Raw genomic sequence first — 57671 nt, 5'->3', positions numbered from 1 at the left:
GCGAAAGGAGGGGGAGGGAATGCACCACTATATAACAAAGTATCGTGAAAACGACAAAACTTATGTTGAATCGTGGTTACAGATAAACATTTTCGGCAAATGTCTTTGCTTTTCAAAAAAGCGAATAAAAATATAGAACCACTGCTGTAACAATGGCTCTATATTCGGACTATTTATTTTTTAGTCCAGTTGTTGCCAGGTTTCTGTGAGCGAAGTTTTTTCCAGATTTACACGTTGAGGAGCTGTTCAAAAGATAAGAGGGCAAAGTACTGCAATACTTCACCCTCTCCAAAAATTTTACGCTCGGAAGTTATTTAGATTTCTTTCCCGATTTAGTCTGTGATAGTGCGCATTAAATTATATAAGGAGGTACAAAATGAAAACCTACATAATCGAGATCGGCAGCAGCTACGGCCGTGAAAGGACAACAACGGTAAGAGCAAAGTCCCTAGCCGAAGCTATCAGCGGAGTTTATCGGTCGAGCGGTGAGTTTGTGCTGTCGTGCCGTGAGCTCGTCTGAGCATAGGACAATTTTCAAGTTTCATACAATTATTTAATAAGGAGGTGGCTGCATGGTAATCTCGGCAACGGAAAGGATCTATTACTCATCAAGCGGGAAGCCGTACAAAGTGCTTGTACGCTTTCGTGACGACGCATATAAGGATTGCACGGAGGAAGAGCTGCGTCAGCGCAGGGAGGAATTTGAAAGAACGGCGGTCAGGATCGCAGGCGCCGCTCTGAAAAGAAATCGAGGTGAAACCCCATGATCCCGAATAACACGCCAATAGACCCGGATGTATGCGTAGCGCAGATACTGTACATACAGCGCAGACGAGAGGAACGAAAAAAAGCGGAACGTGTAAAGAAGCTGAACAGGCTAAGGAAGCGTGCCGGACAAGCTCTCGTGGCAGGGCTGTTTGGTATCGTAAGCGTAATGATGATAGTCTGCGTTGTAACTGGAGCAATGTATCTGAGTGGCGGACTTATGTAATAAGGAGACGAAAAATGAAAAAGTACGAGTTGACAAATGAGACTGTGGAGATATGCGGCCACAAACTATCAAGGATAAGAGCGTTGACTGATTTCGGCAGTGTTAAGTCAGGAGAATTAGGCGGCTTTGTCGAAAAAGAGAGTAATCTAAGCCATGACGGCAAAGCTTGGGTATTCGACAATGCTAAAGTATGCGATGACGCTAAGGTATTCGGCAACGCTTGGGTATGCGGTAACGCTAAGGTATGCGGTAACGCTAAGGTATGCGGTAAAGCTTGGGTATGCGGTAACGCTGAGGTATGCGGCAAAGCTTGGGTATTCGGTAACGCTGAGGTATCCGACAATGCTAAGGTATGCGGTAACGCTGAGGTATCCGACAATGCTAAAGTATGCGATGACGCTAAGGTATTCGGCAACGCTTGGGTATGCGGCAGCGCTTGGGTATGCGGCAGCGCTGAGGTATGCGGTAACGCTGAGGTATGCGGTAACGCTAAGGTATGCAGTGGATAGAATACATTTTGGATTAGAGGAGGACGAAGATAATGGCTAAAAGCATATACGAAAAAGGCTTGAACATAAAAGGCGATAAAACAATATCACTTACGGCAGACGAGCGTATGATGATATGCAATGCGCTGGCAAACTCAATTCCCAATGAGGTGGATCCAATGCCGATAATAATGTTAATTGACCGTATAGCGACTAATAAAAGCATTTAAGGAGGACCAGAAATGAATGATATCACAGAGGTAACCGCTGCTCTCGTCGCTGAGCAGGAGCATACGCCAATGACAATTTCGTCAGACGGAAACTTTATAGACAGCTTTCGAGAATGCTACAAGGTGGCAAAGACATTCTGCCAATCCAGCATTATACCTCAGAACTATCAGGGCAAGGTCGAAGATACCGCAATCGCTATTGATATGGCGAACAGAATGGGAGTCTCTCCGATGATGGTTATGCAGAACCTTTATGTTGTCAAGGGTAAGCCTTCCTGGAGCGGACAGGCCTGCAAGTCATTTATCCAGAACAAGTTCAAAAATGTTAAAACGATATATGTAGGCGAAAAGGGTAGCGATGAGCGAGGCTGTTACATCAAAGCCACTGACGATGACGGCGATGTGTTGGAGGGGTCAACCGTTACAATCGCTATGGCGAAAGCTGAGGGTTGGATAAATAATCCCAAATGGCGCAATATGCCCGAACAAATGCTTGCTTACAGAGCGGCCGCATTTTTTGCCAGAGTCTATTGCCCTGAAATACTTATGGGTATACAGGTAGATGATGAGGCAGATGACAGCGAGACGCATAAAAGAACAACACAGGACGTTTTATAATTTAAGGAGCTGAAAATGAAAACTACAAGAATACAGATCAAAAACCTATACGGCATAAAAGAAACTGAGCTTGACGGACGTTCTGTAGAGATCACAGGCACAAACGGAGCGGGCAAGACCTCAATTATTGACGCAATAAAATATGCCCTCACAAATGAGAGCAACAGAGATTTCGTTATCCACAGCGGCGAGACAGAGGGCGAAATTATTCTGGAGACCGATACAGGATTGAGCATTGACCGCAAAAAACGTTCGAGCCAGGCAGATTATAAGAACATCAGACAGGACGGCAAGCCTGTCTCTGCGCCGGAGAGTGTCCTGCGCGAGCTGTTTACGCCGCTGCAGCTTGATCCCGTTAAGTTTACGCAGATGACAAAGCAGGAGCAGAACAGAATTATTCTTGATCTTATAGAATTTGACTGGGATCTGAACTGGATAAAGAATCAGTTCGGAGAAATTCCGCAGGGCGTTGACTATTCTCAGAACATTCTGCAGGTACTTAATGACATTCAATCGGAGCGTGGTGAATACTTTCAGCTCAGACAGGATATTAACCGTGAGATCCGCAACAAAACTGCTTTTGTCGAGGACATCGCAAAGGATATTCCTGCAAATTTCACGGCTGAGGTATGGGAAGAATACGATCTGTCCGCTGCATATACCGCAATTACGGAAGCTCAGGAGATCAACAACAGAATTGAGCGTGCAAAGCTTTTCAAGGACAGTTACGATAATAAAATTCGTGGCTATAAGGCGGAAATGGAAATAGCTGTGTCAAATATGAAAAGCGCAATTTCATCAGAACGTGAAACTCTTCTGTCCGAAATTGAGCGTAAAAAAGCAGAGATCAAGGCGGCAGAGGACAAGCTTGAGTGTCTTACAGGAAGAGTCGCTGATAGGTCTGCGGTTATTGAAAGCGAATACAAAGAAAAGGTTGCAAAGCTTGACAGTAATATTAAGGCTGCTGACAAGTACATCGGCAGTTCTCCCGTTGATGTTGCTCCAATGCAGGAGGAGGTTCAAGAGGCTGAGAAGATGAAAAAGCATCTCAACGAATACTACCGTATGAAAGCAATGCAGGGCGAAATAAAAAAGCTTACTGCATATTCCGAAAGACTTACAGAGAAAATTGAACTTGCGAGAAACCTTCCGGGAGAAATCCTTAAAAACGCAACAATTCCGGTTGAGGGGCTTACAGTTAAAAATGGAATCCCGCTAATCAATGGACTTCCTGTTTCAAACCTTTCAGAGGGAGAACAGCTCCAGCTTTGCGTTGACGTTGCCCTGAGCAATCCAAACAGCTTACAGATCATTCTTATTGACGGCGCAGAAAAGCTTTCTGAGAAGAACAGGAACGCTCTGTATAAGAAGTGCAGGGACAAGGGATTGCAGTTTATCGCCACACGAACTACGGATGATAACTGGCTGGAGGTACACTACTTATGATCCTAACAAACGAAAACTATTTTACAACGCAGGCAGACATGGAATATATGTCCTGCTCACAATGGAAAAGCTTCTATGAATGTGAGGACAAGGCTCTCGCAGAACTTGCAGGAGATTATAGGCGTCCTGATAGCACAGCTCTTCTGGTGGGCTCATACGTTGATGCTCATTATGAGGGTACTCTTGATGTTTTCAAGGCTCAGCACCCTGAAATTTTCAGAAAGGACGGCAACCTGAAGGCTGATTACTCAAAGGCAGAGGAAATCATTCAGCGCTGCGAGCGTGATCCGCTCTTCGCGAAATATATGTCGGGTGATAAGCAGGTCATTATGACAGGCGAAATTGCAAAGGTACCGTTCAAAATAAAGATTGACAGCTACCATAAAGACAAAGCTATTGTAGACCTTAAATGTATGAAGGATTTTCAGCCTATATGGAATGCGGAATTACACCGTAAAGAGCCTTTCGTTGAGTCTTGGCACTATGACATTCAGGGTGCAATATATCAGGAAATCGTCCGTCAGAACACAGGAAAACAACTGCCGTTCTTTATTGCAGCGGCGACAAAGGAAAGTGCTACAGATATTTGTGTTATGAGCATTCCGCAGGAAAGACTTAATGAATGTCTTACACTGGTAAAAGCAATGGCGCTGCGTTATCAAGCATTGAAAGCCGGTAATGAGAAGCCTGTACGCTGTGAAAAGTGCGACTGGTGCAAGAATACAAAAATACTTACAGAAATTGTTGATTATAGAGATATAGGAGTGGTTGATAATGCAATCTAAATTACCTGACGGCTCGGTCATAATAAGTGGAGTTCTTCCAAAGGACGCAGAATACAAACAAGTCGGGCAGAATAACTCCTCCCTTACTAAATTCTCGGTCAAGGTAGGCGAGCGTCCGCCAAAGATACAAGGCGAAAAGAATGAAGCGGTCTGGGTAAACTGTCAGTGCTGGCATTCCGTTGCAAGAGCTGCTATGGGACTTAAGAAATCTGACGTTGTTTTGTGCGTGGGCAAGGTCGAGCGGCAGGAGTATCAAAACAAAAACGGCGAAACCAAAATCGACTTGCACCTTAATTGTGAGGGAGTTTTTGTCCAGCCCGCTGCCGGTATGTCTGCGCCTCAGACTATATCGGGAGCTCTGCCCCCGAACGATTTTGTGGAGGATCTAACTGAAGATGGAATACCGTTCTGACAGCCAAAATAATATCGAAGCCGCTGATGCGGAGATAATAACAAATTATACTCAGCAGGACTTCCTTACTACAGACAAGCCATATGAGGAGGTCTACGCCTACAAGGACGATCCTTTTATGCACAATCTCAAAATAGAGCAGATGTCGGTTCAGGCGGCAAATGCGGGTGTAAAGGCTTTTAAAGGACTGTATAAGAATTTTGTCAAAATGAAAGAAATGCAGCGTGGCTGCGGAGTTATTATCAATAATCCCACTGCTTTCACAGGCCCGTATATGCAGCTGGAGGCGGGTAAATACAATGTTGATGACGGGGGCGTATATACAATAGACGGCTTCGGCAGTTACCACGTAATCTGTCATCACCCGATCATACCATTTGAGTGTCTGCAGAACATTGACACGGGAGAAGAAAAGCTTAATATCGCTTACCGCTCCAGAGGAGAGTGGCAGGAAAAGGTCGTATCCAAAGAGATACTTTACAACAGCAGAAATATTTCTCAGCTTGTAAAATGCGGCGTTGACGTGTCCTCCGAAACTGCAAAGGAGCTTGTAGGATACTTCCAAGAAGTTGAAGCGCTTAATCGCAATGTTATCCCGCTCAAAAAGTCCGTCGGCAGACTGGGCTATATCGGTTCGGAGGGATTTTCACCGTACGTTGATGGACTGACATTTGACGGAGAGCAGAATTATTCGCACATTTTCAAGGCAATTGCCCAAAAAGGCAGCTACGAAAAATGGCTTGCAACCGCCAACAGCTGCAGAAAAGAAAGCCTGACAGCGAGAATTTTTCTTGCGGCGTCGTTTGCAAGCGCATTGGTTCAGCCTCTTGGATGTCTGCCGTTTTTTGTACATCTTTGGGGCGTTGACAGCGGAACGGGTAAGACAGTTGCACTGATGCTGGCAGCTTCCGTGTGGGGCAATCCCGAAATGGGCGAATACATACAGACCTTTAACAGCACTCAGGTAGGGCATGAAAAAACAGCGGCGTTTTTAAACAGCCTGCCGTTTCTTATAGACGAGCTTCAGCTTTCAAAGGATTCGCACGGCAAAAGCCGGTTTGACGTATATCAGCTTGCGCAGGGTACGGGGCGTACAAGAGGTACTAAAACAGGCGGTATCGAGCGTACACCCACATGGAGAAATACTATTCTGACAACCGGCGAAAGCCCTATCGTAGGCAATTCAGCCGGTGCGGGAGCTGTCAACAGAGTTATAGACGTTGAATGCGGAGCAAACAATGTTGTAATAAAAAACGGTATGGAGATTTCAGCGGTCGTTAAGCAGAATTACGGTTACGCAGGGCGTGATTTTGTAAGAAAAATTCAATTTGACGACACAATGAAATCAATAAAGGAGATATATTCTGAGTATTTTAAAATGCTTTGCCAGTCGGACACTACCGAAAAGCAGGCAATGGCGGCGGCATTGATATTAACTGCCGATTACGTTGCCGATGCTGCAATCTTTAAGAGCGGTCTTGTGACTACTGTCGAGGAGATGTCTCGGTTTTTGCAGACGAAGAGATCTGTTTCGGCAGGCGAACGAGGTTATCAATATGTCTGTGACTGGGTTGCTGCAAACAGCAATAGGTTTAAGACAGGTGAGGAAAACAACTCTGAGGTTTTCGGCGTCATACAGGACGATCATGCATATATTATCCGATCAAAATTTGACGAGATCACCGAAAAACAGGGTTTTAATCAAAGGGCTTTGCTCAGCTGGCTGAAATCAAACAATAAAATTCTGGTAAGAGGGCGTAATAATACTCGAGGTAAGAGGATCAACGGCGTCAATGTAGAATGCATTGTTTTGAAGCTTCCGGATATCCAGACGGAATACTATGATAAGCGGGGTAAGGACAGCTCACTATTGCTGTGAGGGACAAAAGTAAGGCTTTTGAGGGACTTTCGTCCCACGTGCAAAATGCGTAAATACGCTGTTTGCGGGTTGTGTGGGACTGTGGGACAAAATTCCCCCCTATATATATGTTTTATATACATATTAGAGAGAATGCTAATTTACAATATATTACATTATAAAATATGGTTATTGATATATAGATTTTTTCTATAGGGAAAATGTGCGAAAATGTCCCACATTCCCACAATGCCTTCCAAATGGCGTAAATGCGTATAGTTTTTAAGTGGGACATACGTCCCACGCTGTCCCGCACGTCCCACGGCGTAATAAAATATTCATAATTTAAGGAGTATATATGAACTTACAAGATGAAATGAGGATTGCCAAAGAGAGAGGACTTGAGTTTATTCCGCCTTACAGGCTTGCAGAAATAATGAAACTGAGCCAAAGAGTAATAAAGCTTCTGACTGATAATACAACCGCAGTTACGCTTTCCTATTCGGACATGAAAACTGTAATGGAGATCGTAAATGACGTTATCAACAAGGGGGTTGGAAACTGAAATGGATATAGTCCTCAGAGATTATCAGCGGGAGTGTATAGACAAGATAACAGCTGCGGGGGGCGGACGTTATCTGATCCAGATGGCTACAGGTCTTGGCAAAACCGTTACCTTTGCGAACATACCCCGTTACGGTCGTATGCTTATTTTATCACATAGAGAAGAGCTTGTCAAACAGCCGCTTAAATATTTTGACTGCTCGGCAGGAGTAGAAATGGCAGCCGAGAGATCGTCTGGTACGGAGGAGGTGGTATCCGCTTCGGTGCAGTCCATTGTCCGGCGGCTTGACAGCTTCAGATCTGACGACTTTGATATGATCATCGTAGACGAGGCTCATCATGCGGCGGCAAATACATATAAGAGGGTGATTGATCACTTTGCTCCGCGAATGCTTCTTGGGTTTACTGCAACTCCAAACAGAGCTGACAGCGCAAGGCTTAATGATGTATTTGACGATATCATTTTTCAGCGTGACCTTAAATGGGGCATAAATCACGGTTATTTATGTGACATTCTCTGCAAGAGGGTTGATATAGGATACGACTTATCGGCGGTAAGGACCCGAATGGGAGATTACGCTCCCGGCGAGCTTGAAAAGGCTATGGACGGCACCGCTGATGCCATAGCGCAGGCTTACAGGGAACAGGCACAGGGCGCAACGTTGATCTTTGCCGTATCGGTGGAGCAGTGCAATGAGATCGCAAAACGTATTCCCGGAGCAGTTGCAGTTACAGGACAGACATCTAACAGAGCAGATATTATCCAGAGGTTCACAAACCGTGAAATACCCTGTCTTGTAAACTGTATGGTATTTACCGAGGGGACAGATATTCCGCTGGTAGAAACGGTTATTATCGCAAGACCTACAAAATCGGATGCTTTATACACTCAGATGGTTGGCAGAGGGTTAAGGCTGTATCCGGGCAAGGACAAGCTTACTCTTATCGACTGCGTAGGGGTGACCGGAAAAGCAAGCTTATGCACTGCTCCCAGTCTGCTGGGCATTGACATATCGGAGCTGCCGAAAAAATCTCAGGACAAAATGGAGGGTATGCTTTTTGAACTGCCTGAGAAAGCGCTTTCATTGTCAGACTGCCCTGAAAGCTGGATAAAAAACGTTCGCATCGTAGACCTGTGGGCGCAGGAACAGCAGTATGTTACCCATGACGTCAACTGGTTCAAGATGCCTGACGGGTCGCTCAAATGCAGCTTGGGAAGAGGCAGAAAACTTATTATCTGCTGTCCCGACAGTCTGGGGCAGACGGTGTTTAACGGACGCAGAATGAATATGCAGCAGGCTCTGGATGAGGCGTATACTCTTCTATGCGATCGTGAGTCGGAGAGTAAAATGCTCTGGGATCTAAGGCTTTGCGGCAGATGGGGAAAGGCACCGGCTTCAGAAAGTCAGAAGAAGCTTATTAAACGCAGAGGAAAAAAATATCTGAAAAGCTCGGACATAGACCTTGAGAGTCTTACGAAGTTTGAAGCCAGTCAGATACTAAACAGGATAATGGGAGGTTAATCTATGGCAAGATCAGAGGACAGAGAGCAAATGCAGCTTATAAAGTGGACGCAGCAGGCGGATATCAGACGTGAATTTCCTCAGCTTAAACTGCTGTTTCACATTGCTAACGAGCGGCACTGTTCTGCACAGGAGGGCAAACGCTTAAAGCTTATGGGAGTTAAATCGGGAGTGCCGGACTTATTTCTGCCTGTTCCGTCAGGAAGATATCACGGTCTGTTTATTGAGCTTAAGGCTGAAAACGGAAAAACATCTGATAATCAGCTCTGGTGGCGCACGGAGCTTAACGGACAGGGTTACTTTTCATCGGTCTGCTACGGCTGGCTGCAGGCTTCGGAGTTGATTGTGAGCTACTTGAGGGGCGAATACGATGTTTAACAGGAATGAAGCTCTTTGCAGGGCAGAGGAGCTTAACGCAGAAGCAGCAAAGCTTATGCCTCTTCCCGACGGACTTTCTCAGCCGGAGCAGCTGCTTTATATGAGCCTGCGTATTCTTTACCGTGATTATAGATCCGAAAAAATTGCGGCTTCGGATGCAAAGGCAGAAAAAAACAAACTTATCGCCGCTTATATAGAAAACACATTTTATCACGATATGTATAAATCAGTTTCACATCGTCAGGCGGCGGTTGCAAAGTATTCGCAGGAGATTAAGAACAGCGGCTGCGAAATCTGCCGGAAGCTTGACAGAGTTTTGTGCGGGTTGACGGAGAAATAGGACTCATATGATAAAAAATCTCCGCCCTAAATGAGCGGATGAAGATATAAAACAAGGAGCGTTAAAATAATGCAAAAATACATAAATGTTGACGATTTAATCAACGAGTTGTCCGCAAGTTGTATGCCGATTCACGAAAAAGGTATATCGGGAATTCTTGGCGATGAAAGCTGCATTGCTGATATTATATTAGCTCAGCCATCTGCCGATGTTGCAGAAGTTAGGCATGGCAAGTGGAGCGACAAAATGGTTTCTTACAGAGCGCCAAGTGATATCGATGAGCACGGTAATTTGCACTTTGGCTTTCGGTGTTCCGAGTGCGGTGCAGTTTTGAACAAGACAAAATTCTGCGGAAATTGCGGCGCACGAATGGACGGTGACAAAAATTTTTTTAAAGGAGGTAAAAGTGATACTGTATTTTTATGCAAAGAATCAGCAGAAGAAGCTTTCAAGATTTGGAGATCAAAAAATGCTTGAAATCTTAGAACTGATCAGAGCGATCCTGAAAGGAGAAGACAATGCAGATAACTCAGAACGACCTTGAATCGTACCGCAGCGTTTGCGCTGAGATCGCAGACATCAAGCCGCAGCTTGACGCACGGTATGCAGGCGACACGGTACAGTCGGGGAGCAAGCACCCCTACAGCGTTCACAACGTGCGCATAGAGGGTTATGTTTCTGACGGTAATACTCTTTCACTTCTCGTGAGATTGAGCGAACTGGAGCGTTTACGCACGGCTGTTGAGGAGTACGTGGGCGGCATATCAGACAGCGAGATCCGCACGATCGTCAGCCTGAGATACATAAGAGGCAAGCGCAGACCGAGCTGGCAGTGTATTGCGACCAGATTGGGCTACTGTTCAGAGCATACGCCGACGAGAAAACTTCAAAAATATTTTTTAAATGGCGGAAATGGCGGATTTCCGGTGTTATAATTTAAACTGAGGAAAGTGTACAGGTTCCACATTGCCTTTAAGCTTTTTTCCATTGCGGACTGGTTCCGGACGGGGCGAAGGCTCCGTACCGCCGCTGACGAGCGCATGATCTCCGAGCGGCGTCCACTGACTTCGCTTTGAAGTCCTCCTTAAATTATTTGCGGGAAAGGCACTCCGAGAAGGGTGTCTTTTTCGTAAATAAACAGCATATACTTAATTGTTTGGTTTATGCATATATGTCGCATAATGTCGCAAATCTCAAATGTTGCATAAACGCAGTATCTCAGATTTATGCAAAAAGGCTATTTTTGTCTTGTTCTGTTGATTTATCACTCTTTCTATGGTATTATTTTGTATATAATATTTTAGATGGGGGCATAAATCCAATGAATAAAAAAGTGAAATTTTATACTGTATCTTTTGTAAATCAAATGGGCGAACCTAATAGCTTAAATGTAATGAGTTTTTTAAACACTTTAGAAAATTTATTTTTGGAGGATAAGCTTAAAGTACCAAGTGAAGCATATGGAAAAAACGTATATATGTTTAAATATATTCGTTCTGATAACAACCCGAGCAAGGAGTTTGTTATACCATTCGGCACATTAAAGCAAAATACGCCATACCAAACGTTAGATTCTAATCCGAAAGAAATAACTCCCGCAAATATGAAGCTGTACGATATTAACTTGTTTTACTATAATGCTGACGAAGGAATTGCGGCAATGACTTGTGACAGAGGCGCGCCGAATAATAAGGTCGTTTCGGCATTCTTAAGTAGTTTTATTGAATCTGAAGAGTTTATGTTTTCTATAAAGCCTATTCTTTATGAAACAGGAATAGAAGTAATTCGTAACTCACGCTTTGTAAAGTCAGTTACAATCATATTAAATCTTGATGCGAATATCAATAAATACTACAATGATAACATACATACTGAAAGCTCATTAATCAAACAGATTTTAGAGTTAATAAAAGCAGTAAAGGGAGAAATTGATAACCGCACATTTAAGCTTGAGCTTGGATTGGGGCACTCCAGAAGGGATTCAATGAATGTAGAAAATACACTAAATCTTTTATCGTCATTTGATCTAAAGAGCGATGTCGTAAAGGAAGTAAGCTTAAATTTTGTAGGCGGCGGAAGTGAAAAGGTGCAATTGGCTAAATTGAAAAATAAAGATATAGAGTTAAATGAAATGCTTCCTCACGAGGGCAAGGGTTCTTTACTTGCAGGAGAAATGCTGGACAGTATTGACATTGCCATTGAACATAACAGAAGAGTTATAAACAAGAGACTGAGGGATTTTAAAAACAGCAAAGAAAAAACTGATGGTAATATCGAAATAAGGACAGGAGAAAAAAATGACAGATTACCGGAAGAGGTTTATGCGTAGTGTTATATCAAGCACTGTTTTTACGGTGTTTTTTATGGCAGTCTGCTATGTAGCTGACAAATACTTTAAAATTAATCTGATGGGTTTTTCCAAGCACTTTGACAGCAGTCTTAAATCAAATACGATTGATTTTATAGGATTGTGCATCGGAATATATATCGCAGTCATATCTATCTTAGCGTCTCAAAGAACATCACTAACTGTTGAGATCAGCAGAAAGAAGTACGATGTTAAGTTTGTAGCTGCCATAAGCAATGGACTGATTTTCAATTTAATAACAGTAGTTTATTTATCATTTTCAAAAATGGACAACAGTATCTCATTGTCGTTTTCAATAGCATTAGCAGCCATTTCATTTTCTTATTTTATCAGATTTCTTATATATCTGGTTTTAATGTTCTGTTATAATATGTCGGTGATTGCGATTGAAAACCAAAAGGAAGAAGAATTTAAAAACGAGCTGTTATCCGAACTTGAAGAAATACGCAAATCTTTAAAATAATACCCCCCGAACGCTCCACGGAGCGTTCTTTTTTATGCAAACAGCAGGATAGTGTAAAGTAACACGCCGCAGTCCTTATGCGGAGATCGGGTTCGACCCCCAGTCCTGCAACCATATTAATTTTAAATACGAAGCGAGGTGAGGTGATTGCCTAATGAACATAACTTAATACCAAATTCCGAGAGATCTCCGAGTGAACTCCGAGAAATAACGTCTAAGGGGGGAAAGAAATCGGGGGAAGTGCGCCGCAGGAAAAAGACAATGAAGCAGGTGATGGATTTTTTGCTGTCACTTCCCGCAAATACTGCCGCCGATTACGATCTGCTTGTTAATCAAGGAGTTGATCTTAATGGCCTGGACGAAGATTTTGTGAATAATATGCTTATTGTGAACACAGCTTTGCTGGAACAGGCCAAACAGGGAAATGTAAAAGCTATCCATGAACTGAGGGGTATAATACAGGATGACGCTTATCTGAATATACAACGTGATAAACTAAAGCTTGAAAAACTGAAAAACGATCCGCCGAAATCTGAGCTCAAAGCATATGGAGGGATTCCGGCAAATATGATAGCGCCGGCGTTTTCTCCGGTGCTTTTTGATATAGAAGAAAATAAATATGCGGAATATGTATTTCCGGGAGGCAGAGGATCTGCCAAATCATCATTTATTGGTCTTAATGTGGTTGACCTGCTGATTAAGCATGATAATATACACGCCTGTGTACTCAGAGCCGTAGGAAACACGATCAAGGATTCCGTCTATTCGCAGATACAGTGGGCAATATCAGCGCTTATGCTTGATGATGATTTTGCGTTTACAAAATCGCCGCTGGAGATCACACGGATATCTACCGGACAGAAAATATATTTTCGAGGTGCGGACGATCCAAACAAAATCAAGTCGATCAAGCCGCCGTACGGATATATCGGTATTTTGTGGTTTGAAGAACTGGATCAGTTTCAGGGCGAAGAAGCTGTCAGAAAAATAGAGCAGTCGGTAATCAGAGGAGGGGATATTACATATAAGTTTAAGTCGTTTAACCCTCCAAAGTCGGCGCTGAACTGGGCAAATAAATATATCAGGATCCCACGAGCGGACAGACTTGTGACAGAAAGCAATTATCTGTCGGTACCCAAAAAGTGGCTTGGAAAATCTTTTTTGGACGACGCAGAATTCCTGAAGGAAACCAATCCGGCGGCTTATGAAAATGAATATCTGGGAGCTGCAAACGGTACAGGAGGAAATGTATTTGACAATGTGGAGATCAGGGAAATAACTGACGAAGAAATTAACCGCTACGATAATGTTATGAACGGGGTTGACTGGGGCTGGTATCCGGATCTGTATGCGTTTGTACGGGTACAGTATGCTCCAGCACAGCATACTTTGTACATTTGGCAAGAATACACCTGCAACAAACAGTCAAACGAAATGACGGCGAAAAAGCTGCTTGAACTCGGGATCACTTCTTACGACCTTATAACCTGTGATAGTGCGGAAAAGAAATCGGTTGGAGATTACAAAGCCTATGGTTTGCTTGCGCGAGGTGCGGAAAAAGGCCCGGGAAGCCGTGAGTATTCCTATAAATGGCTTCAGTCGCTAAATAAGATCATAATTGATAATAAGCGCTGCCCGATTGCGGCTCAGGAGTTCCTTGATTATGAGTATGAAAGAGACAAAGAAGGAAATGTGATAAGCGGGTATCCCGACGGCAACGACCATGTTATCGACGCCGTTCGCTATGCCACGGAGAGAATATGGAAAAGGCGGGGTCAGTAAGCAATGAACTTATTAAGATCGGCAAAGGAGTGGATAAGACGGATGTTTTCAAAGCAGGAAATAAAAAAGGCATATGGCGATATAAATGTCGCAGTTTCGGAAAGTATGGCATTTGCTATTAACGAGTGGGATAATATGTACTGCGGTCGGGCTTCGTGGGTAAATGAAAAAACAGGAGTTTGCTCACTTCGAATCGAACAGGCGATAGTCAGGGAGTTTTCCAACACATCCGTAAATGAAATGGAGGTTACCGTATCCAACCCCCAGCTTGACTGTATATTCAAAAATGCTACAAAAAATCTGAATAAAAACCTGCAAAGGGGTCTTGCTACGGGGGCTATGATAATTAAGCCGCTCGGCAAGGACAAGGTTCAATATCTTCCCCAGTCTGCGTTTTTGCCGATTGAATATGATGTTAACGGACGCCTTGTAAAGGTCATATTTCCCGAGGTAAAGCAGATAGGCGATAATGATTACCGTATTAGACTGGAATATCACAGCCTTGATAAAAGTGGTCTTTCAATCACAAATAGAGCCTTTGAATCATCGGACGGCTTGTCTTTGGGCAGAGAAATTCCACTGTCAGAAGTATGCGGGTGGGAGACCCTTCCACCGATAATACATTATCCTGAAATGGATCGTCCGGCATTCGGGTATTATGCAAATCCTATTGATAATGTGATCGACGGAACTTTTGCAGGCGTTTCCGTTTTTGATTCCGCCAAAGACTTGATACGTCTTGCGGATATACAGTTCGGAAGACTAGACTGGGAATTTGAGAGCGGGGAGCGGAGGATAGATCTTGATGACGCAGCTTTTCGTGAAATTGAAAGCGCAGGTAAGGAAAAAGGCTTGGAAATAAGCCGTATATACCGCAGCGCAGGAAATATGGATGAACTTTTCAAAGAATTTTCTCCTCAGCTGCGGCAGTCTGATTTTATCTCAGGACTGGAAGAATACAAACGTGAAATAGAATTTGCAGTTGGGTTGTCTTACGGAGATATTTCAGACCCTCAGACGGTAGACAAAACCGCAACTGAGGTAAAATCGTCTAAACAGCGTAAATATGATACAGTTACAGCGATACAAGAGAATTTGAGAAGCTGTCTTGACGATCTGTGCTATGCGCTTGCCTTCTACAATTGCCTTACGCAGAGTGGATATAAATTTTCGGTCAATTTTGAGGACAGTGTACTTACGGACGATGAAACCAAACGGAATCAGGACAGACAGGACGTTGCTATGGGCGTAATGCCCTTGTGGGAGTACCGTATGCGTTGGTATGGTGAGGACGAGGCAACCGCTAAGTCTATGACCCTTGATAGTATAGCAAATGTCTTGGACGAGGTAAAGCTCGTAACGCCGAATAAGTCATCAGAGCCTGCGGCAGGGACACAAAGCCATTCTAAACGGAGATAGGGAGTAACATAAATGCTTAGTCCTAACGAGTTAGAAGCCGTTTCAATGGTTTTAGACGAGCCTATGAAAGCCCTTGAAACTCAAATCATGCTGGATATAGTCCGTAGGATAAAGATCAATGCGGAAATTACCCGTGCGGCTGACTGGCAGATTAATCGGCTGCACCAATTGGGAATGAGTAAGCGGGAGATTAAAAAAATCATAGCCGAATACCTGAAACTGGATAAGGCGGAAATAAACCACCTGTATAAGGATATAATCAGAAAGGGTTATTCGCACGATGAGGAGCTGTACAAATACAAAGGAAAGCAGCAGATACCCATTGACGATAATGCAGAACTTCAGTTGCTTTTGACTGCCGTATCTGCTCAGACGGCGGGAGAGTTAAAAAACATTTCCCGGTCGCTTGGTTTTGCAGTACGGCAGCCCGGCGGAAATCTCGGTTTTGTGCCCTTAGCAGAATACTATCAAAAAGCAATTGACAATGCTGTTATGGGCATTGCAACAGGTGTTTTTGATTATAACACCGTCATCAAAAAGACTATTGCCGAAATGACAAACAGTGGCTTGCGTACTGTGGACTATGCGACAGGCTGGACTAATCGTGTTGATGTTGCTGCACGTCGCTCAATTATGACGGGGCTTTCACAGCTCACGGCAAAGGTCAACGAGCAGAACGCAAAGGAACTTGATACAGATTACTTTGAAATTTCGTGGCACAGCGGTGCAAGACCGTCTCATCAGGTATGGCAGGGAAAATGGTATACCAAAGCACAGCTTGTCAGCGTATGCGGTCTGGGCACTGTCACGGGACTTTGCGGAGCAAATTGTTATCATGATTATTACCCTGTTATCCCCGGAATATCTGAGCCGACTTACTCCGATGAGGAGCTTAAGAAAATGAATGCCGCTGAAAATAAGCCGACCGAGTATAACGGCAAGCAGTATACCAAGTATGAAGCTTTGCAGCGTCAGCGAAAGCTTGAAACCACAATGCGGGCACAGCGCCAACAGATAAAGCTTTTACAGGAAGCGGGAGCAGACGAGGACGATATAATAAATGCAAGGTGCCGTTACCGCGGAACATCTCAGGAGTATACAAGGTTTTCAAAAGCTATGGACCTGCCTCAGCAGAGAGAACGTGTAACAGCTGACGGACTGGGGAATATTGGGGTCGGGGAGATCAAAGTTGACTTGACGGAAAAAGACTATAGTGATATAATTGAGATGAAAGGTAAGATGTCTGACCGTGATGTGCGTAAGTGGTATGATTATCACGATAAAAGAATTGGCGAGCATATTGATATTGAACAAACATTGGAAAACCAAGCAAAGCAATCGCATTCTTTAAGAAACGAGTACAAATATCAAGCGAGGGAGCTTATGAAAGATCAAGTCAAAAGAAAATGGCTTGATGAAAATAAGCCGTTACACGATTTTGATTTTTACTACAGAAAATACAGCAAATTGTATGACAACCCCGAAGATATATATAAAGCTATCATTGACAGCTCAATGAGGCCTAACAAGGAAGTGAATAAACAGTTTGGATTGGAGTGAGCGGCATGTATAATTATGAAATCTGCAATATTTTTGATAAGGAAATATTTTCAAAGCAGTGTAACGCTTTGGAAAAGCATATTCCTCAGCTTGAAAAGGACATTTTCGCTGAAGACGTGGACGGCTCTCAATGTCAGGTTTATATTTTTCCTGATGGCAAAACATTGAAAGTTATTAATGATAAACTTATTGGAGTTGAAATTGATTCTGAAGTAGACCTGAACCAATATTTTGACTAAGCTTGCGAAAGTAGGAATTCAAAGTTTTATTTTCTGGAGCTTTTGGATCTGCTTTAAAAATTCAATACGAATATAAGCGCTCAGCTTCGGCGTGGCGCTTATATTATGCCTAAAATATAACCGTTGAATAGAGAAGATACGAAATCTATTTTTAAGGAGATTAACATGAATGATAATTTTACATGTATATATAAGATATTAAGAGCCTTAGAAAAGGCAATGGATTGCACAGAGTTCGATTTGTCACAGATAGATCACACGACTTTAGAAGTTAGTAAAGAGCGTTGGGCAAAATACATTGAAATGATGTGTGACGTTGGGTATATTAAGGGTGTGAGAATATATGAGAATGTATATGATGAAATATGTGTTGAGGATAATGGAATAAGGATAACGCTCAAGGGGCTAGAATATCTCAGCGAAAACACGATTATGCAGAGAATGTACAAAACAGCAAAAGGAGTTAAAGATTTAATTCCTCTACCTTAGAAACAGCACAAACGAATATGGAATATGATGACGAGGGACATCAGGCATTTGTTGTGAAATAAAAAAATACGGAACTAAGCGCTTTGAGAAATCAGAGCGCTTTTATTATACCCAAAATATGAGAGTAGGAAGGAGTGATTGTCAGCAGCCTTGACACTAAGAAATAGACAGCACAAAGCGTATGTTATGCCCTGAGTACGGCGTTAAACTGCTTGCTCTGAGACCGGCTCGGTCTCTTACTTTCAACTGCGGGCGGCGCAGGTCAATAAAACGCAGAAAGGAAAAATATGAAAAACATTTTTGAAATTTTATCGTCACAGGGTATCGAAATCCCTGAGGAAAAAAAGCCGGAGCTGACAAAAGCGTTTGCTGAAAATTATAAAACCGTTGCGGAATTTGACCGTGTAAAAAACAGACTTGAAGTAGAACGCGACAATTATAAGGACAGCCTTGAAACCGCCCGTAACACGCTTAAAGGCTTCGAGGGGGTCAACGTTGACGAGCTTAAAGGAAAGATTGATCAGCTTACTAGCGATCTTACATCTAAAGAAGCTGAGTATCGGGAAAAAATCTCAGACATGGAGTTCACTGCTGTATTGGACAGTGCGATAGCATCCAGCGGGGCGAGAAATGCAAAGGCTTTAAAGGCTCTGCTTGACGTGGATACCCTCAAAGCAAGTAAAAACAGGTCTGATGACATAAGGTTGGCCATAGAAACGGCCAAGAAAGAAAATGATTATCTATTTGTGTCAGCTGAGCCATTTGCAAATCCTGTAGCTCCTACAAGTCCCCCTAACCCAAACAAAAAAATGACCCTTTCCGAAGCAATGGCGTATAAAAACGCAAATCCGGATGCGGACATAAACACATTGATCTAAATTAACAGGAGGTAAACTAATATGCCGGGAATTTTTGATTCTAAAAACTTTAATACTGAGGTGTTCGGGGCTTATGTAGATAAGACCCCCAATCTTAACAGAAACGAACTTATACGATCAAAAGCAGTGAGATCAAAGCAGGATATCGCAGGTATGTTTAAAGACCAGGTCGGAGGTAACTACATTGTAACTCCGATCTTCGGACGCATAGGGGGTAGCGCCCTTAATTATGACGGTAAGACAGACATTACCGCTACTAGCAGCAAAACCTATACTCAGGGTCGTATAGTGATCGGGCGCAGTAAAGCCTGGGTGGAAAATGACTTTAGCTATGATATAACAGGAGGGGTTGATTTTCTCGCTCAGGCGGCATCGCAGGTCGGTGAATACTGGGATGATATTGATCAGCAGACTATACTTAGTACGCTTAAAGGCATTTTTTCAATGACGGGAGCCGAAAATCTAAAATTCGTGAATAGCCATACGTACGACATCTCGGATAACGCAGGAAGCGCAGGAATGTTTGCACCCACAACTCTTAATACAGCTTTACAAAAAGCATTGGGGGATAATAAAGCTAAGTTTTCGCTTGCTATTATGCATTCCGCCGTGGCTACAAATCTCGAGAATTTACAGCTGCTGGAGTACATGAAGTATACGGATAAGGACGGAATACAGCGCAGCCTGACGGTCGCAACCCTTAATGGCAGAACTGTGCTTATTGATGATGGTATGCCGACTGAGGACGTAGCCGCCGGAAGTGATGCCGAAGCTTACACCAAATACACTACCTATGTTTTAGGCGAGGGAGCGATCGAATACACGAACTGCGGAGCAAAGGTGCCGTACGAAACCGCCAGAGACCCTAAGGTCAACGGAGGACAGGACACCCTTTACAGCAGACAGCGGAAGGTCTTTGCACCGTGCGGGATCTCCTGGACAGACGGGTCTATTATATCCCCCACAGATTCCCAGCTTGAAACGGGATCTAAATGGTCGCTTGCAAATTCTGGCGAAAGCAGCAAGGAATACTACCCCCATAAGGCTATACCTATCGCCAGAATTATTACCAGAGGATAAGGAGGCGATGTAATGCGTGTATATGCGGATTACTCGTTTTATATCGACGATTATTTGTGCGGCAGGAAAGAAGTTTTGAATTTAGCCGGATACATCTATTACGCCCGAGCAGCGTCGTTGCTGATACAAAAATATGCAGGGGGAAATATTAATGAAGATGATGTCCCCGATTGCGTAAAAATGTGCTGCTGCGAGCTTGCGGAATTCATATGTAAAAACGAACAGCTTAGAGATCAGCAGGGAATGGTATCATCTGAGAGTGTAGGAGGCTGGAGCAGATCCTATGAAAGTACAGAGGTTCGTAATGCGGCAATTGACAAAAATACTCACGACATTATATATAAGTGGCTTTCGGGTACAGGACTATTGTATAGGGGCGTGAGATAATGCTGACAAATACAGATTGCACTTTGTACGCTTATGACAAGGCTACCGGCGGCTTCATCCGTCACAAAATGGAGAATGTCTATTGGCGTGAAAACAAGGCGGGAAACGTGCTAAAAAGTGGGTTGCAGACAGCTGACAGCACAACAGTATATATCTATACCGATGAGGTCGTCCCTCAATCGGTATCAAAGGATATGCTTGTGAAAGGAGCTTGTGATTTTGAGTTTGATAACTCATCAGCACAAAGTATTTCGGCAAGTATGAAAGCTTTCAGAGGGGCGCACAACTATATCACTGTGATGAGCATTGATAACTATATGTATGGCGGGAATCCGCATATCGAGGTAAGCGCAAAATGAAAATTATACAGCCAAAGGATACAGATATTCTAAAGTGGAATAAAAATTTTGGCGTAGCAAAAACGTCAAGGCTAATTAAAGCCCAGAAATTTATTGACAACGAATGTATCAGACTTATGGCCCAGTATACACCGACGCTTAACACGGCTCTTCGAAAATCAGTCACAACGGGCACAAAAATCGGCAGCGGAAAGATCAAATATGTATCTCCATACGCACGTTATCAATATTACGGAAAGCTTATGGTCAGTATTGTAACCGGATCATCTTATGCAAGGCACGGTGAAAGCAAGGTGCTTACTAACACAGACCTTAAATACAGCACAGCAAAAGCTCCGCTGGCGGGAAAAATGTGGTTTGAACGTATGAAAGCCGATAAAAAAGAAGTTATACTTCGAGGAGCGGCAGCGATTATGGGAGGTGAGCCTAAATAAACATAATAGAACTTGTACAGGACTGTCTTATACAGTTTCCGAAAATATCTGACGTTTGCAACGAAATCCATATTGATTTTACAGATGACGAGCCGACAAGCTACGGCCTATCATCAACAGGCGATACCCTGCTGAGCGAAGACATCCTCGGGAATCAAAAAAGACAGCACAGCTTTATACTGTATGCCGTGTATCAGAGCATGAATGATTATGACAGGCTTGCAAACAGCGGCGTACTGCTGGAGCTGCAGATGTGGCTTGAGCAGTTTGCAGACCAGCAGGAAATAACAGCTGAAATGGGCGATACAATGTACACAGGAACGCTGACAAAACTAACCTGTGCAAACGGTATGGTATATGCCATACCAAACGGAAATACAAACGACGCTGTGCAGTATCAGTTACAGATACAGGCGCAGTATAAAATAGACATATAGGAGGTAGATCACATGCCGAAATATAAATACGAAAGCGGAAAGCTTAACAGAAGCCATATGCTGCATTATATTGACAGCTCATTTGGGGGAGATACTCCCGCATGGTATCTTTTGGGGAAGGATATTGAGGATACCAGCGTAAACCTTAACCCCGATGTATCACAGAAGAAAAACATACTTGACGAGCCTGTTACCGATGACGTAGGCTATACGCCGGAGCTTGATGTTGATACCTTTTACGCCAATCCAGACGACATCATCTATCCAAAGCTAAAGGATATCGCACTAAACCGTCTCACCGGAGACGCCTGCAAAACAAAGGTACTGGAGGTACTGATAGACAAAAAGACAGGCGATTACGACGCATGGGTAGAGGACTGCGTTGTTAAGCCTCAGTCTTACGGTGGACCCCAGGGCGGTGTAAATATACCCTATAACGTATACTTTAACGGCAACAGGCAAGAAGGAACGGCAAAATTTGGGGCGGATCATGCGCCTACCTTTACAGCCGGCAGTTCCCTTCCGAGCAGCGAAGATTACTAGTTAAGAGGGCAGTTTTAGCACTGCCCTTAATATTTTATATTAGGAGGTTTATATGCAGTCTATTAATTTTAATACCGGATACAAAGAATACGCCATCAACGGAGACGATAGCAAAACTATCAGGGTTAACATATCAGACCTTAATATTCCCGCTCGTGTTGACGAAGTCCAGAATTTTTTTGAAAACCTAGCCGATAAATTTAAGGAGGAAGATAGGCAGATAGCAGCTGATGATCTGTCAGAGCTTGATAAACAGCTCCGCGATAAGATAAACTATGCATTCGGGTCAGACGTATGCACAAACGCATTCGGAACTGTCAATTGCCTGTCACCGCTGAGCGACGGAAAGATGCTCGCAGAAGCCTTTCTCGAGCAGCTTATACCTGTGGTCGAGGCGGACATGAAAGCCGCTGCTCAGGCTCATGCCGTACACATCAAGAGCAGGGCTGAAGAGTACATTGCCGCAGCTAAAAATGCCCCCGCCGATCCACAGAATTCCAGGCTTACAGACATCACAGAAATAACAAAAGAACAGAAGGACGCTATACTGAAAGAGTATACGGAGCAGGGCAAATGATCGGGGCGCTGCCGACAAGTCTGGAGGTAGGCGGCAGACAATACAGTATCCGTTCTGATTTCCGTGTGGTTCTTAACATATTTGAAGCGTTGAACGACCCTGAGTTTGCTGACCGTGACAAAGTATATATAATACTGAAAAGCCTTTATGTAGAAGACATACCCGAAAATCATCTTAAAGAAGCTCTCGAAATGGCGTCTTGGTTTATGGACGGGGGAAATATGCCGAAGTCAAAGCCGCTCCCGGGCAGGAAAACATTTGATTGGAAGCACGACGAAGCCATTATATTTCCGGCGATAAATAAAACGGCCGGTTATGAGGTCAGAGGCGCTGAGTACCTTCATTGGTGGACTTTTATAGGTTACTTTAACGAGATCGGTGACGGTCTGTATTCGACGGTTATGCACATCAGGTGTAAAAGGGCGAGCGGAAAGAAGCTTGACAAGGGGGAGCAGGAGTTTTACAAAAACAACAAGGACCTTATAGACATAAAGGAGCAGAAATCTATATACGAACTCAAAGCTGAAAAAGCCGACGAGGACTTTTTGAATACACTTACAGGGCGGTGATGACTAAGGACTGACGGATACTTAAATTTTGACACGAAGATAAGCACAAAAGGCTTTAATAAAGGGACGAAAGAAATCAATGGCGGGTTAGGCAGTTTAAAATCAATGTTAGGCAAAGTTGCAGTTGCCGCAGCGGCTGCTTTTAGTGTTTCTAAGCTTGTTGAATTCGGCAAACAGGCAGTAGAAACCGCTTCTGATCTTGCAGAGGTGCAGAATGTTGTGGATACGGCATTTGGCAGTATGGCAGATAAGATGGAGAAGTTTGCCGATGTATCGATAAAACAATTCGGTATATCCAGACTTGCGGCGAAACAGACGGGTTCTACCTTTATGGCTATGGCCAGAGGTATGAATATATCCATGGACAACGCAAGCGACATGGCTGTGGCTTTAACGGGGCTGTCTGCGGACATGGCGTCCTTTTATAACGTTGAGCAGGATGTAGCTTCTGCCGCGCTTAAGTCAGTCTTTACGGGCGAAACGGAAACGCTTAAGCAATTTGGTATTGTAATGACCGAAGCAAACCTGGAGGCTTATGCGCTTGCTCAGGGAATAAACAAGTCGTTATCGGCAATGTCGCAGGCGGAAAAGGTACAGCTTAGATATAACTATGTAATGTCACAGACTGCTCTGGCTCAGGGCGATTTTGCCAAAACCTCTGACGGTTGGGCGAACCAGACCAGAATACTTTCTGAGCAATGGAAAGAGTTTGGATCAACTGTAGGTACTGTACTGATGACCGCACTGCTGCCGGCGATCAAGTCGCTTAACACGGCTCTGTCAAACCTTATATCTTTTGCGCAGGAGGCTGCTCAGGCGATAGCTGCGGCATTTGGTATTGAATTACAGACCGGGGGAGACAGTACAGCGGGTCTAGTTACCGATTCGTCAGCTCTTGCCGATAATTCAGCTGATGCGGCAGATAATTATGAATCAATGGCTGAGGCGGCAGAACAGGCTCAAAAGGCCAACGAGGGTAGTCTTGCAAGCTTTGACAGGATTAACAAACTCGGCGACAGCAAAACAAGCACTGCAAACAGCAGCGGTTCCGGAGCTTCGGGGGTTAATACTGGGATCTACGGTAATCAGGGTACAATATCGACCAAGGTCGATATAGACACCAAGGAGGCAGAAAACAATCTGACCAAGTTCCTGAAACGCCTAAAAAAGACGTTTTCAGAATTGTTTAAGCCTCTCCAGAAAGCTTGGGACAAAAACGGGAAAGCAGTTACCGATTCTGCAAAGAAATCATTGAAAAATATACTCGGATTAGTAAAAGAGATAGGGGGCTCGTTTAAGACTGTCTGGACTAACGGCACGGGTGAAAAGATAGTCGGACATATACTTGATATTCTGAAGAATATCAACGAAACGATAGGTAATATAGCGGACAGGCTGAAAACCGCATGGACGACCGATAATCTTGGTACGGATATTATACAGCACGCTGCGGATATCTTTGATACGATTCTGAGCCACGTAGATAATATAACCGGCAAAATTTCGGAGTGGGCAAAAACCCTTGACTTTGAACCTTTGCTTACTGCTCTTGACAATCTACTTAAAGCGGTAGAGCCATTTGCGGACACCATAGGAGAGGGACTGGAGTGGTTTTTTGATAATGTTCTGCTGCCTTTGGCAAGCTTTGTGATCGAAGATGTTGTTCCGAATTTTCTTGATCTTCTCGCGGGAGTTATATCTGCTCTAGACGCTGTTATCGTAGGGGCTCAGCCTACACTCACTTGGCTGTGGGATAGCGTTTTACAGCCATTTGCTAAGTGGACAGGAGGTATAATCGTCAGCGTTATAAAAGACCTGACCGATAAATTAAAGAGCTTTTCCGACTGGGCGAAGGAAAATCAGGCAGCGATGGATACTATAACGTCTGTTATTTTAGGCTTTTTTGCCGGCATTGTATTCTATTACACCGTTAAAAAGATCGTTGCTTTGATCGTAGGCATAAAAAAAGCGTTTGAAGCATTTGGTACGATCAGCTTTTTAGCGGGCGGAAAAATAGCGCTTGCCGCATTAGCTGTAGGGGTGCTTGTTGCCGGAATTGTAGAAATCTCAAAGAACTGGGATAAGCTTGCTCCTGCACAGCAGGCAATCACGATACTGGGAAGCCTTGCTGCAGCAGCTATGGCTGCCGCAATAGCAATAGCTATATTCCACACCTCCTGGTCAGTCGGCATTGCCGCAGCCGCTATAGCCGCTGGACTTACCTCTTTGGGACTTATGACATACTTTCTTAATGCGGGCGGCGACGGCGGGAGTACGACATATGAATCTGCTTCCGGTGTTACACATGGCGGGGGAGGAGGCAGCTTTGCAGGCACAATAGACGATGACGTAGCTAATTCTTATCGTGCGGATGCAGAAGATTTTTATAACAGCTACGACTTTAACTCCGATTTTCAGCTTCCAAAATTCGCCAGCGGAGCCTATGTCCCCGCCAATTACGGCGAGTTTTTGGCGGTACTCGGCGATAATAAGAGGGAGGCGGAATTTGTTGCACCGGAGAGCAAGCTCAACGAAGCCGTGGAAAATGCGATCAGGAAATATGGAAACAGCAGCGCGAAACAGCCGGCAATAGTATATGTTATGCTTGATGGTAAGGTAGCTGCAAAGGCTGTTATCGATAATATAAACAATACGACCGGCAGCTCGGGCGAATGTCCGATCAGTATTTAGGAGGCGATCAAATGGATAACAATATAGTAGTTGACGGAGTAACGCTGCCGCCTCCCGCACAGGAGGGAGTTTCATACGCTCCCGAAGCAATTTGGAGTGAAAACGCAGGCAGAGCCGGAAACTGCGATTTTGTCGGGGATGTCCGAGCCGTTAAAGGCACGCTGTCTATAACGTGGGAAAGCCTTACATATTCTGAGGTGTCTTTGATAAGAGGAGCATTCACACAGTTAGGTAAGCCGTTTTTTAACGTTACCTTTACTGATGATACAGGTCAGCGTAAAGTCCTCCGCTGCTACTCGACGCTGCCGTCATCGTCAATACGCATATACAACAAATCGGGAGATGTTGCAAATATGACCGTAGACATTGTCGAGGTCTGAAGGAGGTCGAAATGTACAATCTGCAATCAAAGGAAGTATCCGAATACATAATGTCGGACAGCCGGACGTTTAGGGTAATAATGGAGTTTACGGACGGAACGAAACTTGAAAATGAGATAGCTAAGCTGTCTATTGACGCTCAGACAGCCAAAAAGGACATAAAAGCCGGAGATACGATCTCACATGGAATTACAGCTGAAATAACAGGTCTTACCTCTGATTTATCAGGGAAGACTTTTGTACTCTACTTATACGCCGTTAACCTATACAGCGAAATTGTAAAAGAGCTGATACCATTCGGTAGGTACAAGGTAGTATCGTGCAAACAGTTGGGGGTAAGGTGGAGGCTGGAAGCTTACGACGGGTTATACAAGTCTGACGGCGCATACAAGTCAACATTAATCTATCCCACAACTACCGATCATGTGGAGCTGGAGATATGCAACAAGCTTGGCATACTGCCGCCAAGATATAATACAAGTCAGCTGACGGACAAGGACGGAGAGCCGATATTGACAGCAGACGGTGAGGAGATATATGTCAGGGATTCCGCCCCGGCTGTAATTAACGCCCCACTCGAAGAATGTACCTATCGAGAAATGCTAGGCTACTGCGCCGCTCTGGACAGCGGCAAATGCGCCATGATAGACCGTGAGGGTCACCTTATACATAAGGGGTGGACTGATATTGACTACACTATATCAGCAGGAAGAGCTGATGAACCAGAAACCGATGATAAGGATATAACGATCACCCAGATCGTTTGTCAAGTAAGTGAGGATAAAAATCTGACGATTACGGCTATTCCCGGACGTGCTATGACGTTTGCCAACCCTTATATGACGCAGGAGATCATGGGAGATATAGCGTTAAAATATTTTATGAAGCCTTACCGCCCTCTAAGCATATATCACAGGCTCGGAGATCCTCGGCTTGATATGCTTGATGTCGTAACGGTCGTTAAGGCTGACGGTACAAGCTACCGTGTGCCGATCATGTCAATGTCCTACAGCTATGACGGAGGTCTGAGCGCACAGATTGCCGCAACAGGTACTTCGGACGCAGACAACAAAGCAAATGTTGACGGTCCGATCACAAAGCACGTAAAAAAGATAGTAGCTGCAGCCAAAAATGCGACGGAAGAAAAATTAAAAGCCTCCTTCCAGGAGGCTATAGATTACATTGTCGGCAACGAGGGCGGATATGTAGTCACAAAGTATAACTCGGACAATCAGCCTATTGCGACATATTATACTGACAATATGGACATTGAAAAAGCCAAAGAGTTTTTATTAATCAACAATCACGGAATTGCCGGCGGTACAAACGGCATATACGGTCCGCTCAACACTGCTATAGATATACAGGGCCGTATCAACGCCACTCAGATACTTACGGGTATACTCTCTGCTATTGTTATCCAAAGTCTTAATTACGACGTTGAAAAGAAAACAGGCTCAAAGATCAACCTTGAGGACGGAACGTTTAGTTTCGGCGGAGGGGCTATGACATTTGGAAATAATCTGCTCAAGCTTATAGGCTGCGCTATAGATAATGGTAAGTTTAGGGTTGACAGTGATGGTAACGTAATTATGACCTCCGCCAATATTACCAACGGTAACATCAACTGCGGCGCCGGTAAGTTTCGGGTTGACAGTGCAGGTAACGTAACGGCAAACAGCCTTAAGTCCTCATCGGCAGAGATTACGGGCGGTAATATCAACATCACAACTTCGTCTGAATCTAATAGTGCTATTACATTATCCTGCAATGAGTGGACAGCAAAGAACAGCCCATTAGGCATTTCTATAACTAATTCTAATACAGGTGGTAAAATAGATATACAAGCCGGTGGTGTGTTTTTATATGACATAGCGGATATTTATATAGATTTAAACGGTTACCCTTACAGTTTACGTGGTTTTATGAATACTGTTTACAAGTATATGGAGAACCACAAATAATATCAATTAGTCTATAGACTGCGGAAGTGTATATGTTTGTGTTTCAATAACGAGCGAAACAGGAGCAGCTTGTAAAAAAACGATCTCATCATTCATGACAACGGCAAGCCAGTCACTGTTAGCTCGCCCTTTAACTACAAATTGTGTTCCAGCGGGAAATTCATATAGAGCTTCTGAGTTTTTGTCGGGTGCTTTGTACAATATTACATCATAATTAGCTTCTACTGTTTCATCGGATGAGTATTCATACCACGTTGTATCAAATGTCTGCGCCGTCGTAGTTGTAGCGGAAGTAGTTGTTGTGGAGGAGGTGGTGGTACTCTTTACGGTTGTAGTTGTCGTGGTTGTGCTTGCTGTAGTGGTAGTCGTGGTAGTCGTTGACTGCTCACTTATCTGGCTTTCAAGCTCGGCTACACGTTTTTCTAATTCATCTGTTTTACTGCTCTCATTGCTGTCCTTGCAGGCGGTTAGAGCGGTACAGGCAAGGCTTAATGTAAGTAATAAGGTAAGTAGTTTTTTCATAGCTATCAATCTCCTTCGATTTGAGCTTTAGAGTTAACATTATTTATTGTTACATAAACAGCTTCTATTTTCGGTGCTTTTACATTTTCTCCGAATATGGTTTCTCCCTTTACAAATCCTACGCTCTCTCCCCAGATTGTAACGGCATCGCCCTCAAGGATACGGGTGCCGCTACTATCAAATGCAAAGATAATATAATCAGTGCTGTCATTAACGGCTAGTCTGTAAACTCCGTCCTCTATCTCCTGAAGCACCTCTCCCGAAAATTTAAAGTATTCTCCCGATTTAGCGTTCCCGTCCCTGGCTATTTCTTCGTATGTAACCGACTGGCACAGCTTCTTGTATTCCGATTCGGTATACTGAGCGGCATTGGATTGTACTTCATGCTTTTCCTTTGCTTTGTTATATCCGCCGCTGAAACCGGGTATGATCCAGACAAAAAGGGCGATGACTATTATAACAAATAGAAATGCGCCCAGACAGCCACCCGGGGTCAAACTGTGAGATTTGACAGCAGAAGCATTATTCTCCTGCGGCGACCTACGCTGCTTTCTTTTATATAAAAGGTAATATATGCCGAGTACAACTATTAAAATTGGGATCAAAACATAAAGTACGATTTCCATTGAATGTCCCCCTATTAATTACTTTAGTTAATTATACATCTCATGGGGTAATTTGTCAAGAAATAAGACAAAAAATGAAAATAGTAAACAAGGATATAAAAGAAATAATAGTTACAAAAAAGACGGAGAACTCGCTGCAACTATTACAGATGAGGATATTATACTTGAGGGGGATTTTCAAGTATAATTAAGGATCGCAGATTCTGTGAAAAATAAAAAAGCAACAGTTTTATTATATAAAGTATTGAAATTTCTTCCTTAATGTGATATAATGTAGAAAAAATTGAAGAGGAAGTAATTTTATGACCAAGAAAAAATGCCCTGTTATAGTTATTTGCTTATGTTTTGCTTTTTGGTTCTTATTAATTCCGGGTGCTGTCGGAATTATTCTCTATGTCAGAAATCTGGGCATTGATAAAGAAATTAAAGACGAGAAACAGAAAATAAAATCTGAAATCGATTCTCTGACCGAAAGAAAAGAACAGTGCCAAAACGAATATGACGAGATATGTAATTCTCGGGATAATATTTTGTATCAGTTTCGACAACTGGCGAGAGAAGAAGCGGAAAAGGAACTGGAATATAAGCTGAAAAAGTCAAAAGATGAACTGGACAAGCTCAACAGTGACATCGAGCTTAAAGGGCTTATGCTTCACGATAAAAACGCTGAATATGAGAAAACCTTAAAAGCTCTGGAATTAAACGCTAATAAGGTCGTAAAGCTTAAAGAAATATATAAAAGCTTTCAGTATGCTATAAAAGCGTATGAATCAGGGTCTGATTCTTATCTTGACGAAGCATTGCTGGCTGAGGCTGACGAAATGTTGGAGCCAATTGTTGAAATCAAACTTAACTGTATGAATGTCAAACAGCTGAAATCAAGATATAATCAGGAACAGCGAAACATTCAGGAAGCGTTTAAACGTTATGAGGGCAGATATGCGACTAAAGCTAACATAGCCATTTATAAGCTAATGGTTATTGCTTTGGAAGCCGAACTTCAGAACGTACTGTATTCTCTGAAATTCGGAAAGCTTGAAGATTCGTTAAATGCAGTCAAGGGTATTACATCACGCTATTTGACTATAGCGGTCGACGGTAATCAAAGCATTGCTCCTACAATGAAAAAGTTTATAGGGGAAATTGAATATCTGTTTATTGAATCTATAAAGATAGAATATGAATATCATATGCAAAAAGAGCGCATAAAAGAAGAGCAGAAAGCACTTCGGGAACAAATGCGTCAGGAATCCGAGGAACGCAAAGCGTTGGAAGTTCAGCGCAGACAGGTTGAAAAGGAAGAATCGAAATATATAGCTGAAATTGAGCTCGTAACAGAAAAAATGAAAAACGTAGCTCAGGAACAGCGAAATGATTATGAAAAGCGCATAGCAGAGCTACAGGAACAGCTGAAAGCAGTCAGCGAAAAAAAGGAAGATATAATAAAACTACAGAACGGAAAAGCAGGATATGTCTATATAATATCAAATCTCGGTTCATTCGGAGATCATGTATTTAAAGTCGGTATGACGAGAAGGCTAGATCCGATGGACAGGGTCAAGGAATTAGGCGACGCGTCTGTTCCGTTTTCCTTTGACGTGCATAGTTTTATATTTTCTGATGACGCAGTCGGATTGGAGAACGCTCTTCATAAGGAACTGAACGGCAGGCGTGTAAATAAAGTTAACCTGCGAAAAGAGTTTTTCGATATTTCTTTAGACGAAATAGAGGATATTGTTTACAAATATCAGCCTTCTGCTGAATTTAATAGAACTATGCTTGCCGAGCAATATTATCAGAGCTTGTCAATTGAGAATGAAGTACAAGAAATGGACGAGTATGTAGATGATGAATAGGTGAGGATATACATCGATAGCAAAGTCTGTTGTAGTATGTCTTCGTCTCCCTCTGCATAGAGGGAGAGGATTGAAATAATAAGAACAAAAGGATCGTCGGTGATCTGCTCAGTCTCCCTCTGCATAGAGGGAGAGGATTGAAATAGTAATTTGTAATTGTCAACAGTTCTGCGGCTGAGGTCTCCCTCTGCACAGAGGGAGAGGATTAAAATGAATAATTGAGGATATACATCTTGCACAAATCATTTGACTATATTTTGTGCAAGATTTTTTTCGTAATCTCTTGACTTTTGGCTGACAAAAGTATATACTATAATTATGGCAGACAAAAGAAAAGAGGTGAAAAAATGTCGCCAAGAACTGGTAGACCGACTAATAATCCTAAAGTTGAAAGGGTTACTGTAAGGCTAGACAATGAAAGCTCGAGAATATTAAAGGCTTATTGCGAACAGGAGAAAATTGACAAAGCCGAAGCCATTCGCAAAGGGATTATTAAGTTGGAAAGCGATATAAAAAAATAACACAAACCGCTCACGTAGAAATGCACGGAATGTGTTATTGCAGACAGATTTCTCTATCAAATATATTGTACCACAGATAGAGACTTCTTGTCAAGCATTTTGCAAGAAAGAATAATTTTTCACAAAAATAATTATGTAAATTTGTGCAAGATTTTTTCTTTAGTCTATTGACTTTTTGCCACGCATAAATTATAATATAGGTGTGACAGAAAGAAAGTGAGGTGAACGCATTGTCACCAAGAACGGGCAGACCAAAAGCCGAAAAGCCAAAGGACATAAGGTATAGCATAAGATTAGACGCTGAAACTGAAAAACTGCTACAGGAATATTGTAACAAGCACAAAATCAGCAAAGGCGAAGCAATTCGGCAAGGTATACATCTGCTTTTGCAGAAAAAGTGAAAAGCACCCGCTCTCCCAACCACGAGAATAACGAGTGCTTTAACCGCAGACAGATTGCTCTATCTATAAATATTATACTATAGATAGGCTCTTTTGTCAAGTAACATTAAAGGAAGTGTCAAAATGACAGAAGCAGAAAAGGCGTACAGGAAACAGCTTATTGACAGTATCATAAATGATCTTGAAGAACTGGCAAGAAAGCGGAAGCAAAAAGGAGTTATATCTATGGGAAATACAATGACAGTTACAGTAAATCAGAAGCCGGTATCAGTTAAGGAATACAAAGGGAAGAGAGTAGTGACGTTCCGGGACGTTGATACTGTTCACGGCAGACCTGAGGGAACGGCAAGAAAGCGTTTTAACGACAACAGGAAACACTTTATTGAGGGCGTTGACTATTATAAAATAACGCCGTCCGAATTTCGGACAGCGATTGGAACTATGGATAAACGTCAGCAAAACGATATTACTCTAGTAACCGAATCCGGCTATCTTATGCTTGCAAAGTCATTCACAGATGATCTGTCGTGGACGATACAGCGCGAACTCGTTAACTGCTATTTCAATTCAAAGAGCGAGCCCTGCACACAAATGACCGTTGACGATTACGAATACTACGACAAGACGTATCGAGGAGAGCCAGTCCTGAGCTTAGCTGACTTTGCTCAAATGAGCGGATTGACTAGGCATGAGGTGTACACCTGTATTTTAAAGGAAGGGCAGAGAAACAAGGATTATTATTTCCTCGAGCATGAATCGCTTGCGGAATTCAAGAAAGAGAATCCGAGATTTCTCAAAACGATTAGGTGGTATATCGTTATTACAAGGTCAGGCTTTGAAAAGCTTTGCAGGACGTGCGGCATAAAAATTGAAAAGCCGCAGTGCTTTATAGAAGCAAAGTCATATGAACGGGAATGTCTGGAAATGTTGAAAAACATCTCAGACAGCGATAAAAAAGCCGTGCTTAAAATGCTACGGGGTGAGAATAAAGAAAACTCATGCAGAAAAATGGCAGACGATTATATTACTACTTTAGGCGTTTTGAAAAATACTAGAATGCGTTATGAACGTATAGGCGGACTTACAGAAGCAGAGAGTAACGCATTCGGCGCAGTCATACGTTACGTAAGCATGGCGCTTACTACACAAGACTAATCAAACAAGAATATCAGCACTTCGAGAAATCGGAGTGCTTTTATTATACTCAAAATCGAAAGGAAGAGATCATATGAGTTACACATCAAATTATTCCGGTGCGCAGATAGACAAGGCGGTAGGCACAGCCTTGGGACTTATCTCAGGCACGGAGACCATTACCACAACGGGCAAGCAGTCAAACATCTCCGCCAAGCTAGGGCTGCCCTTTACGCCGACGCTTAAAACCAGGGTAATAGCAACGCTGAGGTCAACCCGATCCAACGCTGACCCGACCGTAAATCTGTGCCTTACCCTCCAGTGCTATAAGCCTACATCCGCCACACCGTATATGCTCTACGCTGTGGTGTGTCCGGGACAAAACGATGGTACAAGTGCGCCGACAAGCACTATTCCCGCCGGAACTTATTATGTGGATTGGCTGGTGCTTGACAAGGGGGATTAAAAATGACAATAAACATATCCAAAGACTATAGAGCTTCCCCGGACTGCGAATTATTAGGTTACATCGGCGAAACCAACGCCAGAATCATAGAGGTTGAGCAACCGGAAGTACCGGGAGCGGATACATATAAGCTCAGGCTTGATTATGGCGGAGTGCTTGTATTTGAGGTACAGATAGAGGACGGTGTAATCCCGGTTACCGGCTCTCTCCTGCGTAAATCAGGACACGTCAAGTGTCAGTGGCTTGCAACAGCGGCGGACGGTGATAATTACAGACTGGTTGCAAAATCTAATGTATTTGTACTGAGGGTAGAGGGCAGTATATCGGACGAGATTGCACCGGTGCCGACTTATGAGCAGTCCGTCAAAGCGCTTGAAAAGGTGCTGATATCAGGATCGACAGCCGCCGAAAATGCGCAAGCGGCTATACAAGCTAAGGACACAGTACAATCAATCAAAACACAAGTCGAGGAGCTGCACACAGCCGCCGAAAAAGCCGCAGAAAAGGCTATAAATGCCGGGGAATATGTATCGGTAATCAGCTGTGGGTGCGTCGGTGACGGGGTAACGGACGATACGGCAGGATTTAAGGCAGCAATCGATACAGCCATAAAAAAAGGCAAAACGCTGTACATTAATCCGGGTACATACCTTATAACCGATCGCCTTATTATCAATAAGCCGCTGACAGTTATAGGCGGCAATCACGACGAGTGCATAATAAAATATCGTGGAGAGTATCACACCGAGACCGCATACGATCCTGAATATTACCCCGAAAGCAACGCCTGCTTTATCGTCACAGCCGACAACTGCCGACTGGAAAACTTTATAATCAGCGGCGGGGAAGATAAGGAGCATACGTCACAGTCTAACGGTATAATACTACATTATGTTAAGCCCAACGGTACTCAGTATGACGCAGCGCAAAGAGTACAGCTTAATCAGATAGACGTAAAATGCTTTAAGAATGGATTATACCTATATGCTGGCTGGAACAGACAGATAACCTGTTGCCATTTTATTGATAATGCTGAATGTGGTATTAAATATTATCCGCTTGAATTAGAATCTGTCGGAGAATGGAGCGGCAGTGGTGATGTTATTATTGCTTGTCAGTTTGTTGGTAATTTAGCAGCAGGATATTATGCGTACGCCAACTTTGAAAGTACGATATGGAATTCTGTTTTTGAATACAATACAAAAGCAATCCATTTAGATAATTGTCGTGATGTGGTTTTTAAAAGTTGCTGGAATGAAGCAAACTACGAAAATATTTATGTACGAGGGTCTTGTAAATTTGAGGGTGGCTATAACATTAATAACGGTACAGTAACACATGAACTTGTTGGAGGGTCAGACCTTATACAGTTTGAAACAGAAAATTCTAATACAATGACCCGTCAAGGCAATGTTATTTTTAATCAATCCAGTGGTGTTATAACAAAAGGCGTTGAAATTGGCACTGAAATCGAAAATCTTATCAGTAATCCTTATTTTGAAGAAGCAAGTGGAGGTACTGATACTATTCCATCAACTATTAATTGGAACATATATCCGTCATGGTGTGGAACAGCTGATACAGATAATAAATATAACAAAAAAAACAGTTTAAAAATTGTTGTTGCAGACCAAACGAGTGATGTATTTTATGGAGCGTGGGCGGCGGCAATAACTGTTGACCCTGCTACCGAATATGTTGCAACAATAACCATTAAAACTCCTAGCAGAGCTGAAATAGATGGTAACGGGGTCATGTGCTACATAGCGTGGAAAAATTCCAGCGGTGAAACTATCGTACTTGATAACAGGCAAATAACCATGATTGGTGATAACAACTGGGAAGAAAAAGACTTTTTACTGAAAGCACCTAATGGCGCGGCAAGTTTAATTATAGGGTTTGGATTGGCGAGAAATGGTACAATTTATGTAGCAGAGCCATTAGTCTCGTATAACGATGGATTAACTCGTTCTAACGTTTATATTCGTCAATCTACAGATCCAAAATATTTAGATGTAATTGATATATCTGGTAATAAAGTAGACACCTTACCTATGACAGCTCAACACAATGATGATATTAATGTCGTTCAAAATAATATAAACAATCTAGGATCTACACTTAGTAATAGAATCAACGTATTGGAACAAAAAATAAATACTATGTTTTCTACTAATGTTTTGTCGGCTTTAAACCAAATCGTGCTGACGGGTAAAACAAAACTATTTTGGGATGGTTCTCGATGGAATTACAACGACAATTCTTCCGCTGTCGAAGGTAAAGTTGGTGATGATAATTATATATACATACCACTAACTACTTCTTCTGAGTTTGCACCAGTTATTGGCAGCACATATAATAATCCAAGAATTATAGCTTCTTTAAGCACTGAAAAGTTTTCTAATAATATAACGCCTGAAACTCTTAATATAATTTTAAATACTAATTTTGATGGTAACAGTTTTAATGCGACCTTAACCCGTAAGGGTGCAGATATACCGCACGGCACGTTTTATATTAACTGGATATTATTGGCGGATAAAAAATAGGAGGCAAAAAATGAAACAAAAACTAGTAAAACGGTACAGTAAAATGGAGGAAAACAAATGACTGAGTTAAAATCTATCCTGCTGACGGCAGTAGGTACAATAGGGGGCGGTATAGCCGCACTTTTCGGAGGTTGGACGTCTGCAATGACAACACTTATCATATTTATGTGCATTGATTACGTAACAGGTCTTGTCGTTGCGGGAGTATTTAAGAAATCCAGCAAAAGCAAGACGGGAGCGCTTGAAAGCAAGGCGGGGTTCAAAGGACTTTGCCGCAAGGGTATGGTGCTGCTGATACTGCTTGTAGCCTGTCGGCTTGACAGGCTTATGGGTACGGCATATATCAAGGACGCAGTATGCATTGCCTTTTGTGCAAACGAAACACTGTCGATAATTGAAAATGCGGGAATTATGGGAGTACCTGTGCCGAAACAGCTAACAAAAGCAATTGACATACTCAAAGGAAAGGGAGAATAATTATGAGCAACAGCAAGCTGGTAAATTACACAAGACTAAGTCCTAACTGCAATAAGCCGAGAAACCACAGGATCGACAAGATAACCATACATCACATGGCTGGCAATCTTACAGTTGAGCAGTGCGGAGCGGTATTTGCTCCGACATCCAGGCAGGCAAGCAGCAACTACGGCATAGGCTCGGACGGCAGGGTCGGAATGTATGTGGAGGAGTGTAATCGGTCATGGTGCAGCTCTAACGCCGAGAACGACCACAGGGCGGTAACGATCGAGGTCGCAAACGACGGAGGTGCGCCTGACTGGCACGTCAGCGATAATGCGCTGTCCAAGCTTATAGAGCTTTGTGCAGACATCTGCAAGCGCAACGGTATCAGCAAGCTTAACTACACCGGTGACAAGACCGGCAATCTTACAATGCACAAATGGTTTGCGGCTACAGGCTGTCCCGGACCGTATCTGGAGAGCAAGTTCCCATACATAGCCGAGCAGGTCAACAAGAGGCTTTCTGCCGGCTCGGAAGCAAAAAAATTATACAGGGTGCGCAAAAGTTGGACAGATGAAAAGTCTCAGCTGGGAGCATTTTCAAGCTTTTCAAATGCGAAAAAGGCTTGCAAAGCCGGATATACTGTCTATGACAGCAACGGCAAGGCGGTTTACAGCGTTAAGTCAGCGGCCAAGTCTTATACAAAAGGTACTAAAATCAGCTTAAAAAATACGACCTTGTATGTGTCCGCAACTGCAAAAAGCGGTGTCAAAAAGAGCGGCACTTATTACATTTACGATAATGCGGTAGTTAATAATCGTATACGCATTACCAACAAAAAGATTAATTGTGGCAGGAATCCTGTGGGGCAGTATGTTACGGGGTGGATCAGCAAATCTGACATTTAATATAAAAGCCCTCTCGAGGTTCGGGAGGGATTTTATAATATATATCATTGCGGAGCAAATGAATTAGCTCACATGGAGATAGTTTCCGCTATACTGTATCAGCTTACCAGGAATCTTTCGATCAAAGAGATAAAGGAAAGCGGATTTGACACTTACTTTGTTGATCATACAACGGGTATTTATCCTATAGCAGCTTCCGGAATGCCTTTTTCAGCCAGCACCTTCCAATCTACCGGAGACGCTATAACAGACCTTACAGAGGATCTTGCAGCGGAGCAAAAAGCTCGTACTACCTACGACAACATTCTGCGCCTTGCCGACGATCCCGATGTAAGAGACCCTATAAAGTTTCTTAGAGAGCGTGAGATCGTTCACTTCCAGCGTTTCGGCGAAGGACTGCGAATGGTTCAGGATATGCTTGATTCCAAGAATTTCTATGCGTTTAACCCTAGCTTTGATAAAAGGTAAATTATACCGCCTGTATGCCGTTTTTGGGCATACAGGCAGTTTTTTGCAATGTCGATTTGTGACGCTTGAGGCATTTATATTTTAATTTGTGTAAAATAACTAAATTTCAGGTTTAAAATTTTACATACAAATTTGTAAAAGTACAAAAAAATGACCACCAAATTGAAAATTATGTGCTATAATGTAATTAAAGAGAATTTAAGGAGGGATTTTGTGGAATACACGGCTCATATACGTGAAACTGACGGAAGAGAACAAACTGTAGGGGAACATACGGAAGGCGTAAAGAAGCTGTCTGTGATGTTTGCTGAAAGTTACGGTGTCTCAGCTATAGCTGCTGTTGCCGCATTGGTTCATGATATTGGCAAGCTTACCGTAGATTTTGCTGACTATATACATAACCGGAATAGCTATGCCAGGGGAGATATAGACCACAGCTATGCCGGAGCGAAGTATATAATGGAGCTTGCCGGAAAAGTCGGCGGCCAGGAGGTCGATGCTGCCGCAAAGCTTATCGCGCATATCGTAATATCTCATCACGGACTTCACGACTGGATAGACAAAGAGTGTAATGACTATTTTAAGAAGCGTATTTCAAAGTCGGACAGATATGATGAAATACATAAAGCCGTAGGTACAGTTATACAGGAGGACGAGCTTATCAGTCTGCTGAAAACAGCGGCGGATGAACATATGAATATGCTCATGAAGCTTCTGGATCTAAGCGATAAGACCGAAAAGCTCAGCAGCAAAAAAAATATGAAGTATACGCTGTTTGCCTTTTATATGGGAATGTATGAAAGATTGTGCCAGTCGGTGCTTGTAGACGCAGACCGTACAGATACGTCGGATTTTATGTCAGAAACTGTTTCATGCGAGGCGGATACGCAGCAGCTTTGGGAAAGTATGCGAAAAAATATCAGGGATAAATGCGACAGCTTCAGAGCTGATAAAAGTCCTTTATCGGTAATAAGAACTGATATATCGGACAGGTGCGCTGAATTTGCTTCTGAAAAAAGAGGAATATGCAGGCTCATAGTTCCGACAGGCGGAGGAAAGACTATATCGTCTGTTAGATTTGCGGCGGATTACTGCGGCAATTTTAAAAAGAAAAAAATCATATATGTTGCGCCGTTCATGTCTATACTTGAACAGAACAGCGGAGAAATAGGCGCTTTAGTCGGAGATAAAAGCCTTTTCTTAGAGCATTATTCAAATATCGTAAGTGAAATAGAAGGCGCTGAGGAGCTAGCCGATTACGAGCTTAAATGCGATAAATGGGATTCTCCCGTAATAGCTACTACAATGGTACAGTTCCTTAATACTTTATTTCTCGGAAAAATGACGTCGGTAAGAAGATTCCACCGTCTTGCAGATTCGGTTATTATTATTGACGAGGTTCAGTCGATACCGCTGAAATGTGTGTATTTGTTTAATCTGGCAATGAATTTTCTTTCAGGAATATGCGGCTGTACTATTGTTCTTTGCTCTGCTACTCAGCCTGATTTTGAAAATACCGATTATCCTATCATACTTGACGAGGAGTACAGTATGACAGGAGATCACAGCGCTGATTTTCAGCAGCTTCAGCGTACCGAGCTTATACCTATGCTTAAAACTGAAGGCTATACCTTTGCGGAGGCAGCTGCTTTCAGTTGTGAAAAATATCTTGAAAACGGCAATCTGCTTTTGATAGCAAATACAAAAAAGTCAGTTTATAATCTATTTGTATCAATTAAGGAGATAGTTGACAGAATGCCCGACGAGCAAAAGCCGGTCGTTATACATTTAAGCACAAATATGTGTCCTCGTCATAGAAAAGACAAGATAAATGAGATAAGAGAGCTGCTCGATAAAAAAATGCCTGTTATATGCGTAACTACTCAGCTTATCGAAGCCGGAGTGGATATTTCCTTTAACTGTGTTGTCAGATCGCTGGCGGGAATGGATAATTTCGCACAGGCGGCTGGAAGGTGCAATCGAAACGGCAGGGATAAAATCCGTCCGGTTTATGTAATAAATCTTTGTGAGGAAAAGCTGGCTTACCTGAAGGAAATAACAGCCGCACAGGATATTTCAAGACAGTTTTTATCAGCCGATTTCAAAGACTATCTGGGCGTTGAAGTCATGTCGCTTTATTTCAGGAAGCTGTATAAAGAGTTTGAAAGAGAACTTGGCTATAAAGAAAATGACATGGGTACTGATACTACGCTGCTGAATCTGCTGTCTTTGAACAGTTACCGTTTTGAATTATCCGAAAGCAATGATAAATTTATCTCTCAGGCATTTGCTACAGCCGGAAAGCTGTTCTGCGTCATATCAGAAAATACAAGGGATATTTTGGTGCCGTATAATGAAGAAGCCGAGGAAATTATTCTTGAGCTTAATTCTGAAATAAGACCCGGCAGAGAAACCGAGCTTTTGAGAAAGGCTCAAAAATACACGGTTAGCGTATATCATGACGCATTTAAAGCGCTTCGTTCAGATAACGCCGTATATGAGCTGAGATCAGGCGGTGTATTTGCACTTAAAAAGGAGTTCTATGATACTGTAGATCTTGGTATCAAACGTGAAAATATTCAGCGTGAGGTTTTGATATTTTGAAAAAGAATTTACTGTATAGAAGTGCAATGCGGTAAATTCAAAATCCGCGCCGAATTACAGCGATAATATAATAAATCATGGATTAATCAGTATATAATATTAAACTTATTATATAAACACGTCAGAAAAAAGGAGTGATACAATGAGCAAACCCAACTACCGCAATACGGTCGAGTTTTCCGTCAGCGGCGAGTATGCGTTGTTTTCGGACATTCTTACCCGACCGGGACTGGAGAAGTTCTCATATCCGGTGCCTACATATGAATCGCTGAAAGGTATACTTGCGTCGATCTACTGGAAGCCTACGTTCGTCTGGATAATTGATTCGGTAAGAGTAATGAAGCCTATCCTTACTATTCGTAAGGGAACCAGACCCATAAAATACGGCGGCGGCAACGATCTGGCTTACTGTACATATTTAAGAGATGTAAGCTATCAGGTCAGGGCGCATTTTGAATGGAACGAGAACCGTCCGGAGCTTGCCGAGGATCGGAACGAGAACAAGCACCATAATATTGCCAAAAGAATGATAGAAAGGGGAGGAAGAAGAGATTGTTATCTTGGGACTCGGGAATGTCAGGCATATGCTGAACCCTGCGTTTTCGGAGAAGGAAAAGGCGCGTATGATGAAGAGGACGAAATATTATACGGGATCATGCTCCATGGAATAACTTACTGTGACGAAGCAGTCTGCGATGAAGACAAGGGTAAGATGACTGTGCGTCTGTGGCAGCCTGTAATGAAAAACGGAGTAATTGATTTTATCCGTCCGGAGGAATGCACTATTAAACGTCATATCAAGGAAATGCCTATGAAGAAGTTCGGAAAAGAACTGAACAATTTCAGCGGACTTGACGAATTCAGCGGAGGTGACGGAAGTGAGCTGGACTAACGAGCTTTATAAGGTTTATGAGAGCAACTGTGGGAATACAGAATGTGATCCTCAGCTACTTCCTGTTTCTCATTCTACTGCAAATGCCCAGATAGAATTAACGCTGAGCGAAAGCGGTGAGTTTAAGTCTGCAAGGACAGTTGTGAAGTCTGACGCGGTAACTGTAATACCGGTTACGGAGGATTCAGCTGTCAGGTCTTCCAATATATGTCCCCACCCTTTTGCGGACAAGCTTGTTTATATTGCAGGCGATTACGGAGATTATGTTTCCGATAACAAAGACTGTTTTGAGGCGTATCTTGCTCAGCTGAAAGCATGGGAGCAGTCCGATTCGGGTCATGCCGCAGTTACGGCGGTTTACAGGTACCTTGAGAAGCGCTGCTTAATAAAAGATCTTATCGCTGCCGGCGTTCTTATACAGGATGATGAGAACGGAAGACTTAAGGACAAGGTCAGTATTGAGGGAATAAAACAGGAAGATGCGTTTGTAAGGTTCAGAATAGAGTATGCCGATATAATGCGGGAATCCCGTACATGGGAGGATAAAACGCTTTACGACTGTTTTATTAAGTATAATTCCGATAAGATCGGTAATGTTCAGCTTTGCTACGCTACCGGAAGGGAGCTGCCCTGTACATATAAGCATCCGTCAAAGATACGCAATTCCGGAGACAGGGGCAGGCTCATATCCTCAAACGACGAAAGCGGCTTTGCATATAGAGGAAGATTCGACAATAAGGAGCAGGCTCTTTCTGTAAGCTATGAATTCTCTCAGAAAATGCATAACGCATTGAAATGGCTCATAAGCAGGCAGGGCGTAAATATTGAAAATTCTCTTATGCTTGTAATATGGGAAAGCGCTCTGCGCAAACTTCCAGATCCTTCTGTAAGCTATGTCGGACTGCCTATCGGAGAAGAGGTCCAGTTTGCCGATACATATCCTGCGTACAGGCAGTTACTGTCGGGAACGATCTTCGGCTATAGATCACAGCTGAAGCATGATTCAAAAGCTATGGTAATGGGACTTGATTCGGCAACGACCGGACGTTTGTCAATAGTTTTGTATTCGGAGCTTTCGGGTTCGGATTTTCTCAAGAATGTAGAGAATTGGCATAGATGCTCTTCATGGTTAAGATTCAACGGAAAGCTTAAAGCGACAGTAATAAATTCGTTCAGCCTGAAAGATCTTATCGAATGTGCTTTCGGAACGGAGCAGGGAAGCTTCATTAAATGCAAGTCTAAAATTAAGACGGATTATATGTGCAGACTTATTCCGTGCGTTACCGAAAACAGAAATATTCCTAAGGAGCTGGTAACGGCTCTTGTAAACAAGGCTTCAAATCCGCTTGCTTACAGCGAGTATTATAATTGGCAGAAGGTTCTTGAGGCGGCTTGTGCAATGATAAGAAAAGCAAGGACAGAAAAAACTAAAAATGAGGAGGAAAAAATGATGGCATTGGATTTAGAGAATCGTGAAAGAAGCTATCTCTTCGGCAGACTTCTTGCCGTAGCAGATAAATTAGAGTCTGATTCTTATGACGAAACGGACAGAAACAAACGTATTACAAATGCCAGAAGATACTGGCAGAGGTTTTCAACCAGTCCTTATCAAACTTGGAAGGTTATTGAGGAGCGGTTAAGACCTTATATCGATAAGCTTGAAAAAGGCAAAGCTGTTTATTATCAGTCCTTGATGGACGAGATCTTGTCAAAATTCAGCTTTGAGGATTATACAAGCACCAAAAGACTTGAGCCGAGCTATCTGCTGGGTTATCATAATCAGTCAAAAGAATTCTATAAGTCTAAGAAAAACAAGGAGGAATAAACAATGAGTACACTTTCTACAAAAATTGATTTTGCGGTGGTATTTACCGCAGCAAACGCTAATCCGAACGGTGATCCGCTTAACGGAAACCGCCCAAGAGAGACTTTTGAGGGTTACGGAGAGATCTCTGACGTATGTATTAAGAGAAAAATACGCAACAGGCTTCAGGATATGGGCGAAAATATTTTTGTTAAGTCCGATGAACGCTGCGACGACGGTTTTGACAGCCTTCGCAGCCGTGCTGAAAACTGTGCGGCGCTGAGATCCATAACCAACGGAAAGAAAACCGACCGTGACGAGTATGCAAAAGCTGCCTGTGCAGAATGGATCGACGTAAGAAGTTTCGGACAGGTATTTGCTTTTAAAGGCAGCGATGTTTCGGTAGGAGTAAGAGGCCCTGTTTCGATCAATCAGGCTATAAGTGTTGCTCCGATCGATGTAGTAAGCTTGCAGATAACCAAAAGCGTCAACAGTGAAAGCGGAAAGCAGAGCAAAAGTTCCGATACAATGGGAATGAAGCATATGGTCGAATTCGGTATGTATATTGCAAAAGGATCAATAAATTGTCAGCTTGCGGAAAAAACAGGCTTTACCGACGAAGACGCAGAAAAGATAAAGCAGGCGCTTATTACACTTTTTGAAAACGACAGTTCTTCAGCAAGGCCGGACGGAAGCATGGAGGTTTGCAGAGTATACTGGTGGAAGCACGGCTGCAAGACTCCGAAGTATTCTTCTGCAAAGGTACACCGCAGCCTTCATGTTGAGCCTAAGGAAGGCGTAAGCAAGCCGCTGTCCGCTGACGATTATAATATTTATACCGATAAGCTGGAGGGATTGGAGCCTGAGGTTTACGATATGATATGACGGAATACAACGAGAACGAATATCTGCTTATTTCCGGAATACAGCATTTTGTTTTCTGCCGCAGACAATGGGCGCTAATATATATTGAACAGCAATGGGAAGAAAATTACCGTACTGTCGACGGAAGCATTATGCATAGGAACGCTCACGACAAAGAGTTTACCGAGAAACGCGGAAACAGAATAATTACCCGAGGCATGGCTGTTTCATCTTCAGAGCTGGGGATAAACGGCGAATGTGACGTAGTCGAATTTATATGTTCGGAAAACGGAACAGAGATTTTCGGCCATGAGGGTAAATATTCTGTAGTTCCCGTTGAATACAAACGGGGAGAGCCAAAGGAAAACGAAAGCGATATAATGCAGCTGTGCGCTCAGGCAATGTGCCTTGAAGAAATGCTGTGCTGCGAAATAAACGAAGGCTTTATGTTTTACGGCGAGAATAAGAGAAGGTATAAAGTTGTGTTTAGCAAGGAGCTTCGTGAGAGAACCAAAGCTGTTATTGCCGAGATGCGTATGCTGTATGCCAGAAAACATACTCCGAAGGTCAAAAGAAGCAAATCGTGCAACGCCTGTTCTCTGAAGGATTTGTGCCTGCCGGGTCTGATGAAGAATAAAAGCGCGAGGAAATATGTTACAGAGGCAATGAACGAAACGGAGGGCGGTATTTCAGATGAAGAAGCTACTTAACACGCTTTATGTTACAACTCCTGACAGATACCTTTCACTTGACGGTGAGAACGTGGTCATAAGCGCCGAGGGAGAATGTATCGGCAGAGTTCCGCTTCATAATCTTGATTCTATCGTTACTTTCGGGTATACAGGAGCGAGTCCTGCTCTTATGGGCAAGTGTGCGGAATACGGCATAGATATATGCTTCATGAGCGCAAACGGAAGATTCCTCTGCCGAACTCAGGGAGCGGTTAGCGGAAATGTATTTCTGAGAAGAGAACAGTACCGCATTGCAGAGGACAGCTCCGCTTCTCTGGAAATTGCCCGAAATATGATAGCAGGAAAAATATACAATAGCAGATGGGTGATCGAAAGAACGGTCAGGGATTATGCTTTGAGGATAGATACCGATAAGTTCAAAGCCAAATCACGTTTTCTTGCGCAGTCGTTCAAAAAGTGCTTTGAGGTAACATCTGCAGACGCTCTCCGAGGAATAGAGGGAGAGGCTGCGTCAGTATATTTTTCAGTATTTAACGATATGATACTTCAGCAGAAGGATGATTTTAGCTTTACATCAAGAAATAAGCGGCCTCCGACTGATAATGTAAACGCAATGCTGTCCTTTGCGTATTCTCTTGCAACAGGAATGTGCACCTCTGCTCTTGAAGCGGTTGGTCTTGATCCGTTTGTAGGATTTATGCATACTGACAGACCGGGAAGACGTTCGCTGGCTTTGGATCTTGTTGAAGAGTTCAGAGCTGTTATGTGCGATCGTTTCGTTTTAATGCTGATAAATAAAAAGATGGTATCAGGTAAGGATTTTGTCAAATGTGAAAACGGCGCAGTCATAATGTCTGATGATTCAAGAAGAATTTTTCTTGAGGCATGGCAGAACCGAAAGAGCCAGATAATTAAGCACCCGTTTCTTGAAGAAAAAGCAGAATGGGGAATGCTTCCGTATGTTCAGGCTCTTCTGCTTGCAAGATATATAAGAGGCGATCTGGACAGTTATCCAGTATTTATGTGGAAGTGATAAATATGCTTGTATTAATAACGTATGACGTAAATACGGAAACCAAAGCAGGAAAGACCAGACTAAGAAGGGTAGCAAAGCAATGTGTAAATTACGGGGTAAGGGTTCAGAATTCAGTGTTTGAATGTATTATGGACGCAGCTAAATGCAGGGAGGTAAAGCAAAAGCTTGAAAATATAATAGACAAGGAAAAGGATAGCCTGAGGTTTTATTATTTAGGTGATAATCACAAAACGAAAGTAGAACACATCGGAGCAAAGGATACAATAAATGTTGAGAAGCCGCTTATATTTTAGCGCGAATGATAAGCTTACATAGAATTCATGGATTATTCGCACTGGAATATTACTTATAAAAAATTGCAAATCTATTGAAAATAATTTGCGCAGATAAAATATTTAGCAGAGCTGCACATATATATGACAGCTTAAATGTAGTATATTGTGCAACTTTGCGGTCTCCCTCTGTATAGAGGGAGAGGATTGAAATCGGTTGATTGACAGACTGGAAGGGGAAATAGAAGTCTCCCTCTGTATAGAGGGAGAGGATTGAAATCTCAAAGTTCGGGAATAATCACAAAGGGCGTAGGTCTCCCTCTGTATAGAGGGAGAGGATTGAAATATCTAAATTCCTTTCCGGGCTTTTTGCCTTTGACGTCTCCCTCTGTATAGAGGGAGAGGATTGAAATGCATATAAGATACACGCAGGTAAGGCGCTTGTCCGTCTCCCTCTGTATAGAGGGAGAGGATTGAAATTGCTAGAGAATGTTGACCGCCTGCTCAAATCTCCGTCTCCCTCTGTATAGAGGGAGAGGATTGAAATTCGTTCATTACAACAGCCACCTCATCCCATGTAGGTCTCCCTCTGTATAGAGGGAGAGGATTGAAATTTAGTCCGTCTACTTGAGCAGTGATCTGATTAAGGTCTCCCTCTGTATAGAGGGAGAGGATTGAAATATTTGTGCAAAAACTCCCAGGATACCCATGCACGGTCTCCCTCTGTATAGAGGGAGAGGATTGAAATGTTTTACCCGGTTCCCACTGAGAAAACCACACAGGTCTCCCTCTGTATAGAGGGAGAGGATTGAAATGACTAGCTCGTTAACGAGATTGGCAATGCTGTTAGTCTCCCTCTGTATAGAGGGAGAGGATTGAAATATCCCAAGCGATAAGATGGAAAAGTGGTCATATCGTCTCCCTCTGTATAGAGGGAGAGGATTGAAATACTTTCATGAACAAGATTTTCAACACTGTCAGAAGTCTCCCTCTGTATAGAGGGAGAGGATTGAAATCCAGAAACAAAATGAACAGCAACAAAAAACAAAGCGTCTCCCTCTGTATAGAGGGAGAGGATTGAAATTAAAAGCAAGTGGATAAACTAGTCCTGAGGTGAAGTCTCCCTCTGTATAGAGGGAGAGGATTGAAATTCCCCGCAGGAAACAAAAGTCATAACAATTGCAAGTCTCCCTCTGCATAGAGGGAGAGGATTGAAATACAATCAAGGCGGTAATTAACGGCGAGGAATTTGGCGTCTCCCTCTGCATAGATGGAGAGGATTGAAATAATTGTTACAGTCTTGGGAATGTCCCCTTTATTTATTAGCCATATTGTCTTTTTGGAATGAATTGATTTTTATTGCGCAGGCAGCTCCCATATGAATAAAATGTAAAAAAATCATAGGATACTTGACAAGTATAAGTTCAGGGTTTATAATATCTGTGTTAATAAAATTATGAAAGGAAAAGTCTGGTTATGTACTCTGTAATTTCAAACGCAGTCTTTACATACTTCTTTTTTAGCTTGAGCTTCTTTTTTGGCTTCAGGTTTTTTTGGCGTGTGAAGAAAGCTGCATTGAGATTAGGCGAGTAGGTAATCAGATACTTTATACTTGTAATATTTCAGTCGTGGCTTGAGTTTTTCGGGCTGCGGCTTTTTTATTAATCAAATTATTTTTGGAGGAATTGAAATGGTAATCGTATTAAAAAATTCAGCTTCGGAAAAGCAGATCGACGAGCTGATGAACTGGCTTCAGAGCTTTGATGTAAAAACTAATCTTGTTCAGGGAGTTCATTCCAATATCATAGGGCTTATCGGTGATACTACCAGGATCGACATGGAATCGGTTCAGGCAAAGGAAATAGTTGAAGCTGTTAAGCGTGTTCAGGAGCCGTATAAAAATGCAAACCGCCGTTTTCACCCTGACGATACTGTTATCGAAGTGGCAGGAAGAAAAATCGGCGGCGGAACGCTGAATGTTATTGCAGGTCCCTGCTCGGTAGAGTGCGAGGAGCAGATAATAACTACTGCCATAGCAGTTAAGGAAGCCGGAGCTACAATGCTTAGAGGCGGCGCATTCAAGCCCAGGACTTCTCCGTATGCATTTCAGGGACTTGGCAAGGAGGGTATTGATCTTCTCGTTCAGGCAAGAAAGATAACGGGACTTCCGATAGTAACTGAGATTATGGATCTTTCCGACCTTGATCTGTTCGCAGATGTGGATGTCGTTCAGGTAGGTGCAAGAAATATGCAGAATTTTACTCTTCTGAAGGCTCTCGGCAGGTGCGACAAACCGGTACTTCTGAAAAGGGGACTTTCAAGCACCCTGCAGGAGCTGCTGATGTCAGCTGAGTACATTATGTCTGAGGGCAACACAAAGGTAATACTCTGCGAACGTGGAATCAGAACCTTTGAGCCGGCTACAAGAAATACTCTTGATATATCCGCTGTTCCTCTGCTAAAGCAAAAGACACATCTTCCTATAGTTATAGACCCAAGCCATGCAACGGGAATTGCTTCGCTGGTAGAGCCTATGTCGCTGTGCGCAGTTGCGGCAGGCTGTGACGCTCTCGAAATCGAGGTACACAATGATCCCAAGAATGCTTGGAGCGACGGCGCTCAGTCGCTTACTCCTGCACAGTTTGCCGAAACTATGAAAAAGATCAAAGCAATGGCGGAGTTCTGCGGCAAGCCTCTTGATATTAACTGATAAATCAACAGGGCGGAGCGATCTGCCCTGTTTTCTTACTATTGACGCTATGTCTCCCTCTGCATAGAGGGAGAGGATTGAAATCAGAAATCAGTACATGGAAAGAAATGTGCATACTAGCCTCCATCTGCATAGAGGGAGAGGATTGAAATACTGACCGCTCCGCTTTACGTCTGGTCCATAGTCTGTCTCCCTCTGCATAGAGGGAGCGGCTTAAACTTGATCCAATGTGCGCTTATTTATAATTGACAAATTTTATATATCGAGAATGTCTACAAAAGCTAATTTAACAAAAAGCCTTTAATGCATAGCTGCAAATTTGCGTGCAATTCTTCCCGTATTTGCTATTGTAAGTTAGGAGCTTGATTTGCAGCAGCCCTGAGCGTTGCCATGCTGTTTTGAAGCGCATATGATCCGGCGGCTATTTACTTTTGACGGACGTTATGGTATAATTGTTTCAGTTTAAAACGCTGCATTGGTATATTCCGAAGGGCTTTGTATGGAGGAAATTCCGAACTCAGGCAGAGTTTATAAATGAAGCTTCGGTTCTTTCGGAAAGAAAAAGCGCTGAAGTAAATATTAAGCGATATTTGGGGAGATGATTAGCAATGAAGCTTGTATTCAGGCAGAGAATATTTTCATGGTTTGACAGCTACGATATTTACGACGAGAGCGGGAACGCCGTATTTAATGTAAAAGGTCAGCTTGCGTGGGGTCACTGCTTCAGGATATATGACAGAACGGGAAACGAAGTCGGAATGCTGAAGGAAAAGGTTCTAAGCTTTCTTCCGGTATTTGAGATATATATAGGCGGAAGCTATGCCGGAAGAATAAAAAAGCAGTTCACCTTTTTTAAGCCGAGATTCGCCCTTGATTATAACGGCTGGACGGTAGACGGCAACTGGCTTGAATGGGACTATTCGGTGTACAGCGGAAAAGATAAGATAATGACGGTATCAAAAGAGATCATGCGTCTGACGGATACCTATATTCTGGACATTTATAATGATGAAAATGCGCTTTCGGGACTTATGATAGCGCTTGCGATCGACGCCGAAAAATGCTCTGACCGCTGAACTCTGCGGTTCTGCTGTGAACCTGATAATGGAGGTAATAAAATGAAATTTTACTGCGAGCTTAAAAAAGTCGTAGATGATTCTTATGATATTGAAATAGGTCATGCTTTACAGGATACATTGATAAATGATTTAAAAAACGGCCTTTTAGGAAATATAAAAAAGCTTGCCGTTGTGACCGATTCGGTTGTAGACGATCTGTATGCCAAGGAGATCCACGAAAAAATCCTTGAAGCAGGCTTTCAGTCGGATAAGATAATTATTCCTGAAGGTGAAAGATCCAAAACAAGAGCTATGAAAGAATTTGTTGAGGATACTATGCTTGAATGCGGTTATCGCAGGGACTGCGGAGTAATTTCCGTAGGCGGCGGTGTAGTTTCCGACCTTGCAGGCTTTGTGGCAGGCACATTCGGCAGGGGAGTTCCGTTTGTAAACTATGCTACAACTCTTTTATCCGCGGCAGACGCTTCCGTCGGCGGAAAAACTGCCGTAGATACGCCGCTTGCCACAAATCTTATAGGTATATTCAATCAGCCGAAAAAGGTCTATATTGATATAAGCGCATGGAAGACCCTGCCGCGCAGACAGCTTTCCAGCGGACTTGCCGAAACTATAAAGCACGGCTGTCTGGGTGATTCGGAGCTGTTTAAATATCTTGAAAAAAATATTGAAAAAGTATTTGAAAACGATAGGAATGTCTGCGGATATATTGCCGAAAAAAACTGCGCTCTAAAGTATAAAGTCGTAATGCAGGACGAGCGTGAAAGCGGACTTAGGGAAATACTGAATCTCGGTCATACTGTAGGCAGGGCGATCGAAACGGTATCCGATTATAAGCTTCTGCACGGAGAAGCGGTAGCTATCGGACTTTGCGCTCAGGCAAGACTGGGGCAAAAGCTGGGCTTTATTTCTGATGAAAACGTGCTCAGAGTTGAACAGCTCCTGCGGCGCGCCGGTCTGCCGACAACGATTCCGGAATATATAGACCGTAATGCGCTTGTAAAAAAGCTTTATACAGATAAAAAGGTTCGTAACGGGAAGCTTAGATTTGTATTTCAGCATGAGATAGGCGCAATGGAGAAGTTCGGAGAAAATAATTACGGCATGGAAATTTCAGAAAAGGAGATCGCTGAGGTCCTGGAAAAAATGTAATAAACAAAAACGGAGGACAGTCAAATGAACGGCAATTATAAAATAATTGATGAAAACAGCTGGGACAGAAAGCTTCACTGCCGTATTTTCAGAAATTCGGTACAGCCGAGCTACTGTGTAACTTCCGATATAGATGTGACTGAGCTTTACAGCTATGTAAAAGCTAAAGACTGTTCCTTTACGCTTGCTTTTATTTATGCGGTAACGAAGTGTGCCAATGAGCTTGAAAACTTCCGCTATCGTTTTCTGGACGGGAATATAGTGCTGTACGATAAGTGCGGTACAGAATTTACATACCTTAAAGACGGCGACGAGCTTTTCTATTACGTCTGTGCGCCATATGCCGAAAGTATGGAGGAATATATAAATAATGCGGAAAGGATCATCGCCGAACAGAAAACCTACTGCGATTCGCTTCCGGCGAACGACGCATTTCAGTTTTCGCCTATGCCGTGGTTTTCCTATACCTCGGTATCGCACACGTTTTCAGGAGATAATACTAAAGCAAATCCGATGTTTGACTGGGGAAGATTATATGAAAAAAACGGCAGAAAGCTTATGCCATTTTCGGTTCAGGTGCATCATTCCTTTGCAGACGGTATCCATGTGGCAAGGCTTTTTCAGAAATTGCAGGAGTATATGGATTCCTTGGAAAATAACGGCTGACGGAGTGAATTTATTATGAATTTTGATAATCATGACGAAAGAATAAAATATTATGAACTGCTGCTTTATAATGATACTGTTGATGAAATAAAGGAGTATCCTCTGCCCGAGGGTTACAGCTTTGTATATTATAACGACGGCGACAGGGACAGCTGGATAAGGATCGAGCGGTCGGCAAAGGAATTTGAAACCTGTCAGGACGGAATAAAGGCTTGGGAAAAGTATTACGGCGGACATGAAGCTGAGCTTTGCAGCCGTATGTTTTTTATAGAAACGGAAAGCGGTGAAAAGGTTGCGACGGCTACCGCCTATTACGAGCCGACAGATACCTCAGGAGCCGGTTGGCTTCATTGGGTAGCCGTTGCCCGTGATTTTCAGGGCAGGGGGCTTGCACGTCCGCTTATTTCTCATGCGCTTGCAAGGCTCAGAGAGCTTGGATACAAGACAATAAAGATACCGACCCAGACGACCTCATGGGTTGCTGCAAGACTGTATCTTGATTTCGGATTTAAGCCGATACCTGAAAACGCGGTAAATAGCTATGACGGCTGGCGTATACTCCGAACTCTTACGGAGCACTCCTCTCTTGCAGAATTTCCGCCCTGCTCCATTAAGGATATTCTGACGGAACAGGCATATAAAAAAGAAGTCTTATCTTCGGGCAGCGAATAAAATGTCCGGAATTTGCAAAGGATCGGTGCTGAAAATGGATTTTCAAGAACTGAAAAGCGGAATACTTTCCTGCCGCTTGTGCAGGGAACGCTTCGGCTTTGAGCCTCGTCCCGTTTTTTTCGGCAATGCCGACGCTTGTATCGTACAGATAAGTCAGGCGCCGTCCAAAAGCGTATCTGTGACGCTTAAACCGTTTGATGACGCAGGGGGAAGAAGGCTCAGGAGAGATTGGTATAAAATATCCGACGAGGATTTCTATGATCCCAAAAATTTCTATATGACCTGTGCCGGGCACTGTTATCCCGGAAAAGCTTCGGGCGGCGGAGATAAGCTTCCTCCTGCGGTGTGTGCGAAAAAATGGCTGTTCAATGAGATGGAAGCGGTGAACAATAAAATATATATAATAATCGGCAGAAAAGCTGCGGAGTTGTTTTTTAAGGGTGAGGACTTTACATCGCTTGTGTTTACGGATAAAACGATAAACGGCAGACCCGCATATATATTGCCTCATCCGTCGCCGCTTAATATAAAATGGTTTAAGGAAAATCCGGAATTTTTGTCCGAAAGGGTAAAGGATATTGAAAACGCAGTGCATGAAGCGTTGGGAATTAAGCGGTAAAACATATAAATCTGATCAGACTTACAAAGATTAAGGAGGAATAAAATGAATATAAAAATTACTCCGTCAAAGCTTTCGGGTACAGTAAATATCCCACCGTCAAAAAGCGCTGCTCACAGAATGATAATAGCGGCGGCTCTGGCAAAGGGTAGGTCGGAGATCTCAAATTTATATCCCTCAGAGGATATTCTCGCTACTATGGAATGTATGCGCAGACTTGGCGCAGCAATAGAATTTTCAGGAACTTCCGCAGTCATTACGGGAATTGAAAAGATCCCTGAAAAAGCGGTGCTTGACTGCGGTGAAAGCGGTTCAACGCTGAGGTTTTTAATTCCCGTTGCGGCTGCTCTCGGTGTTGAGTGTACCTTTATCGGCAGAGGAAAGCTGCCCGTACGTCCTATTGCTCCTTATATAGAGGAATTTCCCAAGCACGGCGTGACCCTTGATTTTTCCTCTGCAAAAGATGGCGGGTTCTTACCGCTGACAATTAAAGGCAAGCTGACGGCAGGCGATTTTACGCTTAGCGGAGATATATCCTCGCAGTTTATCACAGGTCTGCTTTTTGCGCTTCCTCTACTTGACGGGAAAAGCAGAATAGTCCTGACAACACGTCTAGAGTCAAAGCCTTATGTTGACATAACCTCAGGTACGCTTAAGGATTTCGGCTGTGACATCTCTGAAACCGCAAACGGATATTCCGTCATGGGAGGACAGGCTTTTGTGCCTTTTAATGGAGATGTTGAGGGAGATTATTCTCAGGCGGCATTTTTTGAGGCTGCAAACGCTTTAGGTTCGGATATTAAAATTGCAGGCTTAAACGAAAAATCTTATCAGGGCGACAAAAAAATTATTGAAATATGCAGAGAAATAGTGTATAATAATAGTACTGATCTAAAGCCTTTTCGGATAGACTGTTCTGATATTCCCGATCTTGTGCCGATATTAGCGGTACTGGGAACATTCTGCAAGGGCAGATCTTATATTACGAATGCAGCGCGTCTGAGGATAAAGGAATGCGACCGCCTTGCAGCTATGGCGTACAATCTCAATGAAATAGGAGGAAGGATCACTGAGCTTTCTGACGGACTTGTAATAGACGGTGTTGACTCTCTTGACGGCGGAACTATCGACGGCTTTAACGACCATAGAATCGCTATGGCGACGGCGATCGCTTCGACAAGATGCGCAAATCCTCTTATCATAACCGGAGCGGAATGCGTATCAAAGTCTTATCCTGACTTCTGGGAGGATTTCAGAGCGCTGGGCGGTATTTTTGAGGTGATTTAAATGAGTATCGACAGAGCTGACTGGCATTACGAAAGCGCAGAAAAAGAATATCGCAGCCGTATGAATTTAAGCGAAGATCTAGCACTCAGCAATGAACAGATTAATGAGATATGGCTTTGTGCCGCAAACCATATAGGCTTGTTTCTGCGCTGGATAATAGAAAACGGCTTTGAGGGAGAGAAAAGCGACTCCGAGGGCGCTGAGCTTGTTCGTAAAGGTAAAATTTCGGGTGCGGAATATCTTATGGAATACTGCGACGGGAAGTTCTTGGAATGTGATGTAAGAGAAGATGTGCTGCCTTTTGTCGGTCAGTATTACGGAGATGAATATTTAAGGGATTACGGAGATAAAGTTCTGGGCGAAAGCGGAGTTTATTGCGTAATGTCCGGAGATAATGAATATTTAAAAGCAAAAGAGCTAATAGATAAGGCTTATAATAAATACAAGTCCCAAAAATAGGATAGTTGGAGGAAAAATAATGTCGTCAACATGGAATAATAATATATCTTTTTCGGTTTTCGGAGAAAGCCATGGACCTGCGATCGGCGTTTGCATGGACAATGTTCCGCCGGGAGAGAGCATAGATATGGACAAGCTTATGCAGTTTATGTCAAGGCGTGCTCCCAAAAAGGATAAGACTTCGACACAGCGGCGCGAAAAGGATATGCCGCAGATAATGTCCGGCTTTTACAACGGAAAAACTACCGGAACTCCTCTCTGCGCCTTTATACAGAATACCGATCAGCACTCACAGGATTACGGCAGTCTTTCAAAGCTTGCCCGTCCGGGTCATGCCGATTATACCGGTGCGCTAAGATACAGGGGATTTAACGACCAGCGCGGAGGAGGACATTTTTCCGGCAGACTTACCGCTCCTCTCTGTTTTGCGGGGGCAGTTGCAGGTCAAATACTTGAAAAGCGCGGCATATATGTCGGAGCGCATATTTCTGAGATACACAAGATAAAGGACGACAGCTTCGATCATATAAGAACATCAAGAGACGATATTATCGCACTGCGTGAAAAGGAGTTTCCTGTTCTTTCCGAGCGCAAGGGAAAGCTTATGATAAAGGATATCGAAAAGGCGCGTGAATGTCAGGACAGCGTCGGCGGAGTTATCGAATGTATTGCAATAAACGTTCCTGCAGGAATAGGCTCTCCGATCTTTGACGGACTTGAAAATTCAATTGCTCAGCTTATTTTCGGAATCCCTGCGGTAAAGGGACTTGAGTTCGGAGCAGGCTTTAACGCCGCAAAAATGCTGGGTTCTGAAAACAACGACGAGTTTTATGTAAATGAGCAGGGTCACGTTGTAACCAGAACTAATTTCCACGGCGGAATTTTAGGCGGAATTTCTTCAGGTATGCCTATTACTTTAAAGGTAGCATTCAAACCTACGCCGTCAATTTCTCAGCCTCAGCAGACGGTCGATTATTCTGCAATGAAAAATGAAACTATAGCTATAAAGGGCAGGCACGATCCCTGTGTTGTTCCGAGAGCCGTGCCGTGCGTTGAAGCGGCGGTGAATATTGCGCTGCTCAACCATATGCTTGAATATCCAAATTTTTAATAGGTGACGCCGGGCAGGACAATGAAGATTAGTCGTTAAAGGCTCGGCGTCACCCGTGTAAACAACTGACAGGAGTGATATTTTGGAACAGGATTATTCCAGTTTAAATATAACGCCGGATATATTTAATCCTACCGACGTTTACGAGGTGAAAATTCTTCTGGCGTATTTTCTGTTTCAGATGGACAGACCTATTACGCCTAATCAGCTAACCGAGATAGCTACGGGTGACGGAATAGTAAATTATTTCCTTTATTCCGAGGCTGTAAGTGAAATGCTTAAAAATGAAACTATAAAGCTCGAGGAGCGGGAGGGTACAGTTTATTATTTTCTTACGCAGAAAGGCAAAGACGGCGCACAAAGCTTTAAAAAGCTAGTCAGTAAAAGCGTGAGGGACAGGATATACGCCGCCGGACTGAGATTTTTTGCAAAGCTTAAAGCGGAGCATGACGTGCGGTTTGAGATCTCTCCTGTAAAAAAAGGCTATTCGGTTCACTGCTCGTGTCAGGACAACGGACTTACGCTGATGGATCTTACGCTATTTGCACCTGATAAGGAGCAGGCGGAGTTTATAAAGTCTAAAATTCTTATGAATCCTACTGATTTTTACTGTCAGGTTATGGATTATGTCATAGAGAACCGCGAGTATATTCCAAGTATATCGGAGGATAACGTTATATGAATAATAGCATGAAAAAGCGGTTGGAGGAATATATAGGAGCTGAGACGGCGGTAAATATTTATACGGATCCTGAGGACTGTGATAGATTTACAATCGGATATATACTTGGAATTGACAATGATTTTATATTAATGAATGAAATTGATGCCGGCGGACTTAACGACGGATTTTCGCTGATTAGCCTTAATGATATATTTAGATTTGAAACAGATAAGCTTTATTATCAAAGACTTATGAAACTATACCATTATAAAGGGCAGAAAAAAAGTAAAATAGAAATTGCCGGGAGTATGTATGACACCATTATAAAGTACGCTGCTGAAAATCATAAATTAATAGAAATTAACCTTGACAGAAACTGCCGGGGATTTGTCGTAGAGTATAACTGCGAGCTGGTCGTGATTGATTTGATCGATTTTTGGGGAGATCATATCGGCAGAACAGCGGTAGATGCTGAAAATATAAGCATAATTATCTGCGATAACGACGCACTGAAGAATCAGGAAATTCTTTGCGGCAAATAAAAGATTATTTTGCCTTTAATGAATAATCAGGAATTTTTCTGACAACAATGTAGTTAAAGGTTATATAATTGCACAAATTTATTGATTTATTTTGTTTAATCTATCGAATCTGAGATTTTCCCCTTGACAAACGGGGAAAAAGGTGATAGAATAAACAAGCTGTCTGAAAGGGAAGCGAGCCACGCAGAAAGCGGTAAGAAAAAAACTTTGGGAAAAGTACTTGACAAACCGAAAGAAGTGTGGTATAATAAACAAGTTGCCCGAAAGGCAGATATCACAAAAGAGCGAGAGGTCAAAAACTTTTGAAAAAAAGGGGTTGACAAATAAGCGAGGATGTGATATAATAGACAGGCGCTCTTGAGAGTGAAGGAAAGAGAACTGAAGACG

63 protein-coding genes, 1 pseudogene and 1 CRISPR repeat array are annotated in these 57671 nt (G+C 43.0%); of the genes and pseudogenes, 62 read left to right on the top strand and 2 right to left on the bottom strand.

Features of this window, described 5'->3' with window-relative positions; all coding sequences use genetic code 11:
• Positions 1 to 376 precede the first annotated feature (376 nt).
• From ACYQ0H_RS02645 to ACYQ0H_RS02475, 35 genes are all read left to right on the top strand, one after another.
• Positions 377 to 520 (top strand): hypothetical protein, encoded by a 144-nt coding sequence (locus tag ACYQ0H_RS02645; RefSeq protein WP_459811296.1) that lies wholly within the window; start codon positions 377 to 379, stop codon positions 518 to 520.
• A 52-nt stretch (positions 521 to 572) separates the two neighbouring features.
• Positions 573 to 767 (top strand): hypothetical protein, encoded by a 195-nt coding sequence (locus ACYQ0H_RS02640; RefSeq protein WP_459811295.1) that lies wholly within the window; start codon positions 573 to 575, stop codon positions 765 to 767.
• Complete coding sequence (locus ACYQ0H_RS02635; protein WP_459811293.1) at positions 764 to 991, top strand: hypothetical protein; 228 nt, start codon at positions 764 to 766, stop codon at positions 989 to 991. Before ACYQ0H_RS02640 ends, ACYQ0H_RS02635 begins: the two co-directional genes overlap by 4 nt.
• A 14-nt stretch (positions 992 to 1005) precedes the next feature.
• Entirely contained in the window at positions 1006 to 1500 is a 495-nt protein-coding gene (locus tag ACYQ0H_RS02630) for a hypothetical protein (RefSeq protein WP_459811292.1), read from the top strand.
• Positions 1501 to 1532: 32 nt separating this feature from the next.
• A complete protein-coding gene (locus ACYQ0H_RS02625; RefSeq protein ID WP_459811291.1) occupies positions 1533 to 1709 on the top strand; it encodes a hypothetical protein in 177 nt (58 codons plus the stop codon).
• A gap of 12 nt (positions 1710 to 1721) precedes the next feature.
• Positions 1722 to 2327: a hypothetical protein gene (locus tag ACYQ0H_RS02620; protein WP_459811290.1), complete on the top strand. Its 606-nt coding sequence runs from the start codon at positions 1722 to 1724 to the stop codon at positions 2325 to 2327.
• A 15-nt stretch (positions 2328 to 2342) separates the two neighbouring features.
• On the top strand, positions 2343 to 3773 hold the full coding sequence (locus tag ACYQ0H_RS02615) for an AAA family ATPase (protein WP_459811289.1): 1431 nt from the start codon (positions 2343 to 2345) through the stop codon (positions 3771 to 3773).
• On the top strand, positions 3770 to 4558 hold the full coding sequence (locus ACYQ0H_RS02610; RefSeq protein ID WP_459811288.1) for a PD-(D/E)XK nuclease-like domain-containing protein: 789 nt from the start codon (positions 3770 to 3772) through the stop codon (positions 4556 to 4558). The genes ACYQ0H_RS02615 and ACYQ0H_RS02610 overlap by 4 nt, the downstream gene beginning before the upstream one ends.
• Entirely contained in the window at positions 4548 to 4970 is a 423-nt protein-coding gene (locus tag ACYQ0H_RS02605; RefSeq protein ID WP_459811287.1) for a single-stranded DNA-binding protein, read from the top strand. Before ACYQ0H_RS02610 ends, ACYQ0H_RS02605 begins: the two co-directional genes overlap by 11 nt.
• Positions 4954 to 6849: a DUF927 domain-containing protein gene (locus tag ACYQ0H_RS02600; RefSeq protein ID WP_459811286.1), complete on the top strand. Its 1896-nt coding sequence runs from the start codon at positions 4954 to 4956 to the stop codon at positions 6847 to 6849. Before ACYQ0H_RS02605 ends, ACYQ0H_RS02600 begins: the two co-directional genes overlap by 17 nt.
• Positions 6850 to 7186: 337 nt before the next feature.
• Positions 7187 to 7393, top strand: a complete 207-nt coding sequence (locus tag ACYQ0H_RS02595) for a hypothetical protein (RefSeq protein ID WP_459811285.1) — start codon at positions 7187 to 7189, stop codon at positions 7391 to 7393.
• A complete protein-coding gene (locus ACYQ0H_RS02590) occupies positions 7362 to 8915 on the top strand; it encodes a DEAD/DEAH box helicase (protein ID WP_459811284.1) in 1554 nt (517 codons plus the stop codon). Before ACYQ0H_RS02595 ends, ACYQ0H_RS02590 begins: the two co-directional genes overlap by 32 nt.
• Positions 8916 to 8918: 3 nt before the next feature.
• Positions 8919 to 9293 carry a VRR-NUC domain-containing protein gene (locus ACYQ0H_RS02585; RefSeq protein WP_459811283.1) on the top strand — a complete coding sequence of 125 codons (375 nt, stop codon included), beginning with the start codon at positions 8919 to 8921 and terminating at the stop codon, positions 9291 to 9293.
• On the top strand, positions 9286 to 9633 hold the full coding sequence (locus ACYQ0H_RS02580) for a hypothetical protein (RefSeq protein WP_459811282.1): 348 nt from the start codon (positions 9286 to 9288) through the stop codon (positions 9631 to 9633). The genes ACYQ0H_RS02585 and ACYQ0H_RS02580 overlap by 8 nt, the downstream gene beginning before the upstream one ends.
• Positions 9634 to 9702: 69 nt before the next feature.
• Positions 9703 to 10110: a hypothetical protein gene (locus ACYQ0H_RS02575; protein ID WP_459811281.1), complete on the top strand. Its 408-nt coding sequence runs from the start codon at positions 9703 to 9705 to the stop codon at positions 10108 to 10110.
• A gap of 41 nt (positions 10111 to 10151) precedes the next feature.
• The gene (locus tag ACYQ0H_RS02570; protein ID WP_459811280.1) at positions 10152 to 10568 is read left to right on the top strand and encodes a hypothetical protein; all 417 of its coding nucleotides are present in this window, start codon (positions 10152 to 10154) and stop codon (positions 10566 to 10568) included.
• Between the two features lie 386 nt (positions 10569 to 10954).
• Positions 10955 to 11962 (top strand): DUF6731 family protein, encoded by a 1008-nt coding sequence (locus tag ACYQ0H_RS02565; protein ID WP_459811279.1) that lies wholly within the window; start codon positions 10955 to 10957, stop codon positions 11960 to 11962.
• Entirely contained in the window at positions 11955 to 12464 is a 510-nt protein-coding gene (locus tag ACYQ0H_RS02560; protein ID WP_459811278.1) for a hypothetical protein, read from the top strand. The genes ACYQ0H_RS02565 and ACYQ0H_RS02560 overlap by 8 nt, the downstream gene beginning before the upstream one ends.
• Before the next feature lie 261 nt (positions 12465 to 12725).
• On the top strand, positions 12726 to 14246 hold the full coding sequence (locus tag ACYQ0H_RS02555; RefSeq protein ID WP_459811277.1) for a PBSX family phage terminase large subunit: 1521 nt from the start codon (positions 12726 to 12728) through the stop codon (positions 14244 to 14246).
• Between the two features lie 3 nt (positions 14247 to 14249).
• On the top strand, positions 14250 to 15665 hold the full coding sequence (locus tag ACYQ0H_RS02550) for a hypothetical protein (RefSeq protein WP_459811276.1): 1416 nt from the start codon (positions 14250 to 14252) through the stop codon (positions 15663 to 15665).
• A 12-nt stretch (positions 15666 to 15677) separates the two neighbouring features.
• Positions 15678 to 17225, top strand: a complete 1548-nt coding sequence (locus ACYQ0H_RS02545; protein WP_459811275.1) for a phage minor capsid protein — start codon at positions 15678 to 15680, stop codon at positions 17223 to 17225.
• 5 nt (positions 17226 to 17230) lie between these two features.
• Complete coding sequence (locus ACYQ0H_RS02540; protein ID WP_459811274.1) at positions 17231 to 17464, top strand: hypothetical protein; 234 nt, start codon at positions 17231 to 17233, stop codon at positions 17462 to 17464.
• A gap of 165 nt (positions 17465 to 17629) precedes the next feature.
• A complete protein-coding gene (locus ACYQ0H_RS02535) occupies positions 17630 to 17953 on the top strand; it encodes a YjcQ family protein (protein WP_459811273.1) in 324 nt (107 codons plus the stop codon).
• Between the two features lie 287 nt (positions 17954 to 18240).
• Complete coding sequence (locus ACYQ0H_RS02530; protein ID WP_459811272.1) at positions 18241 to 18831, top strand: phage scaffolding protein; 591 nt, start codon at positions 18241 to 18243, stop codon at positions 18829 to 18831.
• Positions 18832 to 18852: 21 nt separating this feature from the next.
• The gene (locus tag ACYQ0H_RS02525) at positions 18853 to 19911 is read left to right on the top strand and encodes a phage coat protein (RefSeq protein ID WP_459811271.1); all 1059 of its coding nucleotides are present in this window, start codon (positions 18853 to 18855) and stop codon (positions 19909 to 19911) included.
• Positions 19912 to 19923: 12 nt separating this feature from the next.
• On the top strand, positions 19924 to 20298 hold the full coding sequence (locus ACYQ0H_RS02520; RefSeq protein WP_459811270.1) for a head-tail connector protein: 375 nt from the start codon (positions 19924 to 19926) through the stop codon (positions 20296 to 20298).
• A complete protein-coding gene (locus ACYQ0H_RS02515; RefSeq protein WP_459811269.1) occupies positions 20298 to 20657 on the top strand; it encodes a DUF6751 family protein in 360 nt (119 codons plus the stop codon). The genes ACYQ0H_RS02520 and ACYQ0H_RS02515 overlap by 1 nt, the downstream gene beginning before the upstream one ends.
• Complete coding sequence (locus tag ACYQ0H_RS02510; protein WP_459811268.1) at positions 20654 to 21091, top strand: minor capsid protein; 438 nt, start codon at positions 20654 to 20656, stop codon at positions 21089 to 21091. The genes ACYQ0H_RS02515 and ACYQ0H_RS02510 overlap by 4 nt, the downstream gene beginning before the upstream one ends.
• Positions 21092 to 21291: 200 nt before the next feature.
• Entirely contained in the window at positions 21292 to 21528 is a 237-nt protein-coding gene (locus tag ACYQ0H_RS02505; protein WP_459811267.1) for a hypothetical protein, read from the top strand.
• A gap of 12 nt (positions 21529 to 21540) precedes the next feature.
• Positions 21541 to 22071, top strand: coding sequence for a hypothetical protein (locus ACYQ0H_RS02500; RefSeq protein ID WP_459811266.1), 531 nt, complete (start codon positions 21541 to 21543; stop codon positions 22069 to 22071).
• A gap of 52 nt (positions 22072 to 22123) precedes the next feature.
• Positions 22124 to 22648 carry a hypothetical protein gene (locus ACYQ0H_RS02495; RefSeq protein WP_459811265.1) on the top strand — a complete coding sequence of 175 codons (525 nt, stop codon included), beginning with the start codon at positions 22124 to 22126 and terminating at the stop codon, positions 22646 to 22648.
• The gene (locus ACYQ0H_RS02490) at positions 22645 to 23217 is read left to right on the top strand and encodes a Gp15 family bacteriophage protein (RefSeq protein ID WP_459811264.1); all 573 of its coding nucleotides are present in this window, start codon (positions 22645 to 22647) and stop codon (positions 23215 to 23217) included. Before ACYQ0H_RS02495 ends, ACYQ0H_RS02490 begins: the two co-directional genes overlap by 4 nt.
• A gap of 105 nt (positions 23218 to 23322) precedes the next feature.
• Entirely contained in the window at positions 23323 to 25908 is a 2586-nt protein-coding gene (locus ACYQ0H_RS02485) for a hypothetical protein (RefSeq protein ID WP_459811263.1), read from the top strand.
• Between the two features lie 11 nt (positions 25909 to 25919).
• Positions 25920 to 26288 carry a hypothetical protein gene (locus ACYQ0H_RS02480; protein ID WP_459811262.1) on the top strand — a complete coding sequence of 123 codons (369 nt, stop codon included), beginning with the start codon at positions 25920 to 25922 and terminating at the stop codon, positions 26286 to 26288.
• Between the two features lie 11 nt (positions 26289 to 26299).
• Positions 26300 to 28252, top strand: a complete 1953-nt coding sequence (locus tag ACYQ0H_RS02475; RefSeq protein ID WP_459811261.1) for a hypothetical protein — start codon at positions 26300 to 26302, stop codon at positions 28250 to 28252.
• A gap of 6 nt (positions 28253 to 28258) precedes the next feature.
• On the opposite strand, the gene ACYQ0H_RS02470 is transcribed toward ACYQ0H_RS02475, so the two are convergent.
• Positions 28259 to 28774 carry a hypothetical protein gene (locus tag ACYQ0H_RS02470; RefSeq protein ID WP_459811260.1) on the bottom strand — a complete coding sequence of 172 codons (516 nt, stop codon included), beginning with the start codon at positions 28772 to 28774 and terminating at the stop codon, positions 28259 to 28261.
• A gap of 5 nt (positions 28775 to 28779) precedes the next feature.
• A complete protein-coding gene (locus ACYQ0H_RS02465; RefSeq protein ID WP_459811259.1) occupies positions 28780 to 29400 on the bottom strand; it encodes a hypothetical protein in 621 nt (206 codons plus the stop codon).
• Positions 29401 to 29702: 302 nt separating this feature from the next.
• Between ACYQ0H_RS02465 and ACYQ0H_RS02460 the strand changes: the two genes are divergently transcribed.
• The 27 genes and pseudogenes from ACYQ0H_RS02460 (at position 29703) to ACYQ0H_RS02330 (ending at position 57590) form a co-directional block, all read left to right on the top strand.
• Entirely contained in the window at positions 29703 to 31256 is a 1554-nt protein-coding gene (locus ACYQ0H_RS02460) for a GIY-YIG nuclease family protein (protein ID WP_459811258.1), read from the top strand.
• 347 nt (positions 31257 to 31603) lie between these two features.
• Positions 31604 to 31777: a ribbon-helix-helix domain-containing protein gene (locus ACYQ0H_RS02455; protein WP_459811257.1), complete on the top strand. Its 174-nt coding sequence runs from the start codon at positions 31604 to 31606 to the stop codon at positions 31775 to 31777.
• Positions 31778 to 32301: 524 nt separating this feature from the next.
• On the top strand, positions 32302 to 33333 hold the full coding sequence (locus ACYQ0H_RS02450; protein ID WP_459811256.1) for an ORF6N domain-containing protein: 1032 nt from the start codon (positions 32302 to 32304) through the stop codon (positions 33331 to 33333).
• A 73-nt stretch (positions 33334 to 33406) separates the two neighbouring features.
• The gene (locus tag ACYQ0H_RS02445; protein WP_459811255.1) at positions 33407 to 33778 is read left to right on the top strand and encodes a hypothetical protein; all 372 of its coding nucleotides are present in this window, start codon (positions 33407 to 33409) and stop codon (positions 33776 to 33778) included.
• A gap of 2 nt (positions 33779 to 33780) precedes the next feature.
• A complete protein-coding gene (locus tag ACYQ0H_RS02440; protein ID WP_459811254.1) occupies positions 33781 to 36327 on the top strand; it encodes a glycosyl hydrolase family 28-related protein in 2547 nt (848 codons plus the stop codon).
• A 57-nt stretch (positions 36328 to 36384) separates the two neighbouring features.
• Entirely contained in the window at positions 36385 to 36804 is a 420-nt protein-coding gene (locus ACYQ0H_RS02435; RefSeq protein ID WP_459811253.1) for a phage holin family protein, read from the top strand.
• Positions 36805 to 36806: 2 nt separating this feature from the next.
• Positions 36807 to 37694, top strand: coding sequence for a peptidoglycan recognition protein family protein (locus ACYQ0H_RS02430; protein WP_459811252.1), 888 nt, complete (start codon positions 36807 to 36809; stop codon positions 37692 to 37694).
• Between the two features lie 51 nt (positions 37695 to 37745).
• A pseudogene (locus tag ACYQ0H_RS02425) lies at positions 37746 to 38162 on the top strand (manganese catalase family protein); the annotation flags it as partial.
• Positions 38163 to 38375: 213 nt separating this feature from the next.
• Positions 38376 to 40766 (top strand): CRISPR-associated helicase Cas3', encoded by a 2391-nt coding sequence (gene cas3, locus ACYQ0H_RS02420; protein WP_459811251.1) that lies wholly within the window; start codon positions 38376 to 38378, stop codon positions 40764 to 40766.
• Between the two features lie 142 nt (positions 40767 to 40908).
• Positions 40909 to 41658, top strand: a complete 750-nt coding sequence (gene cas5c, locus ACYQ0H_RS02415) for a type I-C CRISPR-associated protein Cas5c (protein WP_459811250.1) — start codon at positions 40909 to 40911, stop codon at positions 41656 to 41658.
• Positions 41645 to 43483: a type I-C CRISPR-associated protein Cas8c/Csd1 gene (gene cas8c / locus ACYQ0H_RS02410; RefSeq protein WP_459811249.1), complete on the top strand. Its 1839-nt coding sequence runs from the start codon at positions 41645 to 41647 to the stop codon at positions 43481 to 43483. The genes cas5c and cas8c overlap by 14 nt, the downstream gene beginning before the upstream one ends.
• A 3-nt stretch (positions 43484 to 43486) precedes the next feature.
• On the top strand, positions 43487 to 44347 hold the full coding sequence (gene cas7c / locus ACYQ0H_RS02405) for a type I-C CRISPR-associated protein Cas7/Csd2 (protein ID WP_459811248.1): 861 nt from the start codon (positions 43487 to 43489) through the stop codon (positions 44345 to 44347).
• Entirely contained in the window at positions 44344 to 45036 is a 693-nt protein-coding gene (gene cas4, locus ACYQ0H_RS02400) for a CRISPR-associated protein Cas4 (protein ID WP_459811247.1), read from the top strand. The genes cas7c and cas4 overlap by 4 nt, the downstream gene beginning before the upstream one ends.
• The gene (gene cas1c, locus ACYQ0H_RS02395) at positions 45020 to 46051 is read left to right on the top strand and encodes a type I-C CRISPR-associated endonuclease Cas1c (protein ID WP_459811246.1); all 1032 of its coding nucleotides are present in this window, start codon (positions 45020 to 45022) and stop codon (positions 46049 to 46051) included. Before cas4 ends, cas1c begins: the two co-directional genes overlap by 17 nt.
• 5 nt (positions 46052 to 46056) lie before the next feature.
• On the top strand, positions 46057 to 46347 hold the full coding sequence (cas2, locus tag ACYQ0H_RS02390; protein WP_459811245.1) for a CRISPR-associated endonuclease Cas2: 291 nt from the start codon (positions 46057 to 46059) through the stop codon (positions 46345 to 46347).
• A gap of 160 nt (positions 46348 to 46507) precedes the next feature.
• A CRISPR array of direct repeats spans positions 46508 to 47613; the repeat unit is 33 nt; unit sequence GTCTCCCTCTGTATAGAGGGAGAGGATTGAAAT.
• Between the two features lie 403 nt (positions 47614 to 48016).
• Positions 48017 to 49036 carry a 3-deoxy-7-phosphoheptulonate synthase gene (gene aroF / locus ACYQ0H_RS02385; protein WP_459811244.1) on the top strand — a complete coding sequence of 340 codons (1020 nt, stop codon included), beginning with the start codon at positions 48017 to 48019 and terminating at the stop codon, positions 49034 to 49036.
• Between the two features lie 608 nt (positions 49037 to 49644).
• Entirely contained in the window at positions 49645 to 50112 is a 468-nt protein-coding gene (locus ACYQ0H_RS02380) for an LURP-one-related/scramblase family protein (protein ID WP_459811243.1), read from the top strand.
• A 42-nt stretch (positions 50113 to 50154) separates the two neighbouring features.
• Complete coding sequence (gene aroB, locus ACYQ0H_RS02375; protein WP_459811242.1) at positions 50155 to 51264, top strand: 3-dehydroquinate synthase; 1110 nt, start codon at positions 50155 to 50157, stop codon at positions 51262 to 51264.
• Between the two features lie 24 nt (positions 51265 to 51288).
• Positions 51289 to 51930: a CatA-like O-acetyltransferase gene (locus ACYQ0H_RS02370; protein ID WP_459811241.1), complete on the top strand. Its 642-nt coding sequence runs from the start codon at positions 51289 to 51291 to the stop codon at positions 51928 to 51930.
• A 15-nt stretch (positions 51931 to 51945) separates the two neighbouring features.
• The gene (locus tag ACYQ0H_RS02365; protein WP_459811240.1) at positions 51946 to 52602 is read left to right on the top strand and encodes a GNAT family N-acetyltransferase; all 657 of its coding nucleotides are present in this window, start codon (positions 51946 to 51948) and stop codon (positions 52600 to 52602) included.
• Positions 52603 to 52636: 34 nt separating this feature from the next.
• On the top strand, positions 52637 to 53221 hold the full coding sequence (locus ACYQ0H_RS02360; RefSeq protein ID WP_459811239.1) for a uracil-DNA glycosylase family protein: 585 nt from the start codon (positions 52637 to 52639) through the stop codon (positions 53219 to 53221).
• A 45-nt stretch (positions 53222 to 53266) separates the two neighbouring features.
• The gene (gene aroA / locus ACYQ0H_RS02355; RefSeq protein WP_459811238.1) at positions 53267 to 54508 is read left to right on the top strand and encodes a 3-phosphoshikimate 1-carboxyvinyltransferase; all 1242 of its coding nucleotides are present in this window, start codon (positions 53267 to 53269) and stop codon (positions 54506 to 54508) included.
• Complete coding sequence (locus tag ACYQ0H_RS02350) at positions 54509 to 54967, top strand: DUF7832 domain-containing protein (RefSeq protein ID WP_459811237.1); 459 nt, start codon at positions 54509 to 54511, stop codon at positions 54965 to 54967.
• A 19-nt stretch (positions 54968 to 54986) separates the two neighbouring features.
• On the top strand, positions 54987 to 56078 hold the full coding sequence (gene aroC / locus ACYQ0H_RS02345; protein ID WP_459811236.1) for a chorismate synthase: 1092 nt from the start codon (positions 54987 to 54989) through the stop codon (positions 56076 to 56078).
• A gap of 82 nt (positions 56079 to 56160) precedes the next feature.
• Positions 56161 to 56760, top strand: a complete 600-nt coding sequence (locus tag ACYQ0H_RS02340; RefSeq protein WP_459811235.1) for a DUF4364 family protein — start codon at positions 56161 to 56163, stop codon at positions 56758 to 56760.
• Complete coding sequence (locus ACYQ0H_RS02335; protein WP_459811234.1) at positions 56757 to 57284, top strand: hypothetical protein; 528 nt, start codon at positions 56757 to 56759, stop codon at positions 57282 to 57284. The genes ACYQ0H_RS02340 and ACYQ0H_RS02335 overlap by 4 nt, the downstream gene beginning before the upstream one ends.
• Positions 57285 to 57407: 123 nt before the next feature.
• Complete coding sequence (locus tag ACYQ0H_RS02330; protein WP_459811233.1) at positions 57408 to 57590, top strand: hypothetical protein; 183 nt, start codon at positions 57408 to 57410, stop codon at positions 57588 to 57590.
• The last annotated feature ends 81 nt before the right edge of the window (positions 57591 to 57671 follow it).

Source organism: Hominimerdicola intestinalis, assembly GCF_054655215.1.
Note: the sequence above shows the minus strand (reverse complement) of the source record. Positions and strands in the feature narration are given on the sequence as shown.

Bases quoted from the DNA above. Each gene is read 5' to 3' on its own strand.
- ACYQ0H_RS02550 (WP_459811276.1), top strand. From the start codon at position 14,250: ATGAACTTATTAAGATCGGCAAAGGAGTGGATAAGACGGATGTTTTCA.
- ACYQ0H_RS02455 (WP_459811257.1), top strand. From the start codon at position 31,604: ATGTCGCCAAGAACTGGTAGACCGACTAATAATCCTAAAGTTGAAAGG.
- ACYQ0H_RS02435 (WP_459811253.1), top strand. From the start codon at position 36,385: ATGACTGAGTTAAAATCTATCCTGCTGACGGCAGTAGGTACAATAGGG.
- ACYQ0H_RS02580 (WP_459811282.1), top strand. From the start codon at position 9,286: ATGTTTAACAGGAATGAAGCTCTTTGCAGGGCAGAGGAGCTTAACGCA.
- ACYQ0H_RS02570 (WP_459811280.1), top strand. From the start codon at position 10,152: ATGCAGATAACTCAGAACGACCTTGAATCGTACCGCAGCGTTTGCGCT.
- ACYQ0H_RS02630 (WP_459811292.1), top strand. From the start codon at position 1,006: ATGAAAAAGTACGAGTTGACAAATGAGACTGTGGAGATATGCGGCCAC.
- ACYQ0H_RS02515 (WP_459811269.1), top strand. From the start codon at position 20,298: ATGCTGACAAATACAGATTGCACTTTGTACGCTTATGACAAGGCTACC.
- ACYQ0H_RS02600 (WP_459811286.1), top strand. From the start codon at position 4,954: ATGGAATACCGTTCTGACAGCCAAAATAATATCGAAGCCGCTGATGCG.
- aroB (WP_459811242.1), top strand. From the start codon at position 50,155: ATGAAATTTTACTGCGAGCTTAAAAAAGTCGTAGATGATTCTTATGAT.
- ACYQ0H_RS02535 (WP_459811273.1), top strand. From the start codon at position 17,630: ATGAATGATAATTTTACATGTATATATAAGATATTAAGAGCCTTAGAA.
- ACYQ0H_RS02490 (WP_459811264.1), top strand. From the start codon at position 22,645: ATGATCGGGGCGCTGCCGACAAGTCTGGAGGTAGGCGGCAGACAATAC.
- ACYQ0H_RS02540 (WP_459811274.1), top strand. From the start codon at position 17,231: ATGTATAATTATGAAATCTGCAATATTTTTGATAAGGAAATATTTTCA.
- aroF (WP_459811244.1), top strand. From the start codon at position 48,017: ATGGTAATCGTATTAAAAAATTCAGCTTCGGAAAAGCAGATCGACGAG.
- ACYQ0H_RS02350 (WP_459811237.1), top strand. From the start codon at position 54,509: ATGAGTATCGACAGAGCTGACTGGCATTACGAAAGCGCAGAAAAAGAA.
- cas4 (WP_459811247.1), top strand. From the start codon at position 44,344: ATGACGGAATACAACGAGAACGAATATCTGCTTATTTCCGGAATACAG.
- ACYQ0H_RS02465 (WP_459811259.1), bottom strand. From the start codon at position 29,400: ATGGAAATCGTACTTTATGTTTTGATCCCAATTTTAATAGTTGTACTC.
- ACYQ0H_RS02430 (WP_459811252.1), top strand. From the start codon at position 36,807: ATGAGCAACAGCAAGCTGGTAAATTACACAAGACTAAGTCCTAACTGC.
- ACYQ0H_RS02615 (WP_459811289.1), top strand. From the start codon at position 2,343: ATGAAAACTACAAGAATACAGATCAAAAACCTATACGGCATAAAAGAA.
- ACYQ0H_RS02365 (WP_459811240.1), top strand. From the start codon at position 51,946: ATGAATTTTGATAATCATGACGAAAGAATAAAATATTATGAACTGCTG.
- ACYQ0H_RS02440 (WP_459811254.1), top strand. From the start codon at position 33,781: ATGACAATAAACATATCCAAAGACTATAGAGCTTCCCCGGACTGCGAA.
- ACYQ0H_RS02495 (WP_459811265.1), top strand. From the start codon at position 22,124: ATGCAGTCTATTAATTTTAATACCGGATACAAAGAATACGCCATCAAC.
- cas7c (WP_459811248.1), top strand. From the start codon at position 43,487: ATGAGTACACTTTCTACAAAAATTGATTTTGCGGTGGTATTTACCGCA.
- ACYQ0H_RS02605 (WP_459811287.1), top strand. From the start codon at position 4,548: ATGCAATCTAAATTACCTGACGGCTCGGTCATAATAAGTGGAGTTCTT.
- ACYQ0H_RS02500 (WP_459811266.1), top strand. From the start codon at position 21,541: ATGCCGAAATATAAATACGAAAGCGGAAAGCTTAACAGAAGCCATATG.
- ACYQ0H_RS02565 (WP_459811279.1), top strand. From the start codon at position 10,955: ATGAATAAAAAAGTGAAATTTTATACTGTATCTTTTGTAAATCAAATG.
- cas1c (WP_459811246.1), top strand. From the start codon at position 45,020: ATGAAGAAGCTACTTAACACGCTTTATGTTACAACTCCTGACAGATAC.
- ACYQ0H_RS02460 (WP_459811258.1), top strand. From the start codon at position 29,703: ATGACCAAGAAAAAATGCCCTGTTATAGTTATTTGCTTATGTTTTGCT.
- ACYQ0H_RS02520 (WP_459811270.1), top strand. From the start codon at position 19,924: ATGCGTGTATATGCGGATTACTCGTTTTATATCGACGATTATTTGTGC.
- ACYQ0H_RS02635 (WP_459811293.1), top strand. From the start codon at position 764: ATGATCCCGAATAACACGCCAATAGACCCGGATGTATGCGTAGCGCAG.
- ACYQ0H_RS02645 (WP_459811296.1), top strand. From the start codon at position 377: ATGAAAACCTACATAATCGAGATCGGCAGCAGCTACGGCCGTGAAAGG.
- ACYQ0H_RS02625 (WP_459811291.1), top strand. From the start codon at position 1,533: ATGGCTAAAAGCATATACGAAAAAGGCTTGAACATAAAAGGCGATAAA.
- ACYQ0H_RS02445 (WP_459811255.1), top strand. From the start codon at position 33,407: ATGAGTTACACATCAAATTATTCCGGTGCGCAGATAGACAAGGCGGTA.
- ACYQ0H_RS02370 (WP_459811241.1), top strand. From the start codon at position 51,289: ATGAACGGCAATTATAAAATAATTGATGAAAACAGCTGGGACAGAAAG.
- ACYQ0H_RS02525 (WP_459811271.1), top strand. From the start codon at position 18,853: ATGCCGGGAATTTTTGATTCTAAAAACTTTAATACTGAGGTGTTCGGG.
- ACYQ0H_RS02510 (WP_459811268.1), top strand. From the start codon at position 20,654: ATGAAAATTATACAGCCAAAGGATACAGATATTCTAAAGTGGAATAAA.
- ACYQ0H_RS02555 (WP_459811277.1), top strand. From the start codon at position 12,726: ATGAAGCAGGTGATGGATTTTTTGCTGTCACTTCCCGCAAATACTGCC.
- ACYQ0H_RS02640 (WP_459811295.1), top strand. From the start codon at position 573: ATGGTAATCTCGGCAACGGAAAGGATCTATTACTCATCAAGCGGGAAG.
- ACYQ0H_RS02480 (WP_459811262.1), top strand. From the start codon at position 25,920: ATGGATAACAATATAGTAGTTGACGGAGTAACGCTGCCGCCTCCCGCA.
- aroC (WP_459811236.1), top strand. From the start codon at position 54,987: ATGTCGTCAACATGGAATAATAATATATCTTTTTCGGTTTTCGGAGAA.
- ACYQ0H_RS02595 (WP_459811285.1), top strand. From the start codon at position 7,187: ATGAACTTACAAGATGAAATGAGGATTGCCAAAGAGAGAGGACTTGAG.
- aroA (WP_459811238.1), top strand. From the start codon at position 53,267: ATGAATATAAAAATTACTCCGTCAAAGCTTTCGGGTACAGTAAATATC.
- ACYQ0H_RS02530 (WP_459811272.1), top strand. From the start codon at position 18,241: ATGAAAAACATTTTTGAAATTTTATCGTCACAGGGTATCGAAATCCCT.
- cas2 (WP_459811245.1), top strand. From the start codon at position 46,057: ATGCTTGTATTAATAACGTATGACGTAAATACGGAAACCAAAGCAGGA.
- ACYQ0H_RS02335 (WP_459811234.1), top strand. From the start codon at position 56,757: ATGAATAATAGCATGAAAAAGCGGTTGGAGGAATATATAGGAGCTGAG.
- cas5c (WP_459811250.1), top strand. From the start codon at position 40,909: ATGAGCAAACCCAACTACCGCAATACGGTCGAGTTTTCCGTCAGCGGC.
- ACYQ0H_RS02545 (WP_459811275.1), top strand. From the start codon at position 15,678: ATGCTTAGTCCTAACGAGTTAGAAGCCGTTTCAATGGTTTTAGACGAG.
- ACYQ0H_RS02450 (WP_459811256.1), top strand. From the start codon at position 32,302: ATGACAGAAGCAGAAAAGGCGTACAGGAAACAGCTTATTGACAGTATC.
- ACYQ0H_RS02505 (WP_459811267.1), top strand. From the start codon at position 21,292: ATGAATGATTATGACAGGCTTGCAAACAGCGGCGTACTGCTGGAGCTG.
- ACYQ0H_RS02585 (WP_459811283.1), top strand. From the start codon at position 8,919: ATGGCAAGATCAGAGGACAGAGAGCAAATGCAGCTTATAAAGTGGACG.
- ACYQ0H_RS02575 (WP_459811281.1), top strand. From the start codon at position 9,703: ATGCAAAAATACATAAATGTTGACGATTTAATCAACGAGTTGTCCGCA.
- ACYQ0H_RS02360 (WP_459811239.1), top strand. From the start codon at position 52,637: ATGGATTTTCAAGAACTGAAAAGCGGAATACTTTCCTGCCGCTTGTGC.
- ACYQ0H_RS02380 (WP_459811243.1), top strand. From the start codon at position 49,645: ATGAAGCTTGTATTCAGGCAGAGAATATTTTCATGGTTTGACAGCTAC.
- ACYQ0H_RS02475 (WP_459811261.1), top strand. From the start codon at position 26,300: ATGTACAATCTGCAATCAAAGGAAGTATCCGAATACATAATGTCGGAC.
- ACYQ0H_RS02590 (WP_459811284.1), top strand. From the start codon at position 7,362: ATGACGTTATCAACAAGGGGGTTGGAAACTGAAATGGATATAGTCCTC.
- ACYQ0H_RS02470 (WP_459811260.1), bottom strand. From the start codon at position 28,774: ATGAAAAAACTACTTACCTTATTACTTACATTAAGCCTTGCCTGTACC.
- ACYQ0H_RS02485 (WP_459811263.1), top strand. From the start codon at position 23,323: ATGTTAGGCAAAGTTGCAGTTGCCGCAGCGGCTGCTTTTAGTGTTTCT.
- ACYQ0H_RS02610 (WP_459811288.1), top strand. From the start codon at position 3,770: ATGATCCTAACAAACGAAAACTATTTTACAACGCAGGCAGACATGGAA.
- ACYQ0H_RS02560 (WP_459811278.1), top strand. From the start codon at position 11,955: ATGCGTAGTGTTATATCAAGCACTGTTTTTACGGTGTTTTTTATGGCA.
- ACYQ0H_RS02620 (WP_459811290.1), top strand. From the start codon at position 1,722: ATGAATGATATCACAGAGGTAACCGCTGCTCTCGTCGCTGAGCAGGAG.